Annotated in this window: 54 protein-coding genes and 1 pseudogene (1 of these 55 running past the window's edge); 21 read left to right on the plus strand and 34 right to left on the minus strand. The window is 41.8% G+C overall.

All coding sequences use genetic code 11. The features are described 5' to 3' along the window. A partial coding sequence (locus tag CWI32_RS12825) for a transposase (RefSeq protein ID WP_286204125.1) occupies positions 1-282 on the plus strand: 282 nt, incomplete at its 5' end. Between the two features lie 286 nt (positions 283-568). Here CWI32_RS12825 and CWI32_RS12830 read toward each other — a convergent pair. The 11 genes from CWI32_RS12830 to rfbB all read right to left on the minus strand — a co-directional run bounded on the left by CWI32_RS12830 (position 569) and on the right by rfbB (position 11,840). Next, entirely contained in the window at positions 569-1,522 is a 954-nt protein-coding gene (locus tag CWI32_RS12830; RefSeq protein ID WP_100535464.1) for a GNAT family N-acetyltransferase, read from the minus strand. Positions 1,523-1,601: 79 nt separating this feature from the next. Continuing rightward, positions 1,602-2,756 (minus strand): glycosyltransferase family 4 protein, encoded by a 1,155-nt coding sequence (locus CWI32_RS12835; protein ID WP_100535465.1) that lies wholly within the window; start codon positions 2,754-2,756, stop codon positions 1,602-1,604. Next, positions 2,753-3,622: a glycosyltransferase family 2 protein gene (locus tag CWI32_RS12840; protein WP_100355440.1), complete on the minus strand. Its 870-nt coding sequence runs from the start codon at positions 3,620-3,622 to the stop codon at positions 2,753-2,755. Before CWI32_RS12840 ends, CWI32_RS12835 begins: the two co-directional genes overlap by 4 nt. A 2-nt stretch (positions 3,623-3,624) precedes the next feature. Next, the gene (locus CWI32_RS12845) at positions 3,625-4,767 is read right to left on the minus strand and encodes an O-antigen ligase family protein (RefSeq protein ID WP_100535466.1); all 1,143 of its coding nucleotides are present in this window, start codon (positions 4,765-4,767) and stop codon (positions 3,625-3,627) included. A 152-nt stretch (positions 4,768-4,919) separates the two neighbouring features. Beyond that, entirely contained in the window at positions 4,920-5,807 is an 888-nt protein-coding gene (locus tag CWI32_RS12850) for a glycosyltransferase family 2 protein (protein ID WP_100535467.1), read from the minus strand. Beyond that, positions 5,804-7,063 (minus strand): O-antigen translocase, encoded by a 1,260-nt coding sequence (locus CWI32_RS12855; RefSeq protein WP_100535468.1) that lies wholly within the window; start codon positions 7,061-7,063, stop codon positions 5,804-5,806. The genes CWI32_RS12850 and CWI32_RS12855 overlap by 4 nt, the downstream gene beginning before the upstream one ends. Beyond that, on the minus strand, positions 7,064-8,179 hold the full coding sequence (locus CWI32_RS12860; protein WP_100535469.1) for a DegT/DnrJ/EryC1/StrS family aminotransferase: 1,116 nt from the start codon (positions 8,177-8,179) through the stop codon (positions 7,064-7,066). It lies immediately after the preceding gene. Between the two features lie 96 nt (positions 8,180-8,275). Continuing rightward, complete coding sequence (locus CWI32_RS12865; protein ID WP_100535502.1) at positions 8,276-9,367, minus strand: acyltransferase family protein; 1,092 nt, start codon at positions 9,365-9,367, stop codon at positions 8,276-8,278. 114 nt (positions 9,368-9,481) lie between these two features. Further along, complete coding sequence (locus tag CWI32_RS12870) at positions 9,482-9,895, minus strand: sugar 3,4-ketoisomerase (protein WP_100535503.1); 414 nt, start codon at positions 9,893-9,895, stop codon at positions 9,482-9,484. 5 nt (positions 9,896-9,900) lie between these two features. After that, the gene (gene rfbA, locus CWI32_RS12875) at positions 9,901-10,776 is read right to left on the minus strand and encodes a glucose-1-phosphate thymidylyltransferase RfbA (RefSeq protein ID WP_100355445.1); all 876 of its coding nucleotides are present in this window, start codon (positions 10,774-10,776) and stop codon (positions 9,901-9,903) included. Continuing rightward, positions 10,776-11,840 carry a dTDP-glucose 4,6-dehydratase gene (gene rfbB, locus CWI32_RS12880; RefSeq protein WP_100535504.1) on the minus strand — a complete coding sequence of 355 codons (1,065 nt, stop codon included), beginning with the start codon at positions 11,838-11,840 and terminating at the stop codon, positions 10,776-10,778. Before rfbB ends, rfbA begins: the two co-directional genes overlap by 1 nt. 740 nt (positions 11,841-12,580) lie before the next feature. On the opposite strand from rfbB, the gene CWI32_RS12885 reads away from it, so the two are divergent. From CWI32_RS12885 to ahr, 11 genes are all read left to right on the plus strand, one after another. Next, entirely contained in the window at positions 12,581-13,657 is a 1,077-nt protein-coding gene (locus CWI32_RS12885; protein ID WP_100535470.1) for a polysaccharide biosynthesis/export family protein, read from the plus strand. 434 nt (positions 13,658-14,091) lie between these two features. Continuing rightward, positions 14,092-16,275 (plus strand): polysaccharide biosynthesis tyrosine autokinase, encoded by a 2,184-nt coding sequence (locus CWI32_RS12890; RefSeq protein WP_100535471.1) that lies wholly within the window; start codon positions 14,092-14,094, stop codon positions 16,273-16,275. A gap of 165 nt (positions 16,276-16,440) precedes the next feature. After that, the gene (gene bamJ / locus CWI32_RS12895) at positions 16,441-17,145 is read left to right on the plus strand and encodes a BamJ family beta-barrel-assembly machinery protein (RefSeq protein WP_100535472.1); all 705 of its coding nucleotides are present in this window, start codon (positions 16,441-16,443) and stop codon (positions 17,143-17,145) included. 48 nt (positions 17,146-17,193) lie between these two features. Next, positions 17,194-17,883 (plus strand): BamJ family beta-barrel-assembly machinery protein, encoded by a 690-nt coding sequence (bamJ, locus tag CWI32_RS12900; protein WP_100535473.1) that lies wholly within the window; start codon positions 17,194-17,196, stop codon positions 17,881-17,883. A gap of 164 nt (positions 17,884-18,047) precedes the next feature. Next, positions 18,048-18,782 carry a dienelactone hydrolase family protein gene (locus tag CWI32_RS12905; protein ID WP_005173643.1) on the plus strand — a complete coding sequence of 245 codons (735 nt, stop codon included), beginning with the start codon at positions 18,048-18,050 and terminating at the stop codon, positions 18,780-18,782. 94 nt (positions 18,783-18,876) lie between these two features. Beyond that, positions 18,877-19,236, plus strand: coding sequence for an HIT family protein (locus tag CWI32_RS12910; RefSeq protein ID WP_100535474.1), 360 nt, complete (start codon positions 18,877-18,879; stop codon positions 19,234-19,236). A gap of 160 nt (positions 19,237-19,396) precedes the next feature. Further along, positions 19,397-20,425 carry an A/G-specific adenine glycosylase gene (mutY, locus tag CWI32_RS12915; protein ID WP_100535475.1) on the plus strand — a complete coding sequence of 343 codons (1,029 nt, stop codon included), beginning with the start codon at positions 19,397-19,399 and terminating at the stop codon, positions 20,423-20,425. A 69-nt stretch (positions 20,426-20,494) separates the two neighbouring features. Beyond that, the gene (locus CWI32_RS12920; protein ID WP_005173640.1) at positions 20,495-21,037 is read left to right on the plus strand and encodes a M23 family metallopeptidase; all 543 of its coding nucleotides are present in this window, start codon (positions 20,495-20,497) and stop codon (positions 21,035-21,037) included. Positions 21,038-21,052: 15 nt separating this feature from the next. Beyond that, on the plus strand, positions 21,053-21,298 hold the full coding sequence (locus CWI32_RS12925; RefSeq protein ID WP_004728896.1) for a hypothetical protein: 246 nt from the start codon (positions 21,053-21,055) through the stop codon (positions 21,296-21,298). 24 nt (positions 21,299-21,322) lie between these two features. Next, complete coding sequence (locus CWI32_RS12930; RefSeq protein WP_100535476.1) at positions 21,323-21,904, plus strand: DNA-3-methyladenine glycosylase I; 582 nt, start codon at positions 21,323-21,325, stop codon at positions 21,902-21,904. 4 nt (positions 21,905-21,908) lie between these two features. Then, on the plus strand, positions 21,909-22,937 hold the full coding sequence (ahr, locus tag CWI32_RS12935) for an NADPH-dependent aldehyde reductase Ahr (protein WP_100535477.1): 1,029 nt from the start codon (positions 21,909-21,911) through the stop codon (positions 22,935-22,937). Positions 22,938-22,987: 50 nt separating this feature from the next. Here ahr and CWI32_RS12940 read toward each other — a convergent pair whose 3' ends face one another. From CWI32_RS12940 to CWI32_RS12950, 3 genes are all read right to left on the minus strand, one after another. After that, positions 22,988-23,632: an START domain-containing protein gene (locus CWI32_RS12940; protein WP_100535478.1), complete on the minus strand. Its 645-nt coding sequence runs from the start codon at positions 23,630-23,632 to the stop codon at positions 22,988-22,990. Positions 23,633-23,690: 58 nt separating this feature from the next. Beyond that, positions 23,691-24,512: a 4-hydroxy-tetrahydrodipicolinate reductase gene (gene dapB, locus CWI32_RS12945; RefSeq protein WP_005173632.1), complete on the minus strand. Its 822-nt coding sequence runs from the start codon at positions 24,510-24,512 to the stop codon at positions 23,691-23,693. A 317-nt stretch (positions 24,513-24,829) separates the two neighbouring features. Further along, on the minus strand, positions 24,830-25,402 hold the full coding sequence (locus CWI32_RS12950) for a hypothetical protein (protein WP_100535479.1): 573 nt from the start codon (positions 25,400-25,402) through the stop codon (positions 24,830-24,832). A gap of 179 nt (positions 25,403-25,581) precedes the next feature. Between CWI32_RS12950 and CWI32_RS12955 the strand changes: the two genes are divergently transcribed. Beyond that, positions 25,582-25,878, plus strand: coding sequence for a type II toxin-antitoxin system RelE/ParE family toxin (locus tag CWI32_RS12955; protein WP_005175534.1), 297 nt, complete (start codon positions 25,582-25,584; stop codon positions 25,876-25,878). Between the two features lies 1 nt (position 25,879). Further along, positions 25,880-26,170, plus strand: a complete 291-nt coding sequence (locus CWI32_RS12960) for an addiction module antidote protein (protein WP_100535480.1) — start codon at positions 25,880-25,882, stop codon at positions 26,168-26,170. 98 nt (positions 26,171-26,268) lie between these two features. On the opposite strand, the gene CWI32_RS12965 is transcribed toward CWI32_RS12960, so the two are convergent. Together CWI32_RS12965 and CWI32_RS12975 are read right to left on the minus strand one after the other, a co-directional pair. Next, entirely contained in the window at positions 26,269-27,594 is a 1,326-nt protein-coding gene (locus CWI32_RS12965; protein ID WP_100535481.1) for an ISNCY family transposase, read from the minus strand. Positions 27,595-27,752: 158 nt separating this feature from the next. After that, positions 27,753-28,142 (minus strand): hypothetical protein, encoded by a 390-nt coding sequence (locus tag CWI32_RS12975; protein ID WP_100535482.1) that lies wholly within the window; start codon positions 28,140-28,142, stop codon positions 27,753-27,755. Between the two features lie 93 nt (positions 28,143-28,235). On the opposite strand from CWI32_RS12975, the gene CWI32_RS12980 reads away from it, so the two are divergent. Beyond that, entirely contained in the window at positions 28,236-29,666 is a 1,431-nt protein-coding gene (locus CWI32_RS12980; RefSeq protein WP_100535483.1) for an aminotransferase-like domain-containing protein, read from the plus strand. Between the two features lie 2 nt (positions 29,667-29,668). On the opposite strand, the gene CWI32_RS12985 is transcribed toward CWI32_RS12980, so the two are convergent. The 10 genes and pseudogenes from CWI32_RS12985 to CWI32_RS13030 all read right to left on the minus strand — a co-directional run bounded on the left by CWI32_RS12985 (position 29,669) and on the right by CWI32_RS13030 (position 38,587). Beyond that, positions 29,669-29,866 (minus strand): hypothetical protein, encoded by a 198-nt coding sequence (locus tag CWI32_RS12985; protein WP_100535484.1) that lies wholly within the window; start codon positions 29,864-29,866, stop codon positions 29,669-29,671. Between the two features lie 617 nt (positions 29,867-30,483). After that, positions 30,484-30,756 carry a NadS family protein gene (nadS, locus tag CWI32_RS12990; protein WP_005166627.1) on the minus strand — a complete coding sequence of 91 codons (273 nt, stop codon included), beginning with the start codon at positions 30,754-30,756 and terminating at the stop codon, positions 30,484-30,486. Beyond that, positions 30,749-31,069: pseudogene (locus CWI32_RS12995) on the minus strand (type II toxin-antitoxin system RelE/ParE family toxin). The gene nadS and the pseudogene CWI32_RS12995 overlap by 8 nt, the downstream one beginning before the upstream one ends. A 114-nt stretch (positions 31,070-31,183) precedes the next feature. Then, positions 31,184-31,381: a hypothetical protein gene (locus CWI32_RS13000; protein WP_005166622.1), complete on the minus strand. Its 198-nt coding sequence runs from the start codon at positions 31,379-31,381 to the stop codon at positions 31,184-31,186. A 69-nt stretch (positions 31,382-31,450) separates the two neighbouring features. After that, a complete protein-coding gene (locus CWI32_RS13005) occupies positions 31,451-31,678 on the minus strand; it encodes a hypothetical protein (protein ID WP_100535485.1) in 228 nt (75 codons plus the stop codon). A 111-nt stretch (positions 31,679-31,789) separates the two neighbouring features. Next, positions 31,790-32,005, minus strand: a complete 216-nt coding sequence (locus CWI32_RS13010; protein ID WP_004280856.1) for a cold-shock protein — start codon at positions 32,003-32,005, stop codon at positions 31,790-31,792. Positions 32,006-32,611: 606 nt separating this feature from the next. Further along, positions 32,612-33,730, minus strand: a complete 1,119-nt coding sequence (gene dnaJ / locus CWI32_RS13015; protein WP_100535486.1) for a molecular chaperone DnaJ — start codon at positions 33,728-33,730, stop codon at positions 32,612-32,614. 104 nt (positions 33,731-33,834) lie between these two features. Then, a complete protein-coding gene (locus CWI32_RS13020; RefSeq protein ID WP_100535487.1) occupies positions 33,835-34,212 on the minus strand; it encodes a hypothetical protein in 378 nt (125 codons plus the stop codon). Between the two features lie 131 nt (positions 34,213-34,343). Beyond that, on the minus strand, positions 34,344-37,481 hold the full coding sequence (locus tag CWI32_RS13025) for an efflux RND transporter permease subunit (RefSeq protein WP_100535488.1): 3,138 nt from the start codon (positions 37,479-37,481) through the stop codon (positions 34,344-34,346). A gap of 2 nt (positions 37,482-37,483) precedes the next feature. Continuing rightward, positions 37,484-38,587 carry an efflux RND transporter periplasmic adaptor subunit gene (locus tag CWI32_RS13030; protein WP_100535489.1) on the minus strand — a complete coding sequence of 368 codons (1,104 nt, stop codon included), beginning with the start codon at positions 38,585-38,587 and terminating at the stop codon, positions 37,484-37,486. Positions 38,588-38,735: 148 nt separating this feature from the next. Between CWI32_RS13030 and CWI32_RS13035 the strand changes: the two genes are divergently transcribed. The 3 genes from CWI32_RS13035 (at position 38,736) to CWI32_RS13045 (ending at position 43,786) form a co-directional block, all read left to right on the plus strand. After that, positions 38,736-39,359, plus strand: a complete 624-nt coding sequence (locus CWI32_RS13035; protein WP_100535506.1) for a TetR/AcrR family transcriptional regulator — start codon at positions 38,736-38,738, stop codon at positions 39,357-39,359. A 150-nt stretch (positions 39,360-39,509) separates the two neighbouring features. After that, positions 39,510-42,194, plus strand: coding sequence for a phosphoenolpyruvate carboxylase (gene ppc, locus CWI32_RS13040; RefSeq protein ID WP_100535490.1), 2,685 nt, complete (start codon positions 39,510-39,512; stop codon positions 42,192-42,194). Positions 42,195-42,490: 296 nt separating this feature from the next. Beyond that, the gene (locus CWI32_RS13045) at positions 42,491-43,786 is read left to right on the plus strand and encodes a solute carrier family 23 protein (protein ID WP_044109780.1); all 1,296 of its coding nucleotides are present in this window, start codon (positions 42,491-42,493) and stop codon (positions 43,784-43,786) included. A gap of 121 nt (positions 43,787-43,907) precedes the next feature. Here the strand turns inward: CWI32_RS13045 and CWI32_RS13050 are convergent, their stop codons facing one another. The 4 genes from CWI32_RS13050 to ilvD (CWI32_RS13065) form a co-directional block, all read right to left on the minus strand. Further along, positions 43,908-44,195 (minus strand): chorismate mutase, encoded by a 288-nt coding sequence (locus CWI32_RS13050; RefSeq protein ID WP_005173592.1) that lies wholly within the window; start codon positions 44,193-44,195, stop codon positions 43,908-43,910. Continuing rightward, on the minus strand, positions 44,176-45,498 hold the full coding sequence (locus CWI32_RS13055) for a hypothetical protein (RefSeq protein ID WP_100535491.1): 1,323 nt from the start codon (positions 45,496-45,498) through the stop codon (positions 44,176-44,178). The genes CWI32_RS13050 and CWI32_RS13055 overlap by 20 nt, the downstream gene beginning before the upstream one ends. Before the next feature lie 150 nt (positions 45,499-45,648). Continuing rightward, positions 45,649-47,334: a dihydroxy-acid dehydratase gene (gene ilvD, locus CWI32_RS13060; RefSeq protein WP_100535492.1), complete on the minus strand. Its 1,686-nt coding sequence runs from the start codon at positions 47,332-47,334 to the stop codon at positions 45,649-45,651. A 532-nt stretch (positions 47,335-47,866) separates the two neighbouring features. Continuing rightward, complete coding sequence (ilvD, locus tag CWI32_RS13065; protein ID WP_100535493.1) at positions 47,867-49,696, minus strand: dihydroxy-acid dehydratase; 1,830 nt, start codon at positions 49,694-49,696, stop codon at positions 47,867-47,869. A gap of 408 nt (positions 49,697-50,104) precedes the next feature. Between ilvD (CWI32_RS13065) and fmt the strand changes: the two genes are divergently transcribed. Beyond that, the gene (gene fmt, locus CWI32_RS13070) at positions 50,105-51,067 is read left to right on the plus strand and encodes a methionyl-tRNA formyltransferase (RefSeq protein ID WP_100355464.1); all 963 of its coding nucleotides are present in this window, start codon (positions 50,105-50,107) and stop codon (positions 51,065-51,067) included. After that, positions 51,064-52,371, plus strand: a complete 1,308-nt coding sequence (gene rsmB / locus CWI32_RS13075) for a 16S rRNA (cytosine(967)-C(5))-methyltransferase RsmB (RefSeq protein WP_100355465.1) — start codon at positions 51,064-51,066, stop codon at positions 52,369-52,371. The genes fmt and rsmB overlap by 4 nt, the downstream gene beginning before the upstream one ends. Positions 52,372-52,442: 71 nt before the next feature. On the opposite strand, the gene zupT is transcribed toward rsmB, so the two are convergent. The 4 genes from zupT to CWI32_RS13095 form a co-directional block, all read right to left on the minus strand. Further along, positions 52,443-53,252: a zinc transporter ZupT gene (gene zupT, locus CWI32_RS13080; RefSeq protein ID WP_074383769.1), complete on the minus strand. Its 810-nt coding sequence runs from the start codon at positions 53,250-53,252 to the stop codon at positions 52,443-52,445. Between the two features lie 90 nt (positions 53,253-53,342). Then, positions 53,343-53,453 (minus strand): methionine/alanine import family NSS transporter small subunit, encoded by a 111-nt coding sequence (locus tag CWI32_RS15090; protein ID WP_005173576.1) that lies wholly within the window; start codon positions 53,451-53,453, stop codon positions 53,343-53,345. A gap of 10 nt (positions 53,454-53,463) precedes the next feature. Continuing rightward, the gene (locus CWI32_RS13090; protein WP_100535495.1) at positions 53,464-54,939 is read right to left on the minus strand and encodes a sodium-dependent transporter; all 1,476 of its coding nucleotides are present in this window, start codon (positions 54,937-54,939) and stop codon (positions 53,464-53,466) included. A gap of 596 nt (positions 54,940-55,535) precedes the next feature. Beyond that, positions 55,536-56,984, minus strand: a complete 1,449-nt coding sequence (locus tag CWI32_RS13095; RefSeq protein ID WP_100535496.1) for an aldehyde dehydrogenase family protein — start codon at positions 56,982-56,984, stop codon at positions 55,536-55,538. Positions 56,985-57,119: 135 nt separating this feature from the next. On the opposite strand from CWI32_RS13095, the gene CWI32_RS13100 reads away from it, so the two are divergent. Then, positions 57,120-57,671, plus strand: partial view of a TIGR04219 family outer membrane beta-barrel protein gene (locus tag CWI32_RS13100; protein WP_100535497.1) — the 5' portion only. It continues 138 nt past the right edge of the window; only the first 552 of its 690 coding nucleotides appear in the window; it begins with the start codon at positions 57,120-57,122; the stop codon falls past the right edge of the window.

Consider the following 57,671-nt stretch of genomic DNA (forward strand, 5'->3'; position numbering starts at 1 on the left):
CAAGAATTAAAAATTAGATTGAAAGATCAAGGTATTGATTTAATTACTTATCATCGGAAGAATATGCAGGCTATTCAACTCTGTGCATCAGATGAATATCACCTAAGACAACGCAATAAAATAGAAACATTATTCAGCTTATTGAAGGGGCAATACAATTTAGTGACGAGTAAAGCACGTAGTCTTCATGGATTTCTGAGTGGAATTTACGCCTCACTATGTGCATATCAATTAACCCATCGAAATAAGCCAACAATTCAAATTAAGGAATCATCGGCTTAAGCAGGATTCGGGTTATTTAATCTAAAATTTATATAAGAATCTTATTGATATTTACTTAAAATATTTATATTTTTCAAACAGATAAGACCTTATTGATATTTCTACGAGATAAATCCAAAAAAATTGGACAGCTTTAAAAGTAAACTACTTTATTTTTAGAATATTGATGGTGTTTATTGTCAGTATGAAACACTAAAGAAAAAAATAAAAAGAGGCAGAAAATTCACCTCTTATAAAGTATTGATTTATGCTTCAAGGTGGAGGTATTTCTATATGAGTTAGGTCACTATACATCTATACTATAAAAGTCATGCACAATCGCACGAGCACCAAAACTTTCTTTTTGATTAATCAGTCCTGTATTTAAAAACTTTCCTTCTTTTTCATTTGAGATACCAAAATCAAATATCTTAGTAGACTTGATATTTTTATTGATTAAAAAATCGATTAGAATATCTAAGGCTCTTTCTTCCCTTCCCTTATCATTACTGGCTAAATACTGTAAATGGACTACTTTCTCAGTTTCAAAAGTCACTGCTGCTGCAACAATCTGACTTTCAAAACAACATTTATAAGCCCTTATGTTATTAGGGAATCTACTTTTTAATAAATCTATTTCCGTTTCATTATGAACTGGCTTTTGATGATGATGTTGACCTAAGACTTCACGAATAACTTCCCAGACTATGCTTGGCTGTTCGACTTCTTCATAAGTTAATCCAGATTTTTTTGCTTTATTGATTGCCCATTTTTTAGATTTTGAATAGTAAATTTTTTCCTGTAAGTTAATAGAAGTACTAATATCCCGACGATAGAGCCTTGCTTCATTTAGAAATAAAGCATATAAATCCTCTTGAGCAGGATAATGATGATAAATATTAGGTATGCATTTATATATAATTTTTTTAATATAGTTCTCTTTTAAAAAACCTTTTAACTGAGAAAAAAGACTTAACATATCAATAGCACGACAATCCCTATCAATCAAAAAACCACCAAATGTTAAGCCTTGATGACTATAAAAAATATTATCTTTAATATTTCCAGGCAATAAAGCCACGATTTTATCTTTATCATTTTTAAACATTAAAGAAAAGTCTTCAAATCGATCAGAATGGTAGTCCATAAAATTCCGATTAAACATGAAATGATAATTTTTACAGTTTAATAAAAAATCATTCCATACTTCTTTATCAGCATCTTCATATTTTTTTATTTGAAAACTTACAGCTTCTTTCACCGTAATCTCCTTTATCATTATAAATTTTTATAAGGTATAAAATTTAAATAATATTTTTAATAATTATTATTAAAAAATCTTAAAATTTATTAATTCCTAGTATTTGTAATAATCTATAATTGATCAAATCCGCATTAAAATTTTTTTTAGCATACAGAAATCCTTGATATCCCATCTTATTTACTTGTTCAGGATGCTCTATAAAATAAATCATCTTTTTTACTAATGCAGCTACATCCCATTTTGGAATAAGAAAACCAGTCACCCCATCTACTACAGTCTCATTACAGCCTGGAACATCAGTGGTAATCACTGGGCGTCCTATAGCCATCGCTTCTTGTGTACTGCGAGGCACACCTTCACGATAATAGGATGGCAATACAAATACTGTGCTATTACTTATTCTTTGAGCAACATCTTTGACGAATCCATCATATTCTATAATACCCATTTCTATCAATCGATCTATTTCTGCCTGTTTTAAACCTGTAGGATTTTCTGAATCTAAGCAGCCTATAATTTTAAATGATACTTCAGGATATTTTTTTTTAATTATTTTAGCAGCTTCTAGATATTCAAATATACCTTTTTCAGCAATTAGTCTAGCTATAAAAATAAAAGATATTTCTTTTTGATCATCCCATTTTTTATAACCAAAATCTTGCAAATTAAGACCAATAGGTCCCAAAACTTCAATTGCATTCTTTTTATGCGGAAGATTATAACGATGAACGAGATCTTTAGGATCATCATGATTTAAAAAAATAATTTTATCTAAGTATGGAAATGCAAGTCGATATAAAGAGACTTGTATAAAGCGGATCAACTTAGCTTTAAAACTTTGACCGTATTTATGTATTGTAAAAGGTGAGCCTAAGCCCTCGATCATGCCATAAATATAAGGAACCTTCATCTTATAAGCAGCCAAAGTTGCATAAATAACGGGTTTTGTTGAATATGAAAATACGATATCAGGTTGAATTTCCTTTATTTTATGAGTCAATTGGTAAGTTGAACGTAGATCAGATAGTGGATTTAGTCCTCCACGACTAAGTTGATAAGTAATAGGAATTACCCCAAGATTTTTAATAATATCTAGCCACTGATCATCATATTCTGATACAAAAGCATAAACCTGATGACCATGCTCTAAACATGCAAAAATAAAATCTTTACGGAAATTATAAAGGTTATAAGCAGTAGAACCTATAATAGCAATTTTTTTAGTTATCATTCTTTTAATCTTCCTATAATTTCTAATTGTGAAGCATAAAAATTTCTATCTTCTTTAGAAACAGCAGTCATCCTACGTTGATTTAAAATCTGCATTAAATTCAAAAAACTTAATATTTTTACAATCATTTTTTTTATTTCAAATTTCAAAACAATCTTATTTTTATCGAGGTCAGATATAATATTGTTATAATATTTTTTAATCAATTCTATTTGAGTATTATAACCAAGAATCATTTTTTCTTTTTTTATATTTTCTACTTCTCGGTAAAAATATAAAGGCTCTTGTATAACCAAATAATTAAAATCATTTTTTATCGCTGCTGAGAGCCATAATTCATAATCCTCAGCTAAGCAATTAGTTTCTTGATAAGGATTTCTTTGACACCACGCCTTACGCGCGAGCAGTGAAGCATGTAATAAATTTGTCAAACCTTGTAAAATTTCTTTGGGTTGCATTTGATGATTAGAATAAATTCTTTTCCCTAAAATTTCATTTTTATTTCCAATCGAATACAAGCTGGTTACCACTAAATTAATCTCTGGATTTTCATTCAAGACTTTTATCTGTTTTTCCAACCGATCTACTGCCATTAAATCATCAGCATCCATACGTGCGATAAAGTCATATTTTGCCTCATTAATAATCTGATTTAAGCGATAAGGTAATCTTCTATTGCATCCATCAGTAATAATACGAATCCGAGGATCGACAAATGACTGGGCTATCGCTAAAGACCGGTCTGTTGATCCATCATCTACCAGTATCAATTCCCAATTTTGAAAAGTTTGAGCCAGTACTGACTTAATCGCATCTTCCAAGTATTTTTCTGCATTAAAAAATGGAATTCCTATAGAAATATACATATTTATTCTTCCTTATTATTATTTGAAAATAGTAAAAAAGCTGCCAATAAAAACCAGAAAATAAGCGTTCTTGCACTATAAGTGGTAAATCCATATAACATTGGCCCTAACAATATAATTTTGTTTGAAAGTGAAAGTTTCTTGAATATTTGGTATAAAAATATTAAAAATAAAGTTATACCTATAATCCCATAATAAAATAAGATACCTAACCAAGTTGAATGAATTTCATTATTGGCAGGGCTATATAACCAATGAGCACCTTGTCCAGCACCAAAAATTAAATATTGAGGATAATCAAGAAAATTAAGAAGACCGCGCCCTTCTGCTTGACTATTTCTCTGATCGAATCCTTCTATAAATCGTAATACAACATTATCAAAAACCCCCATGTTATATAAAAAGTAACATAAAATACTAAAACATACGAATGTTCCAAAAAATACCAATATTCTTTTATCAAGGTCTCCTTTTTGACTAAAAATAAATCCTAGAGTTAACATCAAAAAACCAATTGATGCTGATCTTGACATAGTCAATAAAATCAAAAATAAGGCCAACGAATAAACAATTATTTTTTTAAAGTTGCTTCCAGAAATATATAAATAAATTGCACAGGTACTGAGCACCCAAAATGCCATTTGATTAGGATCATTAAAAAGACCATTGTATCGTGGCTCAAAATCATAACGACCTAAGTTACTTGCCCAGATAATAATTTCGATGACATAGGAGAAAGGAATAAGAAATAATAGTTTTTCATAGAAAAATTTAACTTGGACTTGATTTAAGTTTGTCATTAATAAAAAAAATAATAAATTAAATATCCAGTAAACTGTAGACATCATATAACTATAATCTAAAATGATTAAATACCAAGCAAAATTCACACAAATTGTATATCCTACAAATAATAAAATTATGCTTGAATACTCAATATTTATTTCAGATTTTTTACTAAAAAATAATAGAAGTGCCCCCATAATAAAAAGGTGACTAAACTGTGGAACCCCACTGGACCAAAAATAAAACTGGGATAAAAAAAATGAAAATAATATAAGATAAATAATAACTTTATCTTTTACATTACTATCACTTAAAAAAATAATGTTATTTTTTGAATTACTTTCATTTAAAATAATCACTATACATTCCTTTTATATTATCTAATACCTTATTAAGAGCAAAATAATTGATTAATATTTTATATTATTAAATTTATTATTTTTTCTTCAATATATTTAAAACTATTTTCATCTATATAAAATTAATAATATTAATTAAACTTACTTTGTTATTAAAAATCTTTCTTAATGAGTAACCAGTAAAAAAACCTGAAAAAATCATATGTCAAAATTTCAGATGGATATTCTTTTAAAATTCCTAGCACTTTTTCTAATGATTTATTTTTGGATATTAACCCTAATTCAAACGCATTTATCCATAAAGCTCTTTTTTTTGCTTTATTAAAAAGTATATGATTTTGGTACTCATTTAAAATCATCATTCTTGAATCATGCATGAGAGAGGTTTGCTTATGCATATTATTATCATGTAGCCTGTATTTGGCAAACAGGACAGGAAGATAACATAACTCCCCTTCTTGTGCTAAAAGCAACCACATATACCAGTCTTCAATTTTCACCTCAGCATCATAACCACCGATTTTTTTTAAAGCATTTGATCTAATCAGTTGTGTCATGGCGGGTAACTCATGCTCTAACAATAAAATTTGTTCAAAACTATAGTTTTTTCTTTTTTTAATTCTATTTTTTACCTGATTAGAATCATGATCAATAACTGATATTCCTCCAAACACTGCAATACAATTTTTGTTATGCTTTAAAAATTCGGATTGTATTTTTATTTTATCTTCCAAGATTATATCATCAGAAGCGAGAGAAGAAAAATATTCTCCTTGCGCCCATTCTAAGGCTTCATTCAAGGTTGCACTCAAGCCCTTATTCGGTCGATGCCTAAATTCAAACCGGGTAAATCGTTTTTCACATCGTGGAATCAGTTCTTGTATTTTTTTTACTGAAGAATCTGTAGATCCATCATCAATGACAATTAACTCAATATTCTGATAAGACTGGTTAATGACACTCTGGATACTATCACACACAAATTTTTCATGATTATAACTTGGTATAATGACAGAAACTAAAGCTTGGCCATTTATCATATTATCTCTCTTTGTTTTAATGATTTAAATATAAAAAAACTGATGACGACCCAATACATTCCATAGTTTATGAGGTGGGCCATTGAAACACCTTCAAATCCAAAAAGCTGGGTACATACATAGGTCAAAGCAATAAGAGATAAGGTAAATATAATCTCTGTAGAGATGTACAGTTTGGTCATTGCTTTACTGAGCATCAAATAAGCCAGTATCCAGCTTCCTATTTTTAGTGCATCCCCCATCATTTGCCAAAAGAACAGGCTCTGCATGGGTGCGAAAGATGGACTGAATAAGACATTGATAATCAAGTCACGCAGCACAAAAATGACTACTCCGCCTGCCACAGCCAGTGGAAAAAGAAATTTATAGCCTAAATAAACTTCTTTCTTAATTTCATCAATCATCTTGAGTTCTGACAAGCGCGGTAAGTAATAGACTCCCAATGTTGTTGTGACCAGCATCAGGTATACGGTGCTTAGACGGATCATGGCTTCCCAGTAACCGGCATACGCCAGGCCAAATTCCTGACTTAAATAGGCTCGAATTAAGATTTGCGATAAAGGCACACAGATCGCACTGACCAATGCCATCCAGATAAAAGAACTAAGTTTTTTAGTAATTTCTAAGTCTATTTTTCCAAACAGAGAGGAAAACTTAAACCAATCCGCTCGATAACACAGAAATAACGTCACTATAAACGCAATAGATTGATAAATGGATAATGCAATTAAGGCACCATATAAATGTAATTTTATTGCTAAAATACTCGTAACAATAAGCGCAAATAAACTACCCGCAATATTGGCAAGTACCAGCTTTAATATTTCTTTTTTGCCATTGAGTATGGCTAAAAACAGGGTATTAAAATTAAAGAATAATAAAAATACTGCAAACCATACAAAAACTGTTTGATATTCAAGTGTATGAAATATATAAAGTGATAGCTGCCTTTGGAAAATTAAAATTAAAAATGCGAACATCAGACTAAATACAAAAACAATACTGCCTGCTGTTTTCCAGATTGCACGTTGTTTGCTTTCATCTTCATGATATTCAGCAGTATATTTAATGACTGCGGTATTAATTGCACTACCCGCAAAAGTAGTCACCATTTGAATAAAATTTTGGAATTGACCTAAAGCTGCATATCCAGTCGGCCCCAGATATACAGCCAGAATTTTATTCAGTACAAACAGGGTTATGGTCTTAATCAGGACCGCCGCCCCATTCAGTACACTGGTCTTAAGTAAATTCATCTATATTTGAAAACCATTACATAACTGAACAACTTGCTTTGCTTCATCCATGGATAAAGTAGGCCCTATCGGCAAGCTCAAGACCTGCGCATGAATTTGTTCTGAAATTGGTAAGTTTAAGTTATTCCATGCTTTATAAGCTTGCTGCTTATGGGGCGGAATCGGATAATGAATCAATGTCTGTACCCCATGCTCTGCCAAATATTTTTGTAATTCCTCCCGATATCTGGTCTGGATCACAAATAAATGCCAAACATGCTGCATATCAGTTGCGGTATTTATATTTTTAAGTGGAAGCACAATGGCTGGATTCTGAATTTCTTTTAAATAGAGATCTGCAATCTGACGACGATGCTGGTTTTCCTGATCTAAAAATGGCAGTTTTACATTCAGGATAGCCGCCTGAATTTCATCAAGGCGACTATTTACTCCCATGACCAGATTTTTATATTTTTCATGTGAGCCATAATTACGTATAGCCTTAAGCATATGGGCCAATTCAGCATCATTGGTGGTAATTGCCCCGGCATCACCCAGCGCACCCAGGTTTTTTCCTGGATAAAAACTGAAGCCTGAAGCATCTCCCCAATTCCCTGCTTTTTTACCCTCGATTTCAGCGCCATGGGCTTGTGCCGAATCCTCTAAAACCAGTAAATTATGTTTCTTGGCAATCGCCATAATTTCTGGCATGGCAGCAAGCTGTCCATATAAATGAACAGGCAAAATTGCCTTTGTTTTGATGGTAATCGCGGCTTCAATTTTCTTAACATCAATATTGAACGTCTGGATATCCGGTTCGACCAACACCGGTTTCAGATGATTCTGTGAAATTGCCAAAATACTTGCAATATAGGTATTTGAAGGTACGATCACTTCATCGCCTTCATTCAGTTTACCCAGTTCTTTCCATGCCCGCAGGGTCAGAATTAGAGCATCCAATCCATTGGCGACCCCTATGGCATACTCTGTACCACAATAATTCGCAAAATTTCGTTCAAAATCCTCTAACTCTTTGCCACAGATATACCAACCAGAATCAATGACCTGTGTACAAGCTGCTATAAGTTTGTCACGGTATTGAACATTTATCGCTTTTAGCTCAAGAAAAGGTATCATTATTATCAATCCCGTATAAAAATTTGTTATTCATTTTTTAATTCCACATTTATCAAAACTAATCTATTGATATGAATTAAAGTGAAAACCCCAATATTATTTATTCAGTTCATAATTCTTAGATTTAAAACTTGGCTCTAATAAAAATTTCTTCATCTTTCTATTTAAAGGCTTTTCAATATATTTATACATTATAAAGCTGGCTATTAAAGTCAAAATAAATATAATCAATGAAAACAACATTAAATCTATGTCAAATAAAAACATCTTTTTTATATAATTTAAAACTTGTATTTCCAAAACATGAAGCAAATAAAAACAAAAACTGATTTCTCCCGCCAAAACCATATATTTATTTGATAAAAACTTAGTAATAATACTTTTTTCATTAACAACATGAGACAATGCAAAAACAAGAATGATGGTGGCCATAGGTAACCAATAATAAATTGAGTATCTATAACTGATATCTATCTTGCTATGAAATACAAAGAATAAGATAAAAAGTAAAATCGCTCCTGATTCAAATACAAAAGTAGGTATCTTCATTTTAGAGTAATTAACTTTTATTTTCTCATAAAGATCAAACAGGATAATACCAAGTAAAAAATCTGAAAAACGTACCCATGGTGAAATGTACAGCCAATAGTGATTCTGGTTTTTATCAAGCTGCATATTCAAAACCAGAATACCTATAAGATAAAAAATAAATATATAGCTTCTTATTTTTTCAGAAATTAAAAATGCAAATGGAAAAAGTAAATAGAAGAACAATTCATCGGAAATGCTCCAGGATGGAGAGTTTAATGAAAAATGAATATTTTCTTCTAAAAAAAAGCTTTGTATTAGAAAAATGTGTTGAATTAAGTATCCCCATCCTTGTCCAGACTGGCTAAAGGTCAACAGAAGTACAATTGCCGTAGTTGCTATATGTACTGGATATACTCTTGCTAAACGAGAAATATAAAATTCTTTTTTTGAAACATTTCCTCTAAAAAACTTTTCTTTATAGTTATAGGATAAAATAAATCCGCTTAATATAAAGAAAAAACTGACGCCTAAAAATCCTTCGTCAAAAATACTGTTAAAAATATTTGCATAATGCGTGTCATTTTTTAAAAAGGCCAAATGACTAAGAAAAACAAATAGCGCAAAAAACATACGCAATGATGTAAGCGGCTTAATCATCTCATACATCTCCTTCATATTTATTATTATTTAAAATTCTATTTTCTGAAGTCTCTCGAGTAACAAAGCCATCATACTTGTGAATTATTTTTCTTAATTTTATAGTCTCATTTTCTAAGCAATAAAAGTTTTATCTGCTTCTTTTAAAAACTGGTCGTAATTACGGATATAGTCACTTTCATCATAATAATCGCTTGCCAATATTAACAATATGCAATCTTTAGAAAAATCATGCATTTCATGCCAAACCATGGGCGGAATTAATAATCCTTTATTGGACTGACTTACGCACACTTCTTGTTTTTCTTTACTGTTATCCATTAATATTTTACAGCTGCCTTGAATACAAAACCCAATTTGTTGAAGCTCTTTATGTGCATGAAACCCGCGAGGAACATCAGGCTGAGCGCCAAAAATATAGTAGAGCCTCTGTATATGAAAGGGGATATTCCGATTGGCTTCAGCGACCACCAAACTGCCACGATGATCTCCCAGATTAGGTAAATCAATCCATTCAATAAGATTCATCATGATTACCCCACCAAAGAAATCAGATATTGACCATAGCCATTTTTACTCATCGTTTGACCAATGGCTAACACTTGTTCTTTGCTTAACCAGCTATTATTCATTGCAATTTCTTCTAGACAGGCAACTTTATAACCTTGACGCTTTTCAAGGGTTTCCACAAATTGAGCTGCCTCAAGTAGACTTCCCTGTGTACCTGTATCTAACCAGGCAAAGCCACGTCCCAGCAATTCAACATTTAAATCACCACGTTCCAGATATGCCTGGTTAATGGAGGTAATTTCCAGTTCACCTCGCTCAGAAGGTTGTACTTGTTTGGCAATCTGAATCACATCATTGTCATAAAAATACAGGCCCGTTACAGCAAAGTTAGATTTAGGTTTTTCTGGTTTTTCTTCAATTGAAATAGCACGTTGCTGTTGATCAAATTCCACCACACCAAAGCGTTCAGGATCTTTGACCTGATAGCCAAAAACAGTGGCTCCTTTTTGACGTTCAGCAGCCTGACGCAGCATGGGGGTAAAACCTTGCCCATAAAAGATATTATCGCCGAGCACTAAGCACACATTACTTTGCCCAATAAATTCTTCACCCAGAATAAAGGCTTGTGCCAAACCATCAGGTCGAGGCTGAATCGCATAACTCAGCTGCATGCCAAATTGTGAACCATCACCTAATAATCGCTTAAACCCATCAATATCTTCCGGGGTACTGATGACAAGAACCTCCTGAATACCGGCTAACATCAACACAGATAATGGGTAATAAACCATAGGTTTATCATAAATCGGAAGTAACTGTTTCGAGATTCCTTTAGTGATTGGATGCAAGCGTGTGCCCGAACCACCTGCTAAAATAATCCCCTTTGTTGATCTTGACATTAGACTGCCTCCCCTAAACGTTCACGCTGATAAGAACCATCCTGAACGCGACGGCACCATTGCAGATTATCCAGATACCACTGCACAGTTTTACGAATACCGGTCTCGAAGGACTCTTGTGGTTTCCAGCCAAGTTCACGCTCAATTTTTGAAGCATCAATGGCATAACGTAAATCATGACCAGGCCGATCACTGACGAAGCTAATCAGGCTTTCATATATTTGGCCATTGAGTCGTGGCTTAAGTTCATCCAAGATGGCGCAAATGGTTTTAACCACATCAATATTCTGTTTTTCATTATGCCCCCCAATATTGTAGGTTTCGCCTACCCTGCCTTTGGTCGCAACCTGATATAAAGCACGGGCATGATCTTCTACAAAAAGCCAATCCCGAATCTGCTGACCATTACCATAAACAGGTAAGGATTTTCCATCCAGCGCATTTAAGATGATCAAAGGAATCAGTTTTTCAGGAAAATGATAAGGCCCGTAATTATTTGAACAGTTCGTAACCACGACCGGCAAACCATAGGTTCGATGCCAAGCACGCACTAAATGATCCGAGCTGGCTTTACTTGCCGAGTAAGGTGAACTTGGCAAATAAGCTGTGGCTTCATTAAATAAGTCGGTTGTTTCTTTTAAATCCCCATAGACTTCATCTGTTGAAATATGATGAAATTTAAATTTAGACTTTTTGATTTCACCCAAATTTTGCCAATATTTTCGTGCGACCTCCAAGAGTGTATATGTACCCACAATATTGGTGCTGATAAATTCAGCTGGACCATCGATCGAACGATCCACGTGAGACTCTGCTGCCAAATGCATGACGATATCTGGCTGAAATTCTGAAAATAATCGTGTTAAAGATACATGATCACAAATATCAGTTTGAGCAAATTGATAACGGGGATGAGCTGATATAGAAATTAATGACTCCAAGTTGCCTGCATAAGTTAACTTATCAACATTTAAAACATGATGTTCAGTCGCTTTGATGATATGCCGGACGGTAGCAGATCCAATAAAACCAGCTCCACCAGTCACTAATATTTTTTTCACCATTCCCAGTATTCCTTTTATTTTTATTTTACTTTTCAAATATTTTTTTAATTCATTGATGCCTTCAGGCATAGATATTCTTATTTGATTATTTATAACATATATTAATTTTATTCAACACACCACCTATAAAAATATTATTCTCAAATATAGTTACATTTTATGGATAAGTATTTTTCTTATACCACTTACCCAATACTTTATAATTATTGTTTTTTTAAAACACTTTTCAACCAATAAAAATCAGCTTAAGCTTTACAACTACTGATATATTACTTTCAACTAATAAGAGATTATTAATTAACACTTCATTTATATAATCTAGTTAATGCCGAATAAATATATGTGAAATTTAATAAAAATAGAATCTAAAAAACCTTTAAAGTATACACAAATAATATGAAAATACTTTCATTGCTACTAAGTTTTTGTTTTGTATAGTTATACTGTGATAATCACCTTAATCTGCAAGCAATAAAATTTATAAACAATCCATTTTACCTGAATAAACTAAGTAATACTTGTATCTCTACACCTTAATTTAATGGAAGTTTTAGATACTTTTTTTAATAAATGTTATTGATCTATTTTAATTCAAACGTATACTTAGAACTAAAAATAAGTATAGACAAGCTATATAATTTGTTATAACTTTTAGATGTTAATCACATAAACCATGTTAAAAAAATTAATAATTACGAATAAATACTAATTTTAAATATATAAAAATAAAGGGGTTTCAAGTGAACAATAGACACCTTATAGGCGTTTTAACCTTAAGCCTATCATTAGTCGGATGTGCAGCAACATCTGGCTTTCAAACCTATGATTTACCAGATGAAGGAATTTATCAAACCGAACTGGGAACTCAAGTTAATCTGGTAAAATTGACTCAGGACAATCTACCTGCAGTGCAGTCAGCCCAAACTCAACACCTGAATCATTACGCACCTTTATTTCAGCATGAAATGCAGGATTATCGTTTGAATCCAGGTGATATTTTATCCTTTCAATTATGGGCCTACCCGGAAATTAGTGCAGTTCCAACAGCAACTGATAATACCAATGGTTATCAAATTGACCGAAATGGTTATATCCATTTTCCATTAATTGGACGCTATAAAACAGTAGGGAAAACCCTTCCGGAGGTTAATCGGGAAGTACGCCGACTATTAATTCCTTATTTAAACAATCCAGATGTGGTGGTGAGAGTACTTTCTTATCAGGGACAGCGTTATTCAGTGGTGGGTAATGTGAAATCAGCTGGGCAGTTTTATTTGTCTGATCAGCCCGTGAGCGTTTATACAGCACTGGGTCTGGCCGGCGGCATTAACGAGCAAGGTAACTCTAGCTCTATTCAATTGGTGCGTCAGGGTGTGGCCTATGACCTCAATACAATTGCATTAGAAAAGGCAGGATATTCATTACATAAGCTGTTAATTCAACCCAATGACACCCTGTATATCAGTCCTCGTGAAAATCAGAAAATCTATGTCATGGGTGAAGCAGGCACGAATACCCCCTTACCCATACGTGACCAGGGGATGACTCTCGCGGATGTTCTCGGTGAAAGTGAAGGGATTAATCCCTATTCAGCCAGTGCTAGTCGAATTTACGTCTTACGTGACAATTCAAATAATCAGATGACTGAAATATATCATTTAAGTTTAAAAAACCTGGGAGATTTTGGCTTGGCCAAAAAGTTCAAAATGCACAGCAATGATATTGTCTATGTAGATGCCACAGGCCTGACTCGTTGGGAACGAGTGGTTAGCCAGATTCTTCCATTTTCAAATGTTGCTGGTACAGCTATACGCTAGCAGGTAGTTCAGCTATGCATATTAAAAAGATTTTGGGGAGCTGTTTTGAAAATATTAACCATCGATTAATGACTGAATGTTTACTAACGAGATCTGCCCGTATTTGTAGATTAAATCTATAAATATAGATGGCTGAAGTAATGCTCAGCGCTGATCACAAGACAGCATTTTTACGTAATAGCATGGGATCTGCCTGCAACTCCATGTAGTTCAACACTAAATATGAAGCAGATTGAATAAAAATAATCTTATCCTGATCATCATAAAAATATCTGGGTTTACCAGACTAGATTTTTTTTGAGGGAACAATAAAGCCAGCATATTTGGGATTCATTTTTGCAGGGGCAGCAGGTCTTTGATGAAGTTCTGTAATTTAATGCAACACGACGTCATCGACTGGAAAAATCACTTTTAAACTTTTAGAAAGCAAAATTATGAACAAAAATAACAATACCGAAAATATGATTGACCTAAAAGGGGTGTTATTTTCCTTGTTTGCGCAATGGAAACTTATCCTCGTATGTGCCTTGCTCAGCGTGCTTGCTGTCCTGCTCTATTTACGCACTGCAGCGATTAATTATAAGGTCGATGCCATCGTCCAGGTCGAAGAAAGTAGAGGTGCCTCAGCTGCTTTATTGGGTAACCTTTCAAGTGTCATTGGGCAAATGTCTTCATCTAATGCTGAAGTTGAGGTATTAAAATCACGCAATATTCTGGAATCAGTAATTAATCGCTTAAATTTAGATCTTCAGATTACCAGTACTGAAGACACTTTTGTTAAGCGACTATTTCAAGGGGTAAATTATCAAACCGAATATCAACCTGAAACTGTGCGCTTTAAAGAGGGTCAAAAAAGCTTCGACATTCGACAGTTTGAAGTTCCTGCCACCTATTTGGATAAAAATCTGCTACTGCAATTTCAACAACAGGGCTTTAGTCTGATCAATCCTGTGACAGAAGAAACCATTTTCAAGGGTGCACTGAACCAGCCAGTACAATTCAAGACTGCGCAGGGCGACTGGAAAATCGCGATCTTTACTCAGGATCCGCTAGATAGCAGTTATCAGGTGCAAAAGCTCTCTTTACCCTCAGCGATTGATTCTATTCTTGCCAATTATTCAATTGTAGAAAAAGGCGAACTTAGCGGGATTTTGCAGCTTCGCTACCAAGGTCATGACAAACAGCACATCACCAAAGTTCTGAATACTATTTTGGCAATTTATAGCCAAAATAATATTACCCGTCGTTCGGCAGAAACTGCTCAGACCCTCGCTTTCTTGGATGCTCAATTACCGGATTTAAGAAAACAGCTGGATGATGCAGAGCGGGTCTTTAACCAATTCCGTCAACAGCATAATACTGTCGACATCACCCGGGAGTCAGAATTATATTTAAATCAGAGTGTGACTTTAGAAACACAACGAGCTCTACTCGAACAGAGACAGGCGGAAATAGGCGCTAAATATGCAGCAGCACATCCGACCATGCGAGAAGTTACTGCTCAACTTCGTGTGATTAATGGCAAGATTCGTGAGCTCAATACGACACTTAAAAATCTTCCAGAAATACAACGCCAGTATTTACAACTGTCTCGTGAAGTCGAAGTCAAACAACAACTGTATACCAATTTGGTCAATTCCTACCAACAACTGCGAATTGCCAAAGCCGGCGAGATTGGCAATGTACATGTTATTGATACTGCGCTTGAACCGATTGACGTGATTAAACAGAAACAGCCATTAATTCTGTTCTTAACTTTTTGCTTCGGTACTTTCTTGGGAATTCTGGTGGCATTATTCCGCAATATGTTCCGTTCTGGAGTGAAAGATAGTAGCCAAATAGAATACCAACTGGATCTTCCCGTCTATGCCAATATTGCACACTCCCCTGTTCAGAAACCGGGACTGAAACTGCTGAAAAAGAAAAAACTGCCTTTCTTATTAGCCCTTAAACATAGTGATGATATGGCGATCGAAAGCTTGCGCAGCATCCGGACAGCAAGTCATTTCGCTCTGTCTCAGGCCAAAAACAATATTATTATGATCTCGGGTCCAGCGCCTAGAGTTGGAAAATCATTTGTTTCCAGCAATCTGGCAGTCATCATGGCAGAAAAACATAAACGCGTATTGATCATTGATGCGGACTTGCGTCGTGGTCATATACACAAATATTTTGATTTGGATAATCAATATGGATTAACTGAATACCTGAATGAGCAAATTACCTTGGAACAGATGGTACAAAGCACTAATGTAGCAAACCTCAGCGTCATCACCTGTGGTGAAAATCCAGTCAATCCATCCGAACTTCTCAATTCGGTACGGTTTCAGGAATTACTGCAACACCTGACGCCACACTATGATCATATTATAATTGATACGCCTCCTGTCCTGGCGGTCACGGATGCGATCATCGTGTCCCGATATGTCGGACTCAATCTGGTGGTGGCCCGCTATGCAAAAACACAAATGAAGGAATTGGCACTGACAGTGAACCGTTTTAAACAAGCGGGAAGTACCGTAAATGGCTTTATCCTGAATGATATCCAGCGTTCAGCAGGTGGTAGTTATAGCTATGATTATACTTATAGCTATAAAACCAAAACAAAAACCAGTTGATCTTTTTGAATAAAAAAACCAGCCATTGCTGGTTTTTTTATTTTTTTAAAGCTCTACCAAACTGCGATATTTGCTTGCTAAAAAACCACCCATTCTGCAAGATTTCTCAAAATTTTCTGCTAAGATGGAATGAACCTCAACGATAACATTAGATTGGAATAATACATGAGCAAGGCCTTACCGATTGCTGTCGCTGTTCTTCTAGGCGGTGCCGCGCTAGTACCTGTTTACTATGCAACTCAAAACCCAGCTGCTCAAACGACTAAAGCATCTAAAGATGCCTCTGCTGTTTCTAAAATCAGCTATGCTCTCGGTTATGAAGTGGCTCATCAAACCCCACCTGAACTCGATATTAATAGCTTTGTGACAGGCGTACGTGAAGGACATGCGCGTACTGAACCGGCGTATACTGAAGAAGAACTACAGGCAGCTTACGAACAGTTCCAGAAAGAAATGCAGCAAAAGCAACTCGATAGCACTAAACAGGCACAAGCATCGAGTGACAGTTTCCTGACAGAAAATACCAAAAAAGCGGGTGTAAAAACCACAGCTTCCGGTTTGCAATACCTAGTGACCAAAGAAGGCACGGGCAAACAGCCGGCTGCTTCTTCAATCGTGAAAGTCCATTACACCGGCAAACTGGTGGATGGTACTGTATTTGACAGTTCGGTTGAACGTGGCGAGCCGATTGAGTTTCCACTCAATCAAGTGATTCCAGGCTGGACTGAAGGTCTGCAACTGATGAAAGAAGGCGGTAAAGCGACCCTGTATATCCCATCTCAACTTGGTTATGGTGAACAAGGCGTGCCAGGGACGATTCCTCCACACAGTACTTTGATTTTTGATGTGGAACTCATTGAAGTCAAATAATCTATAAATAAGGAGAGCAATGCGCTCTCCTTTATTTTGAGAATAAATATGAAAATACAAATAAGTTTGATGGTTTTACTGCTAAGTTCTGGCAATCTGCTTGCCAAAGATGTGACCAATAAAAGCCCGGAAGCTGAACAGGTCGGTTATAGCTTTGGTTATCTGATGGGGAAAAGTAATGCTGACTCTTTGCAAGGGATTGATCTGGATGCTTTCAGTGCCGGTTTAAAAGCTGCTGCTGCCGGAAAACAATCCACTTTAACTGAAGAAGACATGGCTCGAGTGCTGACCCAGTTTAAACGTCAAAGTGAAGCCAAAGAGCTGATTGAATTAAAACAAAAAGCTGAAGAAAACACCAAAATCGGTCAGGATTTTCTGACAGAAAATGCCAAAAAAGCAGGGATAAAAACGACTAAATCTGGCCTGCAATATCAGATTCTTCAGCAAGGCAAAGGCAAATCGCCAAAAGCCGATAGCAATGTCCGCGTACATTATGAAGGCCGTTTGATTGATGGTACGGTTTTTGACAGTTCAATTGCCCGCAATCAGCCTGTGGTCTTCCGTACCACCCAAGTGATTACCGGTTGGACTGAAGGCCTGCAACTGATGAAAGAAGGTGCCAAATACCGCTTCTTCATTCCTGCAGAACTGGCCTATGGACAAATTGGTTCAGGTGATGTGATTGAGCCAAACAGTACCTTAATTTTTGATGTGGAATTACTGGAAATTATGAAGTAATCAATACTGTTTTTTTTAAATATTCAATCAGAGAGGCGCGATAGCGGCCTCTCTTTTTTATATGGATGAAGCATAATTAATCGAATGTTTTCATGTCACATTCAGATCAGTTTTGCTATGTTATATGTTAATTAAACGGTTCAACAAGAATAGAGGACGTCAGCATGGCAGCAATCAAGACCCGTGAAATTCATTATACTGCGCCGGATGGTAGCGCATTGATTGGCTATTTTGCCGCTCCAGAAACAGATGCACCCCTTGCAGGTGTGCTGGTCGCACCAGAATGGTGGGGTCGTAATGAATATACCGAACAGCGCGCTCGCGAACTTGCAGAACATGGCTATGCGGCCTTGGCGATTGACATGTATGGTGACAAAAAAGTGACCACCCATTCTGATCAGGCCTACCAGTGGATGATGCAGACCTTTGAAGATCCGGACACCATCGTTGATCGTGCGACAGCAGCTTTAAATACCTTGGCAGCACAGGATGAAGTCAATGCAGAGAAACTTGCTGCCATCGGTTTTTGTTACGGCGGTAAAGTGGTGCTGGATCTGGCGCGTGCCAATGCCCCTTTAAAAGCAGTGACCACCTTCCACGGGACACTTGCTGCCAAAGCACCGGCTCAAGAAGGTCAGGTTCAGGCCGAAATTCTAGTCTTGCACGGTGAGCTAGACAGCATGGTCACCTTAGATGATGTCGCCAGTTTCCGTGAAGAAATGCATGCGGCCAACGTCGAGCATGAGGTGATTGTCTTTGAAGATGCCAAACATGGCTTTAGCAACCCGCTCGCCGACGAACGGGCCAAAGCCAATGGCGTGGATCTTGGTTACAATGCTGAAGCGGAACAAAAAAGCTTGGCGGCGATGTATGCCTTATTGGAACGTCATTTGGCTTAAATAGATATAAGTGCTCGACTTGAAATCAAGCTGAGCACTTTAAAGAATCATTGAAGAAAAGAACGATAAATCCTACCAGAGGAGAATGCTGACTATGGCTGAAACCAACTGCCTTTACTGTAACTATGACGAATATGATGTCATTGCTAAAAATGATTATGGTGTGGTGCTGCCTGAACCGAATTCATTATCCGAAGGTCACTGTGTAGTGATTCCACTCCGGCATGTGGCTTCATTTTTTGAAGTGACGGACAAAGAACGTAAAAGCCTGATGTCTTTGCTCGAACAGGCACGTAATGAGCTCAATTTACGTTACCAGCCCGCCGGTTTCCATGTCGGTTTTATTGATGGCGAAGTGTTTCAGGAAAAGGGCGAACATCTGCATATTCATATTATTCCGCGCTATAAAGACAAAGTATTGAAGCTGGATGAACGTTGGGGGATTAGCGACTAAGTCTTTGCTGTTTTAAAATAAATGCTCTTCGGAGCATTTATTGTTTGTGTTATTAAGCCGATATCCATACACACTACTCCGCAGTTTTTATCTACTTTTCACATTTCAGGCCTGCCGATTCCGCTATAATGGCTGCTGCTTATTCAGTTGCTATTTATCCATGTTTGTATTTTCAGATGCCCTGTTAGAATGGTTTGATGTGCATGGTCGTCATGACTTGCCCTGGCAGGTGACAGATGATCCCTACAAAGTCTGGGTCTCTGAAATCATGTTGCAACAAACCCAGGTCAAAACTGTGCTGCAATATTATGAACGCTTTATTCAGCGTTTTCCGACCGTTCAGGACTTAGGTCAAGCGTCTTGGGATGAGGTCGCGCCTTACTGGGCAGGACTGGGCTATTATGCCCGTGCCCGTAACCTGCACAAAGCTGCCGGCATGGTGACAGCACAGCAGCAGTTTCCTCAAACCCTGGAACAATGGATTGCCTTGCCGGGGATCGGCCGTTCCACCGCTGGTGCCTTAATGTCACTGGGTTTACGCCAATACGGCGTGATCATGGATGGCAATGTCAAACGGGTGTTGTCGCGTTTCTTCGCGATTGAAGATGATCTGTCCAAACCCATTCATGAACGTGCTTTATGGCAACTGGCTGAAGAATTATGTCCGGTCGAACGTAATCATGACTATACCCAGGCGATTATGGATCTCGGTGCTACGGTCTGCACTCCGAAAAAACCTCTGTGCCTATACTGTCCGATGCAGCAACATTGCAAAGCGCATCAGCAAGGTCTGGAAAATGAATTACCATTCAAGAAAGCCAAAAAACCGGTGCCAGTGCGCTCAGCACAGGTCTTGCTGATTCAGTCCGGTGAAGAATGGCTCTGGCAACAACGACCGAACAGTGGCCTGTGGGGCGGACTCTGGTGCTTGCCGATTATTGAAAATGCCCATGAATTCGAACAGCAATGTCAGCAGCTTGGCCTGAAAAACATCCTCAAAAAAGTCCAGATCAGCCACAGTTTCACCCACTTCACCTGGCAGCTTGAAGCAATCGTTTTCGCAGTGGATCAGGATCAGCAGGAACATCTGGCGATTGAACTGCAAGGCAACTGGATGCGTCCACAGACAGCCATTGATTGCGGTCTGCCGACAGCAATGAAAAAATTGATCTCTGCGGTAAATGTATGACATAGTCTGAACAAAGCAAAAAATCGATCAGCTCAGAATGAGCATTGCCAATATTTAAGGATGAATAGCGTGCGCCAATACCTTGCTTTGACCTGGGTGGCTTTGATTGCCATATTACTGACCGCCTGTAGCAGTACGCCGAAACAACCTTCTTCTGCACAGTTAAATCCGCTACTGGTACAAAAACTGCAAAATAAGCGAATGCCTTCTTCACTGCCCATCCCGGTGGCACGTGTACAGGCACGTGAATTACAGGATACCTGGGGGGCGTCGCGCAGTCGCGGACGTTTGCATGAGGGCATTGATATCATGGCTCCACGTGGAACCAAAGTCTTTAGTGCCACAGAAGGTCTGATTGCAGATTTACGCAATAACAATTTGGGTGGTAAAGTAGTCTGGATTCTCGGTCCGGGCGGCTCCTGGCATTATTATGCACATCTGGATGGACATAAACGCGGCCTGAAAGTAGGTGATGCTGTCAAAAAAGGCCAGCTCATCGGCTATGTCGGCAATAGCGGTAATGCCCGACATACTGCACCACATCTGCATTATGGTATTTATTTACAGGGCAAGGGGCGCGGTGTGGTCAACCCCTACCCCTATTTACGTTAATTTTAGGATATTTACATGTCAGAAACGTTGATCAACCGTCTGGTAGAATTTGCTGAATCAGGCAATCAACAAAAAATCGTGCTGAATGGTCAAAGCTACCAGGGCTGGGTGATGGAAATTACCGAAGATGCGCTGCTGATCAGTACCGGTTATACCGACAAAAGTGGTAAAGACATGTGGATTCAATTTAGCGATCTGGATCAGGCTGAACTGTCGTACTGGGACAATCAGCAGGATCAATGGGCTGTGTTTAAATTATAAAACCATAAAAACAAGGAGCATGGCATGACTCTGCAACGCTGTGGCTGGTGCTCCAATGATCCGCTGTATATCACCTATCATGATCAGGAATGGGGACAAGCCCTGCTGGATGAAAATCGCCTGTTTGAAATGCTGTGTCTGGAAGGACAGCAGGCCGGTCTAGCCTGGATTACCGTACTCAGAAAACGTGAAGCGTATCGTGAACATTTTTTTCAATATTCCATTCAGTCGATTGCAGCACTTACAGATCAACAACTCGAACTCAAGCTTAAGGATGCCCGCCTGATCCGTCATCGTGGCAAGCTGCATGCCATTCGCGAGAATGCCCAAGCATGGCTCAAGCTGCAACAGCAAGACATCAATGTAGGGCAATGGCTATGGTCTTTTGCCCAGCAACCACGACTGAATAATGATGTTGCGGATTATCGTCAGGCAGCGGCACAGACTATCGAAAGCCAGATCATGTCAAAAGCCTTAAAAAAGGCCGGTTTTAAATTTGTCGGACCCACCATTTGCTATGCCTTTATGCAGGCCGTCGGTATGGTCGATGATCACGAAAATCATTGTGACTTTAAAACAATATATTCCCATTCAAAGAAGAGCTGAATTTATGTCGAATAATATTATCCACGCTTATGCTGCAATGTCAGCAGGTGCTGCACTCGAACCCTATCAATTCGATGCTGGTGAACTACAGCCACATCAGGTCGAAGTCAAAGTAGAATACTGTGGCCTGTGTCATTCTGATATTTCAGTCCTCAATAATGACTGGGGTTCATCCGTTTATCCGGTCGTGGCTGGACACGAGATTATCGGCATCATCACGCAACTGGGTGGCGAAGCCAAAGGCCTGAAAGTGGGACAACGGGTTGGCATTGGCTGGACTGCGGAAAGCTGCCAGTATTGCGATCCGTGTATTTCAGGTCAGCAGGTACTCTGTACTGGCGGCCAAGTGGCGACTATTGTCGGACATGCCGGTGGTTTTGCCGACAAGGTCCGTGCTGGCTGGCAATGGGTCATTCCCCTGCCTGAAGATCTGGATCCTGAAAGTGCCGGCCCTCTGCTCTGTGGCGGGATTACCGTATTCGATCCGATTCTGAAACACCAGATTCAGGCTATTCATCATGTTGGCGTGATCGGGATTGGGGGTCTGGGTCATATCGCAATTAAACTGCTCAAAGCTTGGGGCTGTGAGATTACGGCTTTCACATCAAATCTGGACAAGACCGATGAGCTGAAAGCCATGGGCGCAGATCATGTGGTGAATAGTCGTGATGTTGCTGCCCTAAAGGCACAGCGTGGCAAGTTCGATTTATTGCTGAGTACGGTCAATGTCACCTTGAACTGGCAGGCTTATCTGGCCACTCTGGCACCGAACGGTACAGTACATATGCTCGGTCTCCCTTTAGAACCGATGCAAATTCCGGCGGGCATGCTGATTGGCGGCGCTAAATCGGTCACCGGCTCACCGACCGGTTCACCTGCGGCACTGCGTCAGTTACTCCAATTTGCCGCACGTAAAAACATTGCGCCACAAATTGAAGTCTTCCCGATGTCACAGCTGAATCAGGCCATTGAACATCTGCATTCCGGTAAAGCCCGCTACCGGATTGTATTAAAGGCAGATTTCCAAGCTTAAACTCTGACTGTTTCAATCTGGCAAAAAGACCCAGCAATTGGGTCTTTTTTTTATTGCAGGGCTTCAGGCAAAACTGCAAGGCCTGAAGGCTTGGCCAGTTCCGTCTTCATCTTCTGCAACATCTGATACGGCTGCTGCTGTACGAACATATTTACAAAAGTTAAGGGAATCGAGCCTTCCGGATTGGCATAACCATAAGTTGAAACCTTGACCTGATTATTGGCCAGCTTTTGAAAAGTCCAATCCCCCTGATAATCGGTCAAACGCACATAATTCGGATTTAAGGGATAACCGGTCTGAATGGCTTTATTCTTGATACTGATTTGTCCATTAGGTTGCTTGATCATCTTGCCCTGTACAATCAGGTCGCGGTCTTTTAACGGAAATGGAAAATCCAGCACCATATACAAGGTAAATTCGCCTTTTTTATCATCACGTGATAAGACCTTGATGCTGCCCATATAAGGCACCCATTGCACGGCATGCTCGATATCCAGAATCAGCGACACGGCATTTTCAATTGGTGCATGGTAGGTAGTTTCTGCCTTATATAGAAAGACCGGATTCTGCTGATCCTGATAGGTCCAGACCTTGATATTATTTTTATCAATACTCAGTTTGGGCGTATGTAGCGGCTTTGCCTGCGCAATGGTGCCAAGCACCACTGCACAGAGCAGGAAGATCATTTTTTGCATTTTATTATTCGTCTTATTTTAGTTTTAGATCTTTTTTATAAATGATTTTGACTGGGTTTTAAACCTGAATATCGTTAAAACCCAGCACGTCTTTCATGTCATATTTACGTGCATCACGGCCGACCACCCAGGCAGCAGCACGTACTGCACCGCTGGCAAAGTTCATGCGGTTGGTGGCTTTATGGGTAATTTCCACACGTTCACCATCAGCAATAAACATGGCGGTATGTTCACCTACGATATCACCACCACGAATGGTCTGGAAACCAATGCTTTGACGCTCACGCGGACCGGTATGACCTTCGCGGCAGTACACAGCGTCTTCTTTCAGGTCACGGCCTAAAGCATCCGCAATCGCTTCACCCCACATAAGTGCAGTACCCGATGGTGCATCCACTTTATGACGGTGATGTGCCTCAATCACTTCGATATCCACCGTATCGCCAAAGACTTTCGATGCCAGTTCAAGCAGTTTAATCGATACGTTCACACCGACTGAATAATTCGCTGCATAAACCACAGGGGTTTCAGCTGCTGATTCATCTAAATAAGCTTTTTGCTCATCATTCATCCCCGTGGTACCAATCACGATGGCAACACCTGCTTCACGGCAAATTTTCAGATGATTGACGGTCGCTGCCGGTGCGGTGAAATCAATCACGACATCACAGTTTTTGACCACCTCTGCAAGACTACCCACCACCTTGACACCGACTGCACCAATCCCGGCAAGTTCGCCCGCATCTGCGCCTAATAGGGTACTTTCAGGGCGTTCTACTGCAGCTGCCAATTGATAACCGGCTTCATGCACAGCCTGAATGAGGATACGCCCCATACGGCCGCCTGCACCCAAGATTCCAATGCGTGGTGTAGCTGACATAACATAGTCCTGATGTTGATCCAAAATTGCTTTTACTATAGCAAAACTGCGGAATAACACTAAGATGCATTGCATAAAAATCAATGAAAAGATATGAAAGGTGTTATGAGCGATTTTTATATATCTAGAATTTTCTGATTAGATTGGCTTTATAAAGTTGTGGAACATTGCTCAAATAGTAAGCGTGGAACGTGAATAATCATAAAAAAAGCCCAATCGGTGAGGATTGGGCTTTTCAATACAACATAAACAACTGAATTAAAACAAATAATTTAAAGCATTTCGTATAAGGTGTATTATGTTAATTTTAGAGAAACTTAAATTTTGCTCTGTTCTTTTATAATTTTTCGAGCATCTAAAATATGTACAAAGTAAAGAATAAATAAGAGACTTAAAGTATATTTAAAATATTGAATAAACAAAATCAATCCAGGTTTAGCAAAATATAAAGCTTTTTTAAGAATATATCCCTTTGAGCCTGTTTCTGGAAGTGTTGGATCACTTGGAAACCAAGTTAAGCTGATACAAATGATAAAAAAAATAAAGAAAAAGGTCATGGTTGCACTGTACATGGCTAGACCATCACGAGTTCTTATCTGTTTAATAACATCGTTTTGTACCTGTAATTGGATCTCTGGTTTCAAGCCAATAAATTTTCTGCTGAAAAATATAAGAGCAATTGTGATCCAAGTACACATAGCAAAAAAGTCGTTTAAAAACTTATGTTTTGATGAAATTTGAAGTTGTTGTGTATTAGGAAAAATTCCTCTGAACTCAAAATCGAAACAAATTATAGTCAAGGCTATAACAAAGGGGATAATTAAAAAATAATAAAATGGAGCAATATTATCTAAGTAGTTCGTAATCGAATTTGTTTTATGTATTGTCATTAAAGATATTCTATATTGCCCTATATACCTGATTATAAATAAAATTTATACAAATTAAAATATCTAGAATATTTTCATTTAACATAATGGCGGTTATACGAAATTAATGAATGTTCGTATAGATTACTTGCATATTGTATTCGATCGAATACAATATAGTGAGAAGATAAGGAATCCTCATGATTGAAATTAAACGTCTGCCAGAATTTGATGAATGGTTGGATGGCATTAAAGACAATATGACCCGTATTCGCCTGAATCGTAGATTAGATAAGGTTCAACGTGGAAATTGGGGAGACATTAAGCCTCTCCAAGATGGCGTTTGGGAAATGAGAGAATTCTTCGGTGCTGGATGGAGAATGTATTACATCCAACATGGTGACGTAGTGATTGTAATGCTTGGTGGAGGAGATAAATCGACTCAACAACAAGACATCGATCGTGCAGTCAAATTATCGAAAACATTGGAGGATTAAAATGGTTAAAGTCGCTGATTTACCAAGTTTTGATATGGCTGAGTCACTCAAAACTGAAGAAGACATTGTGATGTATCTCAATATGGTTCTTGAAGATAATGATCCAGCTGAATTAGCCCATGCACTTGGTATTATTGCTAAAGCTCGTGGCATGACTCAAATTGCTAAAGAAGCAGGGATTGGGCGTGAGGCACTCTACAAAGCCCTACGTCATGATTCAGCACCACGTTTTGATACCATTAATCGTGTAGTGAATGCTTTAGGCTTAAAACTCACAGTACAACATGCCTAAGACCTTAAAAAAATATAGTAAAAATGGGAGCTAATGGCTCCCATTTTTGTGTTATTCCTAAGTAGAAATGTCCTACCTTAAAACCAAATAGAAATGTCCTATACAGACATTTCCAAGTCAAGCACAGGATTCAGATTTCGTTCTTTGATTACTGTTTTCTGTGCACGTCTGCTTGGCATCTTTTGAGAACGATTGCGTTTATTTTGTTGTTCTAGTTCTTCATGCTGCTGTTGAATATGGGCTAATACAGAACTCAAACGTTTATTTTCAACAATCTCTCGCTGGTTGAGCTGACTTAATTTATCGAAGATGCTGTAATTGATTTTTCTTCCCTGATATTCAATCGCGACTGTACTATCCGGGTATTCCAGAAACTCAAGATACTTGCCAATCAATCTTTGGTTTTCTTCCGTGTTTTCCAGGAGATATACGCATTTATCATAAGTGATCGTCAGGCTATTCGTGACTCTGCGGGGTTCACGCCAGGTAAAAATATCATCTAATTCTTCGGCTGTTTCAGTGACAGTCCGGTGTAGATCCTTGGGATTAAAGGCCATCTTGGCAAACTTCTGATTGAACTGCTCAATGAAGCAGGGTAGCCAGGCATTGGCTTCGGCAATCGAATTGATGCCTTCCAGACGCATTTCTTTGATCAGACGGTCCTGAAGCGTTCTATTGGCTCGTTCTACACGGCCTTTGGCCTGTGGTGAATTAGCGAAGATAATATCGATATTCAGGGTGCTGAGTACGCGCCCAAACTGGGTAATCTTGGTGTCTTTCTTACTGCTTTGATTCACCCTGAAGACTGAATGTTTATCGCTGTAGAAGGCTAAAGGCTTACCATGCTGCTCAACATACAAACGTGTTGAAATCATATAGTCAAAGGTTGATTCCGACTCACAGAAGCGTAAATGCTGTAATTTGCCTGTGGCATCATCGATAAATACCAGCAGACAGCATTTAGGGGCTCGACCTTCAAACCAGTCATGGTGTGAGCCATCGATTTGGATCAGTTCACCATAACAGTCCCGGTTATAACGAGGCTGATACGGGCGTTTCAGACGCTTGGCGCGAGGAATCCATAAATCGGCTGCAATCATCCAGGAACGCAGTGTTTCCACTGAAATATCAAAGCCATGAACGGTGGTGAGCTTTTCATGCGCTAAAGTGGGTCCGAAACCATGCAGTTGATCAGAAACAATATTGAGGCACTTGAGTCTGAGCTCTTCAGGAAGCCTGGAATTGCTGATTTGACCACGACCGGCATGGGCTAATGCAGCTGGGCCTTGAGCTTTGTATTTTTGCAATAAACGCCTGATCTGACGCTCTGAAATATGAAGTAGCTGAGCAGCTTGGGACTGGGTTATGCGTTGATCACAGATTTCCTGCAAGACCGACAATCGTTTAAGTTCTTTATCCGACATAGACACCAACATATCAAACCGTCCGCTAAGAAAATTGCAAAAGCGCATATTCTAAAAGCGGACATTTTTACTTTGGAGAAACCGGACATTTCTACTTTGGGCTTACATTTTTGACTTCGCATAAGGTGTATTATGTTAATTTTAGCAATACTAAATTTTCATAAATTTCGATAGGCTATAATTTTTTTCACTATCTGAGCCTTTAAAATATTCATTTCTCCAATCAATATTTTTTTTTCACCATCTACTAATTTTACTTCAATTTTTTGATCAAAATTCTCACTACATTGAAAGTTTAAATTTGGTCTTTTAGGCGTATTTATAAAATGAAGATCGCCTTCAAAGCGATACTGATAACTATATTTTTTAGGGAGATCAGATAAAGCTTTTATACTTAAAAGCTGATAATTTTCTAAACTTTGTACTTTAAGAAATAATGTGATAACTCCCTCACAGACATCTTGTTGCTGTTGAACTTGTTGAGAAACTTGTTTTAGTTCACAAGCAGTTAATCCTCCTAATGTTAAGAGCATCAAAATAATTTTCATAATGAGTATCCGTTTGTACCTGAAAACAGAATATATCTGTTACTTTAATAGATACAGATGCAGATAAATTAAAAAAATAGGTACAGATTGACAATGTTTCAATATCAGATCTTAGCAAATCAATTAATTAATAGAATCAAAGGTCAAGAGTTAAAATCTGGACAAAAAATGCTGTCTTTGCGTCAATTTTCTAAACAACATAAGGTCAGTATTAATACGGCAAAATCTTGTTATGACCTATTAGAGGCCAAAGGTTTTATCTATGTGGTAAACAAATCGGGATACTTTGTTCAGAATATTAATGGATTAGAAACACTCTCTAATTTAACTTTACCTTACCATTCTGATTTTGTTCCAGGTATACAGGAGGTTTCTCATTTAGATCTACAAATTCAGATCCAAGAAGCGGCAACTAAGAAAAAACTAGCTCAATTAGGCTCAATTCAACTTTCTCCTGACTTAATTCCAGTTACTTTTTTAAAGCAGTCAATGCTACGGGCAATTAAAAATAGTAAAGCTGAAGATTTTCTCTATAGTGATCGACAAGGCCACATTCTCTTACGCGAAGCTCTATCCACTCATTGGGCAGAAGATGGTTTCTATATCCTTCCAGAGAGTATTTACATTAGTAATGGATGTATGCCTGCACTATCAGTAATAGTTCAACAGCTAACTCAAGTAGGCGACAGTATTATTGTCCCGACTCCATGTTATAACGGTCAGTTGCAATTATTGGCCTTACTTAAGCGGAAAATTGTTGAAGTTCCTGCACATACGGAGGGATTTGACTTAGAGCGATTAGAACAAGCAATGCAACATTCGGGAGCAAAAGTCTGCCTATTGACAGCTAACTATCAAAATCCTTTAGGGTTTTGCTTAACAAACAAAGATAAAGAAAAAATTGCACAATTGGCTGCTAAATATCAATGCTATGTTATCGAAGATGATATTTATGCTGAATGCTGTTTTGATAATCTACGACCGTTGCCTATCAAATACTGGGATGAAGATGGATACATCATATATTGTGGATCTATCTCTAAAACAGTTTCACCCGCATATCGAATCGGTTGGTTCTGTACTCCCTCAAGACTCGTAAATCTACATGCTAAATTGATAACACAGAACATCAATGTAAATACCCCATTACAACTTGGATTGGCAGACTTAATTTATAGTCGTGCATATAGACAACATTTAAATAATTTACGCCCGAAGCTATGGGCGCAGGTAGAAGAATATCGATACTTCATAGCAGAAGCTTTTAAAGATATCTCTTTTGGGTTAACCAATCCTCAAGGAGGATATATTTTATGGCTCCAGTTTCCAAAACAAATAGATAGTTTGGAAATGTACTGCTTCGCTCAGCAGCAAGAGATTAATATTGTGCCAGGATTGGTTTTTGGTGCAGGCAATCGCTATAACAATTGTATAAGGATCAATGCTGGACATTCGCTATCAGATGAAATTAGACAAGCAATACAGCTCCTTGCAGACTGGGCGAGACATCAATTAAAGTCTTAGAGTTAACTACTAAACAGCTGACCTATTTCTAACCTGGTATAGCCACGTTCTTTAAAAATCAAAATAATTGCTTTTTTATAATCTTCAGAAGTAGAGGTCTTATATTTTGTTATGAGTTGAATTTCAGAATTAAGCTGAAGGTCATTTTTAATGGTCAATACTTCGCCAGAGATCTTATTAAAGATATTTAGATTAAACATACAGGCACTCGTCATCAGGGTTATAGCGGCCCGACTACAACAAATACCTGCCTTAGCTCAGCTAGACACCCTTGGCTGCAAGGATTACAAATTAGACAAGATTCTGCAAGCTTTGCGGAATTGAGAGCCTGAATATTCGACGAAATTATTCTTCATTTAACATAATGGGCGTTATACGAAATGCGATTTTAAATAATATTATTTATCAAAGGTTTAAGACAAAAAACACACAACTTTCAAGATCAAAAAACACACGTTTTAACAACTCGTGTGTTTTTTAAGCAGATTTGTAATCTTTCGCCAATAAAATTGACTAAAAAATGCTCAATTTTGGCATTTTCCCAATGTTCTCAGCTCTTCCAGGGCGAAAACTATCCCCAATTACTGTGGATGAAATTTAGGCTATTTTGTACGCTTTGGCTCACATCAATCTCGGTCCTTTGCGGCTATCTGAAATACTGGAATTTTCATATGATTAGTTTGTCAGGAACAGGAAGTTTCAGATAATAAAAAAATAAGCACCAGGATGGTGCTACACAAGACATGTAAGAGCACAAACCTAATGTTCCAATAAAAAACCCCGGCAGGATGCCGGGGTTTTTTATTATCTAAACTTCTTAAATTAAAGTTGGATGAGCATCTAGAATACGAATTAAGGTCGCTGCAGGACCAGTCGGATAGCGACGGCCCTGTTCCCAGTTTTGTAGGGTTCTCGCGCTGATATGCAAACGTGCAGCAAATTCTGCCTGGGTTAAGCCAGTTTTCTCACGTACTTCTTTTATATCTGGTAATTCAAGCTCAGTCACTCGACTTGCTTTTATTTCATTGCGTTTGATGGCACCAGCTTCTTTGATTGAAGCAATCAGGTCATCAAATAAGTTGTTATCCATGAAATTGCTCCTTCACTAATTGACGTAGGATCGAGGTCTCTTTGTCTGTCAGATTATCTTTCACAGACTTTGGATAAGCGACTAGGAAAAAGATCTGATCATCCTCTGTGACCCAATAATAGATCACCCGGATACCACCACTTTTACCCTTATTACCTTGAGCACAACGTACTTTACGAATACCACCGCCATTCTTGATTAAGTCACCTTTATCGGGCTATACCAAGAGCTCTTGCTGGAGCTGACGATACTCTTCATCACTTACATGCTCTTTGATTTGCTTAGTAAAAATATTGTTTTCAATGAATAACATAGGTTGAAGTACGTCAATGGCGTATAAGAATTTTAGCAGTTTTTACATAAAAAAACGAGAGCTTTGAGCTCTCGTTTCGCACAATCAATATCGTATTAGTTTTAACAATAGTATTTATAAAATTTTAAAAATTTTTCCACTTAAAGTACTTTGGAAAAACATTTCGAAACTAGGTCGAATATCTTCTCCATCAACAGTGATATGTTTTATATTCGAGTGAGATTGCGTATCGGCAAACTGATGATCTACTGTTGCTTGAATAGCGTGTTTAACCCCAAACTGGTCTTTTACGCTGAGATTCTGTTTAAACATATATATTCCCTTAATAAAATTATAGTGGTAGAAATCTACCCAAATTTTTAATGCTTGTTGATGTTGGCTCTAAGCAACTTTATGACTTAATTTAAATAGCTGATTTAAAGAAGTGTAAAATGTACGGCCATCCAAATTTAAATCAACTTCCATTCCAGAGGAAAGAAGAACTCTTTTACCCACTTCAATTCTTTTTAAACCCTGACGTGTATTTTGCATTTTATTGAGAGGAATTAACGAAACAATAATTTCAGTACCATTTTTAGATTTTGCAATTAAATCATTTATTTTTAACAACTTGAATCCTGTTTTTCTAAAGATTTTTCCAATTTGGAAAATAACTTAAAATTAAATTTGAACGATAAAAAAAGCACTTATTAAGTGCTTTTTTTTACTGTTTATTCTCACTTAGATAGCAACAATATTTACAGCATTCGGTCCTTTTTGACCTTGAGCTACACTGAATTCAACCAGTTGGCCTTCCATTAAGGTTTTAAAACCTGAACTGGCGATTTCGCTGAAATGAGCAAAAACATCTGGACCTGATTCTTGTTGAATAAAACCAAAACCTTTAGTTTCGTTGAACCACTTTACAGTACCTTTAACAACATTTGAGTTTGACATAATATATCCTACTAATTTTTTAATAATTTTTAGTCAATTTATTGACTGAATATAACTTTGAAATAATAAAGAATGAGACTTAAAATCTGAAAAAAACGAAGGATTATGACTAAAACTGCGATACTTAAAGAAGATTTACCGAAACAAGACTTTTTTCTAGTTAAGTTAACTATACACGAAAAATTTAATTAATCAAGTTTTCTTATATATATATTTATTTTATTTATTAAAAATGAAATTTTAAAAATTTATAGTGATTTCAATAAGATTAAGCTTTCATTGTCATGATAACAAAATAAGAGTAATCTGCTGTACTGGTAAATTTGATAAGTAATGAATGCGATTATATAGCTCTGTAATAACAATATTGGCCTTTTTAATTTCGGGAATGATGCTTTTTTCTCACTTACAAAATATCTATCACCCTCCAAATTTGGACTCATACTTTCTATTTAGATAGTCAAATATAAAAACAGAAACCGCTTTTTAGGCGGTTTTTATGTTTAAGCGATACCTATCAACTAATAAATAGCATCTTCTAATCTAGAGTATCTTATCTACATAATAAAAAAGGACGCCTCAGCGTCCTCTTTTACTTTCACTCAATTAATCAAACAAACGATCAAAGAATGATTTTTTCTTTGGTGAGGATTTGCTGTCTTCCCCATCCATGGTTTCTTGCAATTCTTTTAACAGTTCACGTTGACGTGCACTTAAATTCACTGGAGTTTCCACTACAATACGGCACAGCAAGTCACCTTGCATGCTGGTACGTACCGGTTTAACACCCTTACCACGTAAGCGGAACAGTTTACCCGTTTGCGTACCTTCAGGAATTTTCAAGCTAACACGGCCATCCAGCGTAGGAATCTGAACTTCCTTACCTAAGGCTGCATCAGCAATCGATACCGGCACATCCATATACAGATCAGCGCCATCACGCTGGAAGATTTCGTGCTCACGCACCACCACTTCTACGTACAAGTCACCTGACTGACCATCACAGATTGCTTCACCCTTACCGGTCAAGCGAACGCGGTCACCATTGTCCACACCCGCGGGAATAGTGACTTCCAGAGTTTGCTGACGATCCGACACACCTGAACCATGACATTTATTACATGGGTTCTTGATGATCTTGCCCTGACCACGACAGGTGCTACAGGTTTGCTGTACCGAGAAGAAACCTTGCTGCATACGCACTTGACCGGCACCATGACAGGTACGGCAGGTTTCCACATCATTTGGATTTTTTGAACCCTTACCCTCACAGGCATCACACGGTGCCGGTGCAGTAAAGGTAATAGTTTTCTTGACGCCTTTGACCGCTTCTTCCAGGGTCAGTTCCATCACATAGCGTAAGTCAGAACCACGGCGTGCACGTTGCTGGCCACGACCACCGCCGCCACCAAAAGCACCACCGAAAATATCACCGAACTGGCTAAAAATATCTTCTGCGCTGAAACCACCGCCGAAGCCGCCACCACCGCCCATACCACCTTCAAAGGCCTGATGGCCCATACGGTCGTACATGCTGCGCTTTTCACCATCAGAGAGCACTTCATAGGCTTCTGCTGCTTCTTTGAATTTATCTTCAGCTTCAGCATTGTCCGGGTTACGGTCTGGATGATATTTCATCGCCAACTTACGGTAGGCTTTTTTGATTTCATCATCACTAGCGGTTTTAGCGACGCCCAAAACCTCATAATAATCACGTTTAGCCATGTCTGGCGATGCTCCTCACGGAATTTTGTTTAATATTCAACTGAGGTCTGAAATTGGGGTCAAACCGAGTTTTACAAGGGGAAATCTGAAAAAAATTATACGCTTTAGAACACAGCTTTATTTTGAGAGAATTTATAGATACCTTTAAACCAGGCATTGATCAGGAAAATAAAGGCAATAAAGCTGAAAATCACCCCGGTCACCACACAGGCTTTCACCCATAACTGGCTGTCCCAGGCAAAGAAAAACAGGGGAATAAACCACAGTGCAGCAAAGAGCGCCAAAATGGTATAAATCACGATATTTCGCATGATCCACAAGGCCTGTGCTTGTAACCAGACTTCGGCATAATCAACCTGGGTAACTTTACGTGCGAACCAGTAGGCCAATAGTCCACTAAACAGGGTAAATAAGGCCAAAAACATGAAGACATAAGCCATCGCTACGGAACGTCGCATCTTGGTTAATGTATCTTGAGTCATGTTTGGTTCAACCTCGTTACCGTATTGGCAGCTCGGCCAATGCAGCAATTACTTATTTTTTTAAATTATAAAAATCTCAGGTGCTACTATATTGAAAATTTCCAAATTTCGCACCTGAAATTATGACAAATTTAAACAGAATTTAAACTTTTTTTCACTTTAAACCACTGTGCATATAGTGCAGGCAGGAAAAACAGGGTCAATAATGTTGCCACAATCAAACCACCCATAATCGCCACCGCCATTGGCCCGAAGAAAATACTACGGGACAAGGGAATCATCGCCAGAACCGCAGCCAGTGCGGTCAATATGATCGGACGACAACGGCGTACTGTGGCATTGATGATGGCATCCCACTGCGACTCTCCGGCCTGAATATCCTGCTCAATCTGATCGATCAAAATCAGCGAATTGCGCATGATCATTCCGGATAATGCAATCGTTCCGAGCATCGCAACAAAGCCGAAAGGTTTATTGAAAATTAACAGGAATAACACCACTCCGATAATGCCCAAAGGTGCGGTCAGGAACACAATAAAGGCCCGTGAGATGCTTTTGAGCTGAATCATCAGCAAGGTCATGACGACTGCGAGGAATAAAGGCATGCCGGCATTAACCGAATTCTGTCCGCGAGCCGATTCCTCAACTGTGCCGCCCACTTGCAGCAGATAGCCATTCGGCAGCTCTGCCCGGATTTTTTCTAGTGGCTCTTTGAGTTCATTAACCACAGTAGCGGGCTGCAACTTGCTACGAATATCGGCACGCACTGTGATGGTCGGTAAACGATTCCGATGCCAGATCAGACCTTCTTCAAAGCTGTATTCAATTTTGGCCAGCTGCGCCAACGGTACCGATGTACCGGTTTCGGTCGGAACAGCCAGACTGGCTAAAGATGCTACCTCCACCCGTTCAGCCTGAGCACCACGTAAACGGATTTCAATCAATTCACGTTTTTCACGGTACTGATCAATACCGGCCCCCAAAATCGAGCTGTTGAGTACATTGGCCAGTTCACTGCTGCTCACCCCAAGCTGACGGGCACGATCCTGATCGATCTCCAGTTTGATGACTTTGCTCGGCTCACCCCAGTCTAGATGTACATTGGTGGTATTCGGATTTTCGCCCACGGTTGCGGCGACTTTCTGCGCCCATTCACGAACCAGTCCCAGATCTTCACCAGAGACCCGGAACTGCAATGGATAACCGACTGGAGGGCCATTTTCCAGCAGGGACACCCGGGTACGGACTTCCGGTAATAACAGCCGAATCTGGTCACTCAAGGATTGACGGATTTCGTTACGATCTTCCAAAGAGGATGCCAGCACCACAAACTGGGCAAAACTGGTTTGCGGCAGCTGCTGATCCAGCGGTAAATAGAAACGCGGAGAACCAATTCCGACATAGGCCACATAGTTATCAATGCCCTGCTGTTTCGACAAAAAGGCTTCAACTTTTTTCACCGCAGCTTCGGTGGCTTTCAGAGAGGCGCCTTCTTCGAGTTTGAGATCCACCAGAATTTCAGCCCGATTCGAGGGCGGGAAAAATTGCTGTGGCACCAGCTTAAACATTAAAATGGAGAGAATAAAAATTCCTACCGTTGCTGTAATCACGGTCTTACGATAGGTCACACAGGTATTTACCCAACGGCGAAAACCTTGATAAAACCGGGTTTGATAAGGGTCATGCTGTTCGCCGGCATGATGTACGACCGGCTGAGGTTCGGGCTGCTTGCGCAAACGCGCCCAAAGGCGCTGATACCACGGCGCTTTTTGTATCAAGTCTTTGTTGAAATTGGGCAGCAGTTTATCGCCCAGATAAGGCACAAATAACACCGCGGCAATCCAGGACATCAACAGTGCAATCGTGACCACCTGAAAAATAGAACGGGTATATTCACCGGTACTCGATGCTGCTGTGGCAATCGGTAAAAATCCGGCGGCGGTAATCAGGGTGCCGGTCAGCATTGGAAAGGCGGTGGTTTTCCAGGTAAAGCCTGCCGCTTCAAGCCGGCTATAGCCCTGCTCCATTTTAATCGCCATCATTTCAATGGCAATAATGGCATCATCGACCAGAAGACCAAGTGCCAGAATCAGGGCACCCAAGGAAATTTTATGCAGGCCGACATCAAATAAATGCATGCCGGCAAAGGTCATGGCCAATACTAGCGGAATCGAAAAGGCCACCACCAGTCCGGTACGAAAACCCAGCGAGAAGAAACTGACCAGCAGCACAATAATTACTGCCTCTGCCAGCACTTTCATAAATTCGTTAATGCTGCGTTTGACTGCCACTGGCTGATCGGAGACTTTTTGCAGCTCCATGCCAAGGGGCAAGGTTTTTTGCAGACGGGCAAATTCCTGTTCCAGATGTTTGCCCAGTGCCAGAATATCGCCGCCTTTGCGCATGGACACGGCAATACCAATGCCATTTTCAGCCATAAAACGCATCCGGGGTTGGGCCGGATCACTAAAGCCACGATAGATCTCAGCGACATCTCCCAGCTGAATGGTTTTGCCATTTATCAAAAGTGGCAGTTGCTGTAATTCTTCAATACTGTTTAAGGCACCGCTGACCCGAACCTGAATCCGGTCTGAGCCGGTTTCAAAAAAACCGGCATGGGTCATGGCATTTTGTTGCTGCAAAGCCTGCTGAATGGCGCTGACTGGAACTCCGAGCTGGATGGCTTTGGTGTTGGAAATCTCAATCCAGATTTTCTGGTCTTGCAGGCCGATTAAATCGACTTTGGCGACATCTTTGACCCGTTGCAGTTGTAACTGCAAACGGTCGGCGTATTCCTTGAGGGTCGCATAATCGAAGTCTTTGCCTTTGAGCACATAGATATTGCCAAAGGTATCGCCGAATTCATCATTAAAGAATGGGCCTTGTACTCCTTGCGGCAATTCATGCCGGATATCGCTGACTTTCTTGCGGACGTTATACCAGACATCGGCCACATCTTTCGAAGCCAGAGAATCCTTGGCAATAAAGGTCACCATGGATTCACCCGGACGCGAATAGGCCATGATGCGGTCATACTGCCCCGTGGTCATCAGTTCCTTTTCAATCCGATCCGTGACCTGTAGGGACACTTCTTTGGCACTGGCACCCGGCCAGTAGGTCTGGATCACCATCACTTTAAAGGTAAAAGGCGGATCTTCACTTTGCGACAGCTGGGAATAGGACACGATGCCAATCAGCCCGAGCAGGATCATAAAATACAGTACTAGTCCCTTATTCTTTAAAGCCCATTCCGACAGGTTAAAGTTCATATTTAACTCCCTGCCTGAACGGTCACAGGACGATTTTCACGATTAATCGGATTGATTTTTTGCTGGTCACGCAGCAAATGTACGCCGCCAATCACCACATAATCTTCCGCTTTCAGGCCACTGAGTACCGGTACGCTATCGCGACCATAAGCCCCTAAAGTCACCGGGACTTTGTGTACAGTATGATCCGGCTTGACCAGCATCACATAGGCTTGTTGATCTGTGGCTGAGACACTGGACAGCGGTACACTGAGCCTATTGTCCCGGCTGTGCTGGAAAAACACCCGGGCACTTTGTCCGAGCTGGATCTGAGCATTGCCTTCGCGCAGTGAGACTTTTACTCTAAATGTTCTCGATTGGTCTGCGGCTGGTGATATTTCACGGACAAAGGCACTAAATTTTTCTTCTGGTTTGGACCATAAAGTCACCGTGGCAGGCTGTCCGACCTTGACCTCTGAAATGGCCTGTTCCGGCACGCCAATCACCACTTCACGCTCACCGGAAATGGCTAACTCATATACCGCTTGCCCGGCTGCGACCACCTGACCCGTTTCGATATTGCGTGCCGTGATCACGCCATTTTTAGTGGCAATCAGCTGGTTATAAGTGGTCTGGTTTTTGGCAGTATCATAATTGGATTGCGCCTGTTTCAGACTCGACTGTGCAGCTTTATATTGATTATCGATGGCATCATATTGCGAGCGACTCACGGCATTGACCGGTAACAGCTGCTTGAAACGCTGTAGTTCATCCTGAGCAATTTTACTGGCAGACTGCGCGTTTTCCAGCTGGGCACGTGCCGCATTCAGCTGCAACTGGGCATCTTTTACATCCAGTGTGGCCAGCACCTGTCCGACTTTGACTTGGTCCCCGACATCGACGAAGCGCTGGGTCACCTGTCCCGCTACCCGAAAGGCCAGTGCTGTTTGCTGACGCGCCTGCACATCGCCGGCATAACTTTTCAGTTCATGCTGTGAAGTGCTCGGTGTGGTCACCATGACAAAGGGAATTTCCTGTTCTGCGGCGATTGTATCTTTACTGCATCCATTTAAGGTCACACTGCAAAGCATCATCATGCCAGCCAACACGCTGTAAATCCTGCTCATCTTATTCGCTCTTATCTGATCATCTTTTTTCGGGCAAACTATGCTGATATATTGAATTGCTTGTTTTTTAATTAATATACCACCCGGTACACTAATTACAACAGAACCCTCAAAGCAATGACCAAGTTGACTTTTTTTGGAAGAAATTGTGCAAATACCTGTAGGACGACCGAAAGATCTGGAGAAACGCCAACGCATCCTGAGCGCGGCCAAAGCGCTATTTTTAGCGCATGGTTATCATGCCTCCAGCATGAACCAGATTGCCCGTGAAGCAGGGGTGAGCAAACTGACGGTCTATAACCATTTTCAGGACAAGGCGACGCTGTTCAGCTGTGCCATTGAAGATACCTGTGAAGCCATTCTGCATGAGCATCCGCAGGTCTTGCAGCCAAGCAGTGACTTTGCTCAGGAATTTTATCGGGCCTGTTTACGCGCTTTGAATATTATTAGCCTGCCTGAAGCCATCAAACTGGACCTATTACTCATGGAGCTGGCCTCGCAGCAAAGCCCGCTGGCAGAGCAGTTTTATCAGGCCTCGCATGCCAAACTGGAGGCGGTCTGGCATGATTTCTTTGCGCTGGCGCAGCACTACCAGTTTATTCAGGTCGATCGACCCGAGAAACAGACCGAACTGATCGTGTCCCTATTGACCGGAACACGTCATCAAAAAATCCTGCTCGGACTTACAGCTCCGCCCTCCAGTACAGAACAGCAGCAGATCATTAATCAGGCGATTGAATTGTTTATGCTGAAATATGCCATTGCTGATTAAATTCCTTCTGATCGCTTGAGTGCTGGCGACAGGATACTGGCTAAAATTTGCTAAAAAAACCGCAAAATATCTGCAACTTTTGTCTGTAAAGGACTTGGATTGTCCTACAGTCGCGGTATAGTCAAAGCAAGCATTTAAGGGAATATAAAAATGATTCAACAAATTGATGCACCACTACGCGAAGACGTACGCTTACTGGGTAATTTGCTGGGGGAAACCTTAAAATTACATGCGGGGCAGGATTTGTTTAATCAGATTGAGCAGATTCGTGCTTTATCTAAAGGCGCACGTGATGGACAGGTCGAAGCAGAAAAACAGCTAGAACAATTATTTTTGAGTCTGGAAGATGCGGAAATCCTGCCTCTAACCCGTGCCTTTACCCATTTTTTGAACTTTGCCAATATTGCCGAACAATATCATGTGGTGCGTCGTCGTCGCCAAAGCGAATTCGATGACACGGCAGAATCCCCTAATCCTCTGGTACCGTTATTTGAAAAATTTAAACAGCAGGAGATTTCTGCCGACACGCTGTACCAGCAAATCTGTGAATTAAAAATTGAACTGGTACTGACCGCGCATCCGACAGAAGTCAGCCGCCGCACCCTGATCCAGAAATATGATGGTATCAATAATGCCCTGTCCAAATTCGATCAGCAGAAACTCACGCCGCGTGAACGTCAGGCGGTGTTGGCAGATCTGAAACAGCTGATTAGCTCGGCCTGGCAAACCGATGAAATTCGTCAGCATCGTCCGACCCCGATCGATGAAGCCAAATGGGGCTTTACGACCATTGAACAGACCCTGTGGAATGCAGTCCCGAAATTTATCCGGGAACTAAATGACATGGTCGAACAACAATGCGGCCAGAACCTGCCCTTAAATATTGCACCGGTACGTTTTGCTTCCTGGATGGGTGGTGACCGCGATGGCAACCCGAATGTTACCCATAATGTGACGCAAGAAGTGCTGTGGCTGTCACGCTGGAAAGCTGCCGATCTGTATTTACGCGATATTGAGAACCTGCGCTGGGAACTCTCCATTCAGCAATGTAGTACGGAAATCTCCGAGGCATTGGGTCTGGATCATCCGGAACCCTACCGTGAATATTTACGTGACACCCGTAGCCGCCTGAAAGCGACCCGACACTGGCTGGCAGAAAAATTAAAGGGCAATGATGCCGATGATAGTTTAGTCATTAAAAGTAAAGATGAGCTATTACAGCCACTATTGACCTGCTATCGCTCCTTAATGCACTGCAATCTGGCCGAAATTGCCAATGGCAGCCTGCTGGACTTTATTTACCGGGTCAACAGCTTTGGAATTGAGTTACTGAAACTGGATATTCGTCAGGAATCAGGTCGTCACCGTCAGGCAATCTCGGCGATTACTGAATATTTAGGGCTGGGAAATTTTGACACCTGGACCGAACAGGCACGTCAAAACTTTTTACTGCAAGAATTGCAAAGCAAACGTCCCTTGCTCCCAAAACATCTGAATGAACCAGCCGGCAGTCTGATTCAGCATCCGGATGTACAGGAAGTCTTTGCCACCATGCGCACCCTCGCAGAACAGCCAAGTGAGTCTCTGGGTGCCTATATTATTTCCATGGCGGAATATCCAAGTGATGTGCTGGCAGTATTGCTTCTACAAAAAGAAGCGGGTATCAAGCACGCATTACGAGTGGTACCGCTGTTTGAAACCCTCAAAGATCTGGACGGTGCAGCCGAGACCATGTCGACCCTGTTCAATATGCATTGGTATAAACAGCATATTCAGGGCAAGCATGAAGTGATGATTGGCTATTCGGATTCAGCCAAGGACGCCGGTTTTATGTCGGCCAACTGGGCGCAGTACCGTGCCCAGGAAGAACTGACGACGATTGCCCAGCAACATGGCGTTCAGCTGACCCTGTTCCATGGCCGTGGCGGTTCGATCAGCCGTGGCGGTGCGCCAACCCAGCAAGCCTTGTTCTCACAGCCACCGGGGTCGATTTCAGGCACGATTCGGGTGACTGAACAGGGCGAAATGATCCGCTTTAAATTCGGACTGGAAGAAATTGCCCTGCAAAATCTGGAAATTTATACCGCTGCGACCTTAGAAGCAACCTTGCTCCCGCCACCCGAGCCAAAACAGGAATGGCGCGACTTGATGCATCAAATGACCGAACTCTCGGTTCAGGTCTATCGCCAGACCGTGCGGGAAAACCCGCACTTTGTCAAATACCTGCGCACTGTCACTCCGGAACTTGAACTGCAAATGTTGCCGCTGGGTTCACGGCCGGCGAAACGTAAAGTCAGTGGCGGGATTGAATCCTTGCGTGCGATTCCGTGGGTATTTGCCTGGACCCAGATTCGTCTGATGTTACCTGCTTGGCTGGGTACCGGTGCCGCGCTGAATAAAGTACTGGATCAGGGGCAACGGGCGGTACTCGATGAGATGCTGGCAGAGTGGCCATATTTTCAGACCCTGATTGATATGCTGGAAATGGTGCTGTCCAAAGCCGATGCACATGTGGCCCTGTACTATGAATCACATTTAACTCAAGATGAAGATCTCAAAGTACTCGGCACAGAGCTGCGCCAGCGTTTGCAGGATGCTGTACAGACCTTGCTGACGTTAAAGGGTGAATCCAAATTGCTCAGCAGCAACGGCGTCCTGGATCAATCCATGAAAGTCCGTAAACCGTATTTGCTACCACTACATTTGCTGCAAGCCGAGCTGATGAAACGTCGTCGTCTCTATCTGCAACAGCAGCAAGCTGAAAATACTCCGGTGGATCATGCCCTGATGGTCAGTATTGCCGGAATTGCTGCGGGTTTACGCAATACCGGTTAATCCAAACAGACTGTTTAAAAGCACATCTTCGCGATGTGCTTTTTTATTGAGCAGTCAATAGCCAAGAAATATTTTATTTTATATAGTAAATCAGATTTATTTATACATAGCCCTATTGATTATAAGAAATTAATCTACTGATTTCACTTTAGTTTTAACTCAAAATTCTTTTACCACCCGGTAAAATATTAAATAAAGTCATAGAATTAATTTGAACAAAAATTTTGTTTAAGTGATTAAATCTTCTAAAGAACAAGAGTATGATGTGCACAATTTATCTTTCGAGTGCTCATTTTATGTCCAGTTGGTTTCCCAAATGGCGCCCTTATGAGGGCAGCATCGATGCACGCCCAGTAGGTACCGCAGAGTATTTGCCACCCGCACAAACGGTCGTTTTGGGTGTACAACATGCTTTTGCCATGTTTGGCGCGACTGTACTGGCACCTTTTTTAATGGGCTTTGACCCTAACCTGGCCATTTTAATGTCAGGGATTTGTACCATCCTGTTCTTTCTGATTACCGGTGGCCGGGTTCCAAGTTATTTAGGTTCAAGCTTTGCCTTTATTGGTGTGGTCATCGCGGCAACCGGTTATGCCGGTGGTGGTGGACTCAACCCCAATATTGGCGTCGCAGCCGGCGGTATTATTGCCTGTGGTATCTTCTATGCCCTGATGGGTTTTCTGGTCATGGCGACCGGCACGCGCTGGATTGAAAAGCTGATGCCACCGGTGGTGACCGGTGCCGTAGTGATGATCATTGGTCTAAACCTGGCGCCGGTGACGGTAAAAAGCGTGATGGGCAACACCTTTAATATGTGGATGTCTCTGGTTACCGTCATGTGTATGGGCTCAATTGCCGTCTTTACCAAGGGTTTGCTACAACGCCTGCTATTATTGGTGGGGCTATTATTGGCCTATCTGATCTATTTCGTGCTCAGCAATATTATGGGTTATGGCACTGCAATCAATTTCCTGCCCATTCAGCAAGCCGCCTGGTTCGGGTTACCGACCTTCCACGCACCGACTTTTGAAGTCAATGCCATGTTGATCATTGCACCGATTGCACTGATTTTGGTGGCTGAAAATCTGGGACATATCAAAGCGGTAGGCGCGATGACCGGAGAGAATCTGGATCCGCATATTGGTAAAGCCTTTGTTGCAGATGGTGTTGCAACCACTCTGGCAGGCGGTGTGGGTGCCCCGGGCATGACCACCTACGGTGAAAATATTGGGGTCATGGCCGTAACACGGGTTTATTCGACCATCATTTTTGCAGTGGCTGGTGTCTTTGCGATCTTCCTGGGTTTATCACCCAAGTTTGGGGCGGTGATTCATACCATTCCCACCGCGATTCTGACCGGTGCTTCGATTGTGGTCTTTGGTTTGATTACCATTGCCGGTGCCAAAATCTGGATTGAAAATAAAGTCGATTTCTCGCAAAACAAAAACCTGATGGTGGCTGCAGTGACCATTATTTTAGGTACCGGTGATTTTGCCCTGACATTTGGCAGTTTTAATCTGGGTGGTATTGGTACGGCAACTTTTGCCGCATTAATCCTGAACTGGTTCTTTAGTCTGGCCGATAAAAAATAAAACTCGAAATAAAAGTATTGAGCAGCCGAATGGCTGCTTTTTTTATCTTTGTATTTTTCAACTTTGCGATTAAAGAAATGAAAAGAAGCCCCGCAAGGCTTCTGTTAAAGCACAAGTCTGGTTAAGGGCGAAACTCTTTCAATTCACGTTGAATGAAATAATGAAACATTTCACGATACAGATGTTCAATAAATTCCTGATCGACGCCCTGCTGCTGCGCCAGTGCTCTGACATGTTCTACAATCTGCTCCATACGTTCCGGTGACTGTAAATCGGTTTCAGTTTTTTTAAAACGGGTGGTTTGATCAACATAAAATTGACGCGCAGCGATCAGCTCAACTAAAGCTGTATCAATGGCATCGATCTGTTGACGTGCATGTTCTAATGATTCAGCTTTGATCTTTTCCATGTTTTTTCAATTCACTTTCAGTTTGATTATTACTCTTATACTTTTCTTCTAACACATTACTGAAAATACTTTCAATCATCCAGACCCGATATAAGCTATTAAATGTATAACTTTGATCATCGATGCGCAGTTCCAGTACCGGAAAGTTCGGCTGCGACTTCATTTCACAGAGCATATCATTGTCCTGCAACTTGGCCAGAATATCGTCCTGGCTCAGCTCGGCAATGTTGAGTTGCTGCTGCATACGCTGGAAATGCGGTGCATAGGACAAGTCTTGACCACGGGTCCAGACAGCTTGCAAGATCTGATACATGGCCTCAATGCGCTGTTCTTCAGGACAGCTATAAAATAACTGCGCCATGGGGGCAATCGCCTGTTCAGTCGGACGGCAGAACGGGGTAAATTCGACCTCAGTCCGTTTCGACAAACGCGTGGCCAGACTCCAGTCAAACTCATCCCGGCCACGGTAAGACAAAGGATAGACTTTCAGCTGGATATTATAATAATCCGCCAGTTCTTCTTTGATATAGGCCAGCAACAACCAGGAAATCGGATCTTCCAGCGCAATATATAAATCCAGTTCCGGGTCCATCGACTGGATCTCGTTCAGCTCTTCGGCATCACTGATCAGATGCTCACGCCATTCAATATGATTGATCAGGAAAATCGGATTGCCGGTGAGCAGTTTCTGCTGCTCCAGACGCCGAGTCAGACGTAATAGGTCATCCACCGCCTGATACTGGCGGCCCCCCAAATCAAAATAGCTGGCCAGAACCGGGGTCTGGTCAAAAATGCGTTCGGGAAAATCCTGTGGCTGATGATGGCGGCTGGCCATGGCATATAAGGTACGTAATTTTCCGGTCTGCTTTTGCCAGAGCATATGAAATACATCTTCCAGCAGATACAGGAAATCCTGCCCGCGTAGCGGGGTGCGCCGTAAAATCAGTTCCGCCTGTTGCAAGGCTTCAGCGCTTGGCAATTCTGGCGTGTCATGAAAACTGAAACGATGCTGTTTCGACAAGATCTTGGCATCATTAATCGTGTAATGCTGCCATTCCTCAAAAGACATCTGATTGGGGGGTTCTGCATGCGCACTGGAAATCATCACTTTCAGCGGCTTGAGCTGCGGACTTAAAATTTCTTCGAGCTGGGGCAGCTGCTGTACCGCCAGATAGCTGTACACATCATCCAGTCTTAAATGGATACTCAGCCCATCTTGAATAGATAACACCGTTTGACGGATTGGTTTCTGGTAAAACCAACTCGATCGGATTGGATCAAACCAACGGCGTAACAGCGACATGAGATCGGCCTCGACAAGAATGACAGTGCGCAGCTCGACAAAGCTCAATCTGCGCAGAATAATCTATTTTTAAGATCGCAGAGCCAAAGCCCTGCATGGTGTAAAAACTTATATCAAGTCATAAGCAAATGTTCAATGTTTAACAATGGATTAGAGCTCAAGATTCAGGTCAGTGACTGCCCCGGTTTCTGCACCTGAGGTCAGTTTGGCGAATTTGGCCAGAGCGCCGTGGGTATAGTTCGGTTTTGGTTTGATCCAGGCTGCTTGACGTGCTGCAATCTCCGGCTCATCCACATGCCAGGTCATTTCCCGGGTTTCCGCATTAATTGAAATCTGGTCGCCATTTTGTACCAGACCAATCGGGCCGCCATCATAAGCTTCGGGGGTGACATGACCAATCACAAAACCGTGACTGCCACCCGAGAAGCGTCCATCGGTAATCAGGGCAACTGATGCTCCCAGGCCCTTCCCGATAATCGCAGAGGTCGGTTTCAGCATTTCTGGCATTCCCGGGCCACCTTTGGGACCAACGCCACGAATCACCACCACTTCACCCGGCTGGACTTCACCATCCAGAATACCGCGCATGGCGCCCTGCTCACCTTCAAACACGCGAGCTGGGCCAGCAAAATGCAGTCCTTCCTTACCGGTAATTTTGGCGACCGCGCCCTTTGGTGACAGATTGCCTTTTAGAATCACCAGATGCGAGTCTTTTTTCACTGGCGCATCAAAAGGCAGAATAATCTGCTGGCCTTCCGGATAGTCCTGCACATCGGCCAGATCTTCTGCCAGCGTCTTACCTGTGACCGTCAGACATGAGCCATCCAGCATGCCGGCATCCAGCATGCGCTTCATCAGTGGTTGAATCCCGCCAATCGCAATCAGTTCTGACATCAGATATTTACCTGATGGACGCACGTCGGCCACCACCGGAATATCTTTGCCAATTCGGACAAAGTCATCCAGACTCAATTCAACCCCTGCGGTATGCGCCATGGCTAGCAGATGCAACACGCCATTGGTGGAACCACCCAACGCAATCAAGACCTTGATCGAATTTTCGAAAGCAGCCTTGGTCATGATGTCACGTGGCTTGATATCCAGTCGCAACAGATTCATGACTGCTTCACCGGCACGGGCACAGTCGATTTGTTTATCATCCGAAATTGCTTCCTGCGCCGAGGAGCCCGGCAAGCTCATACCGAGTGCTTCAATCGCAGAGGCCATTGAGTTAGCGGTATACATGCCGCCACAGGAGCCCGGACCCGGCAAGGATACTTCTTCAATATGCTTGACCTGAATCGCGTTAATTTCGCCTTTGGCATACTGACCGACTGCTTCAAATACCGAAATCATGTCGGTATGACCTTCGCCCGGTTTGATGGTGCCACCATAAATAAACAGACCCGGACGGTTTAAGCGTGCCAACCCCATGATGCAGCCCGGCATGTTTTTGTCGCAACCACCAATGGCAATCACCCCATCATAAGCCTGGCAGCCCACTACTGTTTCAATGGAGTCTGCGATCACTTCCCGTGACAGCAGTGAATATTTCATGCCTTCCGTACCATTGGAAATACCATCTGAAATAGTAATGGTATTAAAGATAATGCCCTTGCCGCCCGCAGCACTCACGCCCTGCTCTACAGTTCTGGCCAGACCATCAATATGCATATTACATGGTGTGACATTGGCCCAGGTCGAAGCGATGCCAATAAATGGACGTTCAAAATCGGCGTCGTTAAAACCGGTAGCACGCATCATGGAACGCGCCGGTGCATTTTCAATACCTTCATAAACGGGGGCTGAATGCTCACGGATATTATCTTTACTCATTATTTTCTTCCTGGGCGATGACCAATTTTAAACATGGGTCTTTGGCAATTTATTTTAAGATCATTGTATAGAAGGCAGGCAGCACATAAAAGTGAAACTCTGTGTTATCGCAGTGCCCTATTTATGCTTTTTAACTCTAAATAGATCACATGACAAAGCGACAGGGAAGGTCGCTGTTTCACTGTGCTACAAGGAAGTAGAGTTAGCGGAACGAGAGCGTTTTGTTACTTTTGCGCCGTCAAAAGTAAGATTCTGCCTGCACAAAGATCATCAGAACTTTTAAAGTTATTAAAGCTTTGATTTTAAGTGGATCTTCGATTTTTTTACCATACAGCCTCAAATTACCTGAGTAATTTTTAATGTTATCTCGTAGGCACTTTTACTTTTGTCGAAACAAAAGTAGGTCGAACCGAAGCTTATAAACTGCAATTAGCCAATTTCCTTTAAGACTGCGCTGTACTGAACCTATAAATTTCATTAAATAAAAAAGCACCCCATCTGGAGTGCTTTTTTGCGCTATAAAAATTACAGCTTAAATATCACGTACCGCACCTTTCGCCGCACTGGTGGCATGCATTGCATAGGCTTTCAGCGCTTTAGAGACTTTACGTGGGCGTTCTTTAGCAGGCTTCCAACCTTTGGCTTCTTGTACTTCACGGCGTGCTGCCAGTACATCTTCAGCAACAGCTAAATGAATGCTACGGTTTGGAATATCAATTTCGATACGGTCACCATCTTCAACCAGGGCAATTGTGCCGCCTTCAGCTGCTTCTGGTGAAACATGACCAATGGAAAGACCTGAAGACCCCCCAGAGAAACGACCATCAGTCACAAGCGCACAATCTTTACCTAAACCTTTCGATTTCAAGTAGCTGGTTGGGTACAACATTTCTTGCATACCCGGACCACCTTGTGGACCTTCATAACGGATCAGTACCACATCACCTGCCACGATTTTTCCACCAAGAATTGCTTCTACTGCATCATCCTGGCTTTCAAATACACGTGCTGTGCCGTTGAATTTCAAGATTGAATCATCTACACCCGCAGTTTTTACGATACAACCGTCCAGTGCGATGTTGCCGTAAAGCACTGCCAAACCACCATCTTGCGAGAAGGCATGTTCAACGTTGCGGATCACACCATTTTCACGGTCGCCATCTAGACGGGTGTAGTAACGATCTTGTGAGAACGCTGTTTGGGTTGGTACACCGCCCGGTGCCGATTTGAAGAAGTTATACACCTCTTCATCTTCAGTACGGATGATGTCCCACTTGTCTAAGGCATCTTTTAAGGTCGCTTCATGTACAGTAGGTACAGAAGTATCCAGTAAACCACCACGGTCTAGTTCACCGAGGATCGACATAATGCCGCCGGCACGGTGAATATCTTCCATATGAACGTTTTTAACCGCAGGTGCCACTTTACACAGTACAGGCACTTTACGAGATAAACGGTCGATATCGTCCATGGTGAAGTCTACTTCTGCTTCGTGAGCAGCTGCCAACAAGTGAAGAACGGTGTTGGTTGAACCACCCATCGCGATGTCCAAAGTCATGGCATTTTCATACGATGCTTTGGTCGCAACATTACGTGGCAACACGCTGTAATCATTTTGCTCATAATGACGCTTGGTGATTTCCACAATCAACTGGCCTGCACGCTCGAATAATTTTTTACGGTTGGCATGCGTTGCCAGCGTAGAGCCATTACCCGGTAAAGATAAACCGAGTGCTTCAGTCAAGCAGTTCATCGAGTTGGCGGTGAACATGCCTGAACATGAACCACAGGTAGGACAGGCTGAACGCTCATAAGCTGCCACTTCTTCATCAGTGAAGCTGTCATCTGCCGCAACCACCATGGCATCCACCAGGTCAATCGCGTGTTCGTTACCACGAATTTTAACCTTGCCCGCTTCCATCGGACCGCCAGAAACAAATACCACCGGAATGTTCAGACGCATCGCAGCCATCAACATGCCCGGGGTGATTTTGTCACAGTTCGAGATACACACCATCGCATCGGCACAATGCGCATTGACCATGTACTCGACCGAGTCTGCAATCAGGTCACGCGAAGGCAATGAGTACAGCATGCCGTCATGACCCATCGCAATACCGTCATCGACGGCAATGGTATTGAATTCTTTGGCCACGCCGCCTGACGCTTCAATTTGACGTGCCACCAGCTGACCCAAGTCTTTAAGATGCACATGCCCTGGTACAAACTGGGTGAACGAGTTCACCACCGCAATAATCGGTTTACCGAAATCTTCATCTTTCATGCCAGTGGCACGCCATAAACCGCGTGCGCCAGCCATATTTCTTCCGTGTGTCGATGTTTTTGAACGATAGTCAGGCATTTTATATTTCCAACAAAGTTTGAGCTTGCAATGAATCGGGCAGATCCACTCTGGCTAAATCATACTGACAAGGAGCTTAAATCAGTTGAATTTTAAACCTATCATACTACAAGCCCTTGATTTACAAGATGGCCTTTTGGGTGTAGACGCAGGCAAAAATATCTATAGAGAGGTTTTGATGATCTGACGATAAAAATTTCTTAATGAAATCTACTATACCGCCATCATCATCAGGACAATACAAAACTTTCATGAATAATTTTTACAATTTGCATGAGTTTTTTTTATATAAAAATTCTACTGAAATTCAAGCACTCACCGGTCTTATCCAATAAGTTTTTGCAACGATTAGGCTGAAATTTGGCTTTTGGCTTATAATACGCTTTAAGTTTATTTGGAATTTCATGTGTGAAGATCATATTTGCAGGCACACCAGAATTTGCAGCGACTGCATTGGCTGCGCTGCTCAAAACCGAGCATGAAATTGTGGCGGTGTATACCCAGCCTGACCGCAAGGCCGGACGCGGACAAAAACTCACGGCATCTGCGGTCAAGCAGTTGGCGCTTGAACACAATATTCCAGTCTACCAACCGCTTCATTTCAAATCTTCGACTGAAGAAGGTCTGGCAGCGCAAGCAGAACTCAAAGCCTTAAATGCAGATGTGATGGTGGTGGCGGCCTATGGCCTGATCCTGCCACAAGTGGTTCTGGATACACCAAAATATGGTTGCCTGAATATTCATGGTTCCCTGTTGCCACGCTGGCGCGGTGCAGCCCCGATTCAGCGCGCGATTGCCACTGGCGATGCCGAGACCGGTGTGACCATTATGAAAATGGCGGCTGGTCTGGATACCGGGGACATGATGTACAAAACCATCTGTCCAATTACCGCCGAAGATACCTCTGCCAGTCTGCATGACAAACTGGCGCTACAGGGCGCTGAAGCGACGCTAAAGGTTTTAGAATCGGAACAGACCTTGCAGCACTATTTAGCACAGCGTGAAGTGCAAGATGACAGCCTGACGGTCTATGCACATAAACTGTCTAAAGCAGAAGCGCAAATTGACTGGACACAAGCTGCGGCAGAGATTGACCGTAATATCCGCGCTTTTAATCCTTGGCCAGTAGCCTTTACCCCGCTGGATGACAGCAACAATTTACGCATCTGGAACTCATCACTTTCTACGCACAACGCAAGCACTGCTCTGCCTGGTGAAGTGATTGCCCTGGATAAAGACGGCGTACATGTGATGTGTGGTGATCAGAACGCCATTTGCATCACCAATCTGCAATGGCCAGGTGGCAAAGCCCTGAATGCTGTTCAAATTAATCAAACTCAAAAACTATCGCTAGGATATAAATTCGCATGAGCCAAATTCAATCATCAGCTAAAAACTTGAATTTGCGCGCGCAAGTTGTCAAAACGCTATTGGCTGTACAAAACGGCCAATCACTTGCTTCTGTACTCAATCAACATATCAATATTGTGTCTGAACGTGACCGTGGCTTGTATCACGAGTTAACCTTGGGCTGTTTACGTCAATGGCATGGCCTGAAAGCCATTACCCTGCCACTGTTAACCAAACCTCTGGATAACCAAGCTCTAGAAAGCTGCTTATATTTGGGTTTATACCAGATTCTATGTACCCGTATTCCGGCGCATGCTGCGATTTCAGAAACGGTGACAGCAGCCAAACAGCTGGGATTCGAACCTTTAAGTGGTCTGGTCAATGCAGTGCTGCGTCGTGTTTCACGTGAAACAGAAGAATTTGATCTGGCTTTAAATCAGGCGCATGGCCTGCCAAGCTGGTTATTTAAGCGTTTAAAGAAAGACTGGCCGGAACAGCTGGCTGAACTGTCGCATGAGTTAAAACAGATTGCGCCGTTGACCTTGCGTGTCAATGTCAATCAGGTCAGCCGTGATGAATATCTGGAAATTCTGGAAGAAGAAGGTTATGAGGCACGCGCCTGTACCCTGTCTGAAGTCGGCATTGTGCTGGAACAGAATGTACATATTCCAAACCTGCCGGGCTATGAAGCTGGCGGTTTCTCGGTTCAGGATGAACACGCACAGCTTTGCGCAACTTTAGTGCCTGATCTTGAAGGCAAGGTCGTAGTCGATGCCTGCGCTGCGCCGGGTGGGAAAACTGCGCATATTCTGGAAAAATACAGCCCGAAAAAGCTGTATGCAATTGATCAGGACGCCAAACGTTTAGTGCGTGTGGCAGAAAATCTGGAACGCCTACTGTTAACAGAATATGCCGAAGTTGAAATTATTGCAGCCGATGCCATCAACTGGACAGCGCCTGAACCAGTCGACTGTATCGTACTGGATGCGCCATGTTCTGCGATTGGTGTGATTCGTCGTCATCCGGATATTCGCTTGCTGCGTCATTCCACAGATATTCCGCAAACCGTCGCGCTGCAAAAGCAGATTCTGGAAAATATGTGGCAGCAGCTGAAAGTTGGCGGCAGCTTGCTGTACATCACCTGTTCGATTCTAAAAGCGGAAAATGAACAGCAGATGGTCGAGTTCTTTGCCCAGCATAGCGATGCCAAAGAAATCAAGATTGAAGCCGATTGGGGCATCGAACAGATTCACGGTCGTCAGTTGTTACCAACAGCCGATCAAGGCGACGGTTTCTTCTATTGCCATATTGAAAAGACCGCATAAATCATTAGTTTACAATCAAAAAAAGCAGCTTAGGCTGCTTTTTTTATGGAGTTGCCGGATGGCAACAGGACTTACTGAATAAACTTAAAGATCACCAGACTGCTGGCCAGCGCAGCCATACCGCTCACAAGTCCATATACCGTTTCATGCCCTTCGGAATAACGTTTTGCAGTCGGCAATAACTCGTCCAGTGCCAGATAGACCATCACCCCGCCAATTAAACCAAAAACCAGACCATATACTGTATCGCTCATATAAGGTGCCAGAATAAAGTAACCCAAGGCGGCACCCAAAGGTTCAGCCAGTCCCGACACCAGACTGGCCCAGAGCGCATAATCTTTGCGTCCGGTCGCCATATACACTGGCAAGGCAATTGCCACACCTTCCGGGATATTATGAATCGCAATTGCCACCGCCAGAGGCGCACCCAAGGCAGGACTTTCCAGCGTGGCAAAAAAGGTCGCCAGACCTTCTGGCAGGTTATGTGCGCTAATGGCGAATAAAGTCAGCATGCCGGTACGCAATAGTTGCGGTGAACTGACGCCCTCACTGGCATGCGTTTCAACAGTTTCATGCGGATTCGGCACAAAATGATCAAGCAATAACACCAGAATCACGCCCAACAAAAATGCAAAGGTGCCAAAGGCAAAACCGGTTTTTTCATCAAAAGCCAGACTAAAGGAGGCAATCGATTTATTCAGAATTTCGGTTAAAGAAACATAGATCATGGCGCCCGCGGCAAAGGCCAGACCAAAGGCCAGCAGACGGAAATTGGGTTTTTTTAAGAAGAGTATCAGTCCCCCACCCAACACGGTGGCAAGCCCAGCGAAGAAGGTCACGGCAAAGGCTGTATAGACTTGTCCATCTGAAACGGAAATCATGCCAAATCGTCAGCCATTAAAAAAGTCATTATCACCATAGATGATAATGACTTTCGTTTACAGTAAAACAGTAGGTTTATGTGAAGATTTTTAGTCTTCTGGTTCTTCCGGATTTTTTGCCAGATGAATCACGGACAGTACCAGACCACCCCACAATAAAACGATAGAGATGATCATCATCACCAGTGCAGATGTATTCATAGTCGCTCTCCTAGCTATGACGGTCTTTGACCAGACTAAACAGAATGGCGCCCAGAATAAAGAATGCCATGACACCTCCACCCACCATCCACAGGGTGCTGGCAGCATAGCCACCATAACCTTCTGCCATGATCGATTTCAGGGTCAGACCCAATGCCATTAATAAGGACAACGGCGTGATGACGGTCAGCATGAAGTTCCAGCTGCGACCAAGTTTCACGCTGGCAAACTGATTCACATGGCCTTCCAGCTGCTTCATCAATGGACGACGGAACCACGACAACAGAATAATGGAGATCAAACCACCACCGACAATACCGATATTATTGGCAAAGTAGTCAATAATGTCGACAAAGGTAATCGCACTATGGGTCGAGAACATCAAGGTAGAAATCACCGCTGAACCACCGGCAATAATCGTGACTGACTTGTTCTTCGACCAGCCCAGTTTGTCCTGGAATGCGGCAATCGGAACTTGCAGGATACTGACCATCGAGGTAATACCGGCAACTGTTAATGAAGCAAAGAACAGGAAGCCAAACAGGTCACCGCCTGCACCTAAACTGGAAATGATTTTCGGGAAAGCAATAAAGGCCAGACCAATACCGCCAGATACGACATCTTCAACATTTGCACCTGCGCTGAAGGCCATAAAACCAAGCGCTGCAAATACACCAATACCCGCCAGAATTTCAAAGGATGAGTTGGCCAGTGCCACCACAATCCCAGAACCGGTCAAGTTGGTTTTGCGTTTCAAATAAGAGGCATAGGTCAACATAATCCCGAAGCCCACCGACAGTGAGAAGAAGATATGACCAAATGCGGCCAGCCAGACTTTATAGTTGCTCATGGCCTCCCAGTTCGGCGTAAAGAAAGCATTTAAGCCGTCGACTGCACCCGGTAAGCGTACCGCCTGAATCACCAGAATAGAAAATAAAATTACCAGAAGTGGCATAAAGATTTTATTCGCCAGTTCCACCCCACGGCGTACCCCACCGTAAAGAATCAACATCACCGCAGCCCAAACAATTACCAAACCGAAAAACAGGACAGGAACAAAACCTAAACTTAAACCTTCGCCGTTTTGCAGATAAGTATTGAAAAAGAAGTCCTGGGTATCTGTGCCCCACTGCTGCCCAAAGGAATAGAACATATAACTGCCGGCCCAAGACAAGACGCTGGCATAGTAAATCCCGATGATCAGGGTCACCATCACCTGCCACCAACCCAAGGATTCGGCATTCATGAGTTTTTTATAGGCCATGGGTGGTGCTTTACGGAACTTGTGTCCGACCGCATAGTCTAAAAACAATAAAGGCAAACCTGCTGCAAAAATCGCAATCAGGTAAGGGATCAGGAATGCCCCACCCCCATTTTCATAAGCCACATAAGGGAAACGCCAGATATTTCCCAAGCCAACGGCGGAACCAATGGCTGCAATAATGAATCCTGATCGTGCAGACCAATTCTCACGAGTTTCTGTCATAGAACACCTAAACTTTAAACCCCTTCAGATGCTGCTTGTTATGGTTATAGCGCAAGCAAATAAAGAAGCATTTCAATTATTTTGGGTGTTTGGATTAGAGCTGCACCTTTTGGGCGTCGAATTCTAATGTACAAACAGGTCAGCAGGTCTTACATCTTGCTTAAAGTCTGATCGAAAAGCTGACCTTGTAGATGGTTCAACAATACTGACTTTTTTAAATTTTTTCTGTAAATTCTGCTGAAAATATTCGTTATTTATAATCTATTCGAATTAAGCGTTCAATAATTCAACGAAACCTACCTGATTTTATAGGTTATATATTGACAAACTTTTTGGAATATATCTTTCTTAAGTTTGACTACAGAACCGTAGTCAAGCAAAGCTCATGCTGCGATCATCCAAATCGCCTTATATTTATAGAAGAATTAAAGTCAAAGGCTTATCGCGATGTGAGCCACTCTATAGCTGAAATGCGCGGAGCAGAGATCTGATCGCCCTGCTCCACGTGCATTTTTGACATCTAAAAATGGACTGCAATACCCCGGTCTGACCTGCAGCAAATCCATCACGGGATCTGAGCGATTGATGTCATTTACTTAAGATTTAATCACCAGCATCCGTTCTTCCTGCATATCGCGAATGGCAGATTGAATCCCTTCACGGCCTAAACCTGAATCCTTCACCCCACCATAGGGCATGTTGTCCACCCGGAAAGATGGAATGTCATTGATAATGACCCCGCCGACATGCAGATGATCCCAGGCATACAGCATCTTGTTCAAGTTCTGGGTATAAACTCCGGCCTGCAAGCCAAAACGGCTACGATTGATACAGGCAATCCCCGCTTCAAAATCAGGATAAGGTTCAATCATCGCCACCGGACCAAAGACTTCATCACGGTAAATTTCCAGATTATGATCCACGTTTTCCAATAAAGTCGGTGCGAACATCACGCCATTTAGCTCACCTCCAATCAGGATTTTCGCATCCTTTTTCAGTGCTTTTTCCAGCCATTTTTTCAGGCGTTTGGCTTCTGCTTCCTTGATCATCGGGCCGACCAAAGTTGTGCTCAGATTTGGATCGGTGGCTTTCAGATGTTTGAGTTTTGCAAGCAGTTTATCTCTGACTTCGGCATAAATATCCTGATGCACCAGAATGCGCTGTACACTGATACAGACCTGCCCGGCATGACCATAAGCACCGCCAACCAGACGGGTAATCAAGGCATCATTAATTTCGGTATCCGGCTCGATCATCACTGCGGCATTACCGCCCAGCTCCAGAACCACTTTTTTGCGGCCAGCACGCGCTTTCATATCCCAACCCACCACATCGGAACCGGTAAAACTGAGTAATTTAAAACGGTCATCGGTGACCAGCACATCGGCCAGCTCGCGCGGACAGGGTAAAACTGAAAATGCGCCTTTCGGCAAATCGGTTTCCGCCAGAATCTCGGCAATTTTCAAGGCAGAAATCGGCGTCAGACTGGCGGGTTTCAACACGAAAGGACAACCGGCAGCAATCGCTGGTGCAATTTTGTGGGCGGTCAGATTTAAGGGAAAATTAAAAGGGCTGATTAAAGACACTGCGCCAATCGGCACCTGCTTAACCATACCCTGATACCCCGATGCTGCCGCGGTTACAGCCAAAGGCAGCATACGTCCCTGATCGATCTGAGTCACGGCATCTGCGGCAATTTGAAAGGTATTAATCAGACGCTCGACTTCGGCTTCTGCCGCTTTGCGCGGTTTACCGCCTTCTGCAATCAGAATTTCAGTCAGTTCTTCACGAATTTCATGAAAACGGCGCACACAATGCAGTAGAATTTTCTGTTTTTGAAAGGGTTCTAAAGCCGCCATCTCTGCCTCGGTGTCTAGGGCAGACTGAATGGCCTGCTCCAGGCTTTTGGCATCGGCCAAAGCGACACGTGCATAGAGTGCTTGCGTATATTTATGTTTAACCTCTAGCCATTCTCCGGTCTGAACCGCCTGACCAGCCACATAGAATGAATAGTCTTTACACTGTTGTACTGCTGTAGATCGCATTTTTTAGTCCTTCAAAATCTCAGGATATACATTTTTGAAATTCTCTATATCATGCACTTGCTGATAAATATTAAGAAGATGTTTTTAAGTAACCAGACACGCTCAATTTTAATAAAGCTTTAGGGACTCACTGTCATGCAGACAAAAATACTCGCCACATTATTCTTCAGTTTTGGATTAAGCACGCTCAGTCATGCAGATTTCATCGGGGCAAAAGCCGATCTCAGCTACTGGAATTTTAACGGTTATAGCGAAAATAGCAGTATGAAACATGGTCTGGATCGACAAGGTACGGCGCAGCTGTCCGTGGCTTTTGAACATCCGATTCCGCTTTTACCGAATGCCAAAATCAAATATGTCAATCTGGACAGCAACAGCGAACAAAGCACTCCGATCAATGCCTCAGAAATCAAACTGAAGAATATTGACTATATTCTGTATTACGAATTGCTGGATACCATGGTACATGCCGATGTAGGCGCAGGCTTAAGCAATCTGGAGGGTACGGTAAAAAACCTGAATACCGGGGCTTTCACGCAATACGATCTGGATGAATACACTCCACTGCTCTATGCAACTGCAGGGGTTAAATTGCCATTTACCGGACTGAGTGCCAAAGCAGAAGCCGTTTACAGTCATGGCAGCGATAGTAAAAAGACCGATGTACAGGCTGAGTTACAATATGAT

The sequence above is a fragment of the Acinetobacter pseudolwoffii genome (genome assembly GCF_002803605.1).
Classification (GTDB): Bacteria; Pseudomonadota; Gammaproteobacteria; order Pseudomonadales; family Moraxellaceae; genus Acinetobacter; species Acinetobacter pseudolwoffii.

What these genes read in the sequence shown, in the direction of transcription:
- CWI32_RS12835 (WP_100535465.1), bottom strand. Translation starts at nt 2,756, where the DNA reads ATGATAACTAAAAAAATTGCTATTATAGGTTCTACTGCTTATAACCTT.
- CWI32_RS12840 (WP_100355440.1), bottom strand. Translation starts at nt 3,622, where the DNA reads ATGTATATTTCTATAGGAATTCCATTTTTTAATGCAGAAAAATACTTG.
- CWI32_RS12850 (WP_100535467.1), bottom strand. Translation starts at nt 5,807, where the DNA reads ATGATAAATGGCCAAGCTTTAGTTTCTGTCATTATACCAAGTTATAAT.
- CWI32_RS12855 (WP_100535468.1), bottom strand. Translation starts at nt 7,063, where the DNA reads ATGAATTTACTTAAGACCAGTGTACTGAATGGGGCGGCGGTCCTGATT.
- CWI32_RS12860 (WP_100535469.1), bottom strand. Translation starts at nt 8,179, where the DNA reads ATGATACCTTTTCTTGAGCTAAAAGCGATAAATGTTCAATACCGTGAC.
- CWI32_RS12865 (WP_100535502.1), bottom strand. Translation starts at nt 9,367, where the DNA reads ATGATTAAGCCGCTTACATCATTGCGTATGTTTTTTGCGCTATTTGTT.
- CWI32_RS12870 (WP_100535503.1), bottom strand. Translation starts at nt 9,895, where the DNA reads ATGAATCTTATTGAATGGATTGATTTACCTAATCTGGGAGATCATCGT.
- rfbA (WP_100355445.1), bottom strand. Translation starts at nt 10,776, where the DNA reads ATGTCAAGATCAACAAAGGGGATTATTTTAGCAGGTGGTTCGGGCACA.
- rfbB (WP_100535504.1), bottom strand. Translation starts at nt 11,840, where the DNA reads ATGGTGAAAAAAATATTAGTGACTGGTGGAGCTGGTTTTATTGGATCT.
- CWI32_RS12890 (WP_100535471.1), top strand. Translation starts at nt 14,092, where the DNA reads ATGAACAAAAATAACAATACCGAAAATATGATTGACCTAAAAGGGGTG.
- bamJ (WP_100535472.1), top strand. Translation starts at nt 16,441, where the DNA reads ATGAGCAAGGCCTTACCGATTGCTGTCGCTGTTCTTCTAGGCGGTGCC.
- bamJ (WP_100535473.1), top strand. Translation starts at nt 17,194, where the DNA reads ATGAAAATACAAATAAGTTTGATGGTTTTACTGCTAAGTTCTGGCAAT.
- CWI32_RS12905 (WP_005173643.1), top strand. Translation starts at nt 18,048, where the DNA reads ATGGCAGCAATCAAGACCCGTGAAATTCATTATACTGCGCCGGATGGT.
- CWI32_RS12910 (WP_100535474.1), top strand. Translation starts at nt 18,877, where the DNA reads ATGGCTGAAACCAACTGCCTTTACTGTAACTATGACGAATATGATGTC.
- mutY (WP_100535475.1), top strand. Translation starts at nt 19,397, where the DNA reads ATGTTTGTATTTTCAGATGCCCTGTTAGAATGGTTTGATGTGCATGGT.
- CWI32_RS12925 (WP_004728896.1), top strand. Translation starts at nt 21,053, where the DNA reads ATGTCAGAAACGTTGATCAACCGTCTGGTAGAATTTGCTGAATCAGGC.
- CWI32_RS12930 (WP_100535476.1), top strand. Translation starts at nt 21,323, where the DNA reads ATGACTCTGCAACGCTGTGGCTGGTGCTCCAATGATCCGCTGTATATC.
- ahr (WP_100535477.1), top strand. Translation starts at nt 21,909, where the DNA reads ATGTCGAATAATATTATCCACGCTTATGCTGCAATGTCAGCAGGTGCT.
- CWI32_RS12940 (WP_100535478.1), bottom strand. Translation starts at nt 23,632, where the DNA reads ATGCAAAAAATGATCTTCCTGCTCTGTGCAGTGGTGCTTGGCACCATT.
- dapB (WP_005173632.1), bottom strand. Translation starts at nt 24,512, where the DNA reads ATGTCAGCTACACCACGCATTGGAATCTTGGGTGCAGGCGGCCGTATG.
- CWI32_RS12950 (WP_100535479.1), bottom strand. Translation starts at nt 25,402, where the DNA reads ATGACAATACATAAAACAAATTCGATTACGAACTACTTAGATAATATT.
- CWI32_RS12955 (WP_005175534.1), top strand. Translation starts at nt 25,582, where the DNA reads ATGATTGAAATTAAACGTCTGCCAGAATTTGATGAATGGTTGGATGGC.
- CWI32_RS12960 (WP_100535480.1), top strand. Translation starts at nt 25,880, where the DNA reads ATGGTTAAAGTCGCTGATTTACCAAGTTTTGATATGGCTGAGTCACTC.
- CWI32_RS12965 (WP_100535481.1), bottom strand. Translation starts at nt 27,594, where the DNA reads ATGTCGGATAAAGAACTTAAACGATTGTCGGTCTTGCAGGAAATCTGT.
- CWI32_RS12975 (WP_100535482.1), bottom strand. Translation starts at nt 28,142, where the DNA reads ATGAAAATTATTTTGATGCTCTTAACATTAGGAGGATTAACTGCTTGT.
- CWI32_RS12980 (WP_100535483.1), top strand. Translation starts at nt 28,236, where the DNA reads ATGTTTCAATATCAGATCTTAGCAAATCAATTAATTAATAGAATCAAA.
- CWI32_RS12985 (WP_100535484.1), bottom strand. Translation starts at nt 29,866, where the DNA reads ATGTTTAATCTAAATATCTTTAATAAGATCTCTGGCGAAGTATTGACC.
- nadS (WP_005166627.1), bottom strand. Translation starts at nt 30,756, where the DNA reads ATGGATAACAACTTATTTGATGACCTGATTGCTTCAATCAAAGAAGCT.
- CWI32_RS13000 (WP_005166622.1), bottom strand. Translation starts at nt 31,381, where the DNA reads ATGTTTAAACAGAATCTCAGCGTAAAAGACCAGTTTGGGGTTAAACAC.
- CWI32_RS13010 (WP_004280856.1), bottom strand. Translation starts at nt 32,005, where the DNA reads ATGTCAAACTCAAATGTTGTTAAAGGTACTGTAAAGTGGTTCAACGAA.
- dnaJ (WP_100535486.1), bottom strand. Translation starts at nt 33,730, where the DNA reads ATGGCTAAACGTGATTATTATGAGGTTTTGGGCGTCGCTAAAACCGCT.
- CWI32_RS13020 (WP_100535487.1), bottom strand. Translation starts at nt 34,212, where the DNA reads ATGACTCAAGATACATTAACCAAGATGCGACGTTCCGTAGCGATGGCT.
- CWI32_RS13025 (WP_100535488.1), bottom strand. Translation starts at nt 37,481, where the DNA reads ATGAACTTTAACCTGTCGGAATGGGCTTTAAAGAATAAGGGACTAGTA.
- CWI32_RS13030 (WP_100535489.1), bottom strand. Translation starts at nt 38,587, where the DNA reads ATGAGCAGGATTTACAGCGTGTTGGCTGGCATGATGATGCTTTGCAGT.
- ppc (WP_100535490.1), top strand. Translation starts at nt 39,510, where the DNA reads ATGATTCAACAAATTGATGCACCACTACGCGAAGACGTACGCTTACTG.
- CWI32_RS13045 (WP_044109780.1), top strand. Translation starts at nt 42,491, where the DNA reads ATGTCCAGTTGGTTTCCCAAATGGCGCCCTTATGAGGGCAGCATCGAT.
- CWI32_RS13050 (WP_005173592.1), bottom strand. Translation starts at nt 44,195, where the DNA reads ATGGAAAAGATCAAAGCTGAATCATTAGAACATGCACGTCAACAGATC.
- CWI32_RS13055 (WP_100535491.1), bottom strand. Translation starts at nt 45,498, where the DNA reads ATGTCGCTGTTACGCCGTTGGTTTGATCCAATCCGATCGAGTTGGTTT.
- ilvD (WP_100535492.1), bottom strand. Translation starts at nt 47,334, where the DNA reads ATGAGTAAAGATAATATCCGTGAGCATTCAGCCCCCGTTTATGAAGGT.
- ilvD (WP_100535493.1), bottom strand. Translation starts at nt 49,696, where the DNA reads ATGCCTGACTATCGTTCAAAAACATCGACACACGGAAGAAATATGGCT.
- rsmB (WP_100355465.1), top strand. Translation starts at nt 51,064, where the DNA reads ATGAGCCAAATTCAATCATCAGCTAAAAACTTGAATTTGCGCGCGCAA.
- zupT (WP_074383769.1), bottom strand. Translation starts at nt 53,252, where the DNA reads ATGATTTCCGTTTCAGATGGACAAGTCTATACAGCCTTTGCCGTGACC.
- CWI32_RS15090 (WP_005173576.1), bottom strand. Translation starts at nt 53,453, where the DNA reads ATGAATACATCTGCACTGGTGATGATGATCATCTCTATCGTTTTATTG.
- CWI32_RS13090 (WP_100535495.1), bottom strand. Translation starts at nt 54,939, where the DNA reads ATGACAGAAACTCGTGAGAATTGGTCTGCACGATCAGGATTCATTATT.
- CWI32_RS13095 (WP_100535496.1), bottom strand. Translation starts at nt 56,984, where the DNA reads ATGCGATCTACAGCAGTACAACAGTGTAAAGACTATTCATTCTATGTG.